This window comes from Mycobacterium marseillense (assembly GCF_010731675.1).
Lineage (GTDB): Bacteria > Actinomycetota > Actinomycetes > Mycobacteriales > Mycobacteriaceae > Mycobacterium > Mycobacterium marseillense.
In genome coordinates, this window is the sequence record NZ_AP022584.1 from 3,880,461 (window position 1) to 3,937,581 (window position 57,121).

Consider the following 57,121-nt stretch of genomic DNA (forward strand, 5'->3'; position numbering starts at 1 on the left):
CCGGGTCAGTTCCTGTAGCGCGTCGAGCACCTCGCCGCCACGGCCGACCAACTTGTTCAAGTCGTCGCCGCCGTCGATGCTCACGACGGCCCGGCTCCCTTCGACGTCCAAGTCGATGTCGCCGTCGAAGTCCAAGAGGTCCAACAACTCCTCGAGGTAGTCGCCGGCGATCTCGCCCTCGGCAACCAACCGCTCCTCCAAGTCGTCGCTTTCCTCGGCATCGCCCGGGGCGGTGGCCTCGGTCGGCGCCTCCGTCTCGAGTTCCGTTTCCACGTCGCGTTCGGTGGTGTCGGCGTCTGTCATGTCTTTCTCTCCCTCATCCATGGGTCTGAGCCCAATTGGGGTCGCCCTCCCCGGGTCGCCCCGATAGCTTGTCCGCCCGTATCAGCGTTTGCGCTTCTTCGGTCGCGCCCCCGGCCTCGGGGTGCGGTTGCTTGGGGCCTCGCCGGCGTCTGTCGCCTGCCCGTCGACCACCTCGGCATCCGCCTCCGCGGAATCGGTCACCTCGGCATCCGCGTCGGCCTTCGCCGACCCGTTCCCGCCCGGCGACGTCGCCTTCGGGTTCCGTTTCGGCTTGGCCCCCGGGGCCGGCGCATTGGCCGCACGGCGCGCGATCGCTTCCTGCTTCTTGGCTTCGTCCTCTTTCTCGATCATCCCGAAGACGTAGTGCTGCTGACCGAACGTCCAGATGTTGTTCGCGAACCAGTACAGGATGATCGCGAGCGGAAGGAACGGCCCACCGACGACGACGCCAAGCGGAAACACATACAGCGCAAGCTTGTTCATCATCGCGGTCTGCGGGTTGGCCGCGGCCTCCGGGCTCTGCCTCGCCACCGATGCCCGGCTGTTGAAGTACGTCGCGACCCCGGCCAGGATCATCACCGGTAGGCCCACGGCGATCACGGCCGGCCGGCTGAAGAAGGTGAAGGCGTCCAGACCGGTGCGCTGAGTCATGAAGGCGCCGATCGGTGCGCCGAACAAGTTGGCGTCCAAGAAGTGTGCGACGTCCGTCGGGGTGAACACGTAGTTCCCGGTGAGTCGGTTCTCGGCCACCGACAGGTGCGGCTGCCCGAACCCACCGGTGGTTCGGTTGAACGAGCGCAACACGTGATACAGACCGATGAACACCGGGATCTGCGCCAGCATCGGCAGGCAGCCGAGGATCGGGTTGAAGCCGTGTTCGCGCTGCAGCTTCTGCATCTCGAGCGCCATGCGCTGGCGGTCCTTGCCGTATTTCTTTTGCAGCGCCTTGATTTGCGGCTGCAGCTCCTGCATCTGGCGCGTGGTGCGGATCTGTCGCACGAAGGGTTTGTAGAGCAGCGCGCGCAGGCTGAAGACCAAGAACATCACCGACAGCGCCCAGGCGAAGAAGTTCGACGGCCCTAGCATGGAGGCGAACAACTTGTACCAAACCCACATGATCCACGACACGGGGTAGTAGACGAAGTCGAGGCTGAAAACGTCAAAGGACAAAAGACTCACTCTCCCCTCGCGTCGCTCGGACGGCCCGAGCGTCGCTGGTGTCTTGGCAATTCCCTTGGCAGCCAGGCCGATCCGGTATCGGGTCCCATCCGCCCTCGTGCCATGGTCCGCACTTGGCGAGTCTGGCCGCGGCCAACCAACCGCCCCGAATCAACCCGTACTCGTTCAGCGCATCGACCGCGTACTGGCTGCAGGTCGGAATGAAGCGGCAGGTCGCCGGACGTAGCGGCGACACCATATGCCGATAGAGCTGGATGAGGAAAATCAATCCTTGCGCCACGGATCTTCCAGCGGCATGGGTGAACGCGCCCACCGGAGGCCGACCCGTCACGGTGCGATTCCCGTCGCCGGCATCCGTCGCACACACCGCCGCAGTTCCTGCTCCAACCGCGCCGACGATGCGGTCCGGCTGCTGGGAAGCGCCCGGATCACCACCCGGTCGGACTCCTCGAGTTCGTCCAGAATCGTGCGGGCCACATGCCTCAGGCGGCGCGCGACCCGGTGACGTTCCACGGCCGATCCGACGAGCTTGCCGACGACCAGTCCGACGTGTGGTGCCGTCGCGTCGTCGCCGCCGGTTCCCCGCCGGAAGTGCACGACGATGTCGGGCTGCGCCATGCGGATCCCGTGCTTCACCGTCGCGTCAAACTCAATTGACCGCGTCATGCGGTTGCGTGCGGGGAGCACCGCCGAGAGACCTGACCTGCGATCAGGCAGATAGCGCGCGGCGGCCCTTGCGGCGCCGACCGGACACGATCGCGCGTCCGGCACGAGTGCGCATCCGCAAGCGGAAGCCATGCACGCGGGCTCGGCGCCGGTTATTCGGCTGGAAGGTCCGCTTGCCCTTGGCCACGACGTTCTCCTCGTTGTTTGCCATCCGGCCGCTCAGACGGTTCGCTTCGGGCTCGTCTGCGTTCCGACCGGAGGTGGTCTTGCTGCTACTGGCCGGCGCGGTCCCCATGTGGTTCTGGGTCGCAGCCGTATCGCCGACTTTCGGGCGACTGTTTGAGGGTACTGACGAGCCTTCGCCTGGTCAAACCTGGCCTGCCGCAACGCCGCCACGGGCACCCGGCGAAAGATTTTCCGTTCCGCTCACACACGCCTCCGGCCTGACTACGCTAACGAGCCGAACCAAGGCCCCACTGACCCTAAACGACCCGATTGGAATGCAGCAGAACGGTTGGCAGCCGCACGGAAAACTGTTAGCTTCTGCCCAAGTCGTTTTAGACTGAAGCAGCGCTCGACAATGAAGCGAGGATGGTGGATCGACTAGCTGCCTAGACAACCTTTCTAGGTTTTCTTCCAGCGCGGAGATCGCGAGCCGTCGCCGGTAGGTTGTGGCTCGCATACGATCACCCTGTCCACACCTGTGTATAACTATGTGGACAGCTGTTTTGTCGCCAAGCGTGAGTTGTACTTCGACCCGGGACGTTCGAGAACCAGGGAGATGCGTCGTTGACCGATGACCCCGGTTCAGGCTTCACGACAGTGTGGAATGCGGTCGTTTCCGAGCTCAACGGTGATCCCGCCGCGGACGGCGTAGCCGCCAACCGCACCACCCTGGTCACTCCCCTCACCCCGCAGCAGCGGGCCTGGCTGAATCTGGTCCGGCCGCTGACGATCGTCGAGGGATTTGCTCTGCTGTCGGTCCCGAGCAGCTTCGTGCAAAACGAGATCGAACGTCATCTGCGCGCTCCGATCACCGATGCGCTCAGCCGTCGGCTCGGCCAGCAGATCCAACTGGGGGTCCGCATCGCTCCCCCGCCCGACGATGTCGAGGACGCGCTGATCCCTCCGGCGGAGCCCTTCCCCGGATCCGACGGCCCCTTCCCCGGCGATGACACGACCCTCGACACCGACGAGCCGTTCGAAAACGGTGAGACCGTTGACGGCGCCCAGCCGGGCTGGCCGAATTACTTCACCGAGCGGCCGCACGCTATCGACCCCGCCGTCGCCGCCGGCACCAGCCTCAATCGCCGCTACACCTTTGACACCTTCGTGATCGGCGCGTCCAACCGGTTCGCCCACGCCGCGGCCCTGGCGATCGCCGAGGCCCCCGCTCGCGCGTACAACCCCCTCTTCATCTGGGGAGAATCCGGACTCGGCAAGACCCACCTGCTGCATGCCGCCGGCAATTACGCGCAGCGCCTGTTCCCCGGGATGCGGGTCAAGTACGTCTCCACCGAGGAATTCACCAACGACTTCATCAACTCGCTGCGCGACGACCGCAAGGTCGCCTTCAAGCGCAGCTATCGCGACGTCGACGTGCTGCTGGTCGACGACATCCAGTTCATCGAGGGCAAAGAAGGTATCCAGGAAGAGTTCTTCCACACCTTCAACACCCTGCATAACGCCAACAAGCAGATCGTCATCTCCTCGGATCGGCCACCCAAACAGCTGGCCACCCTGGAAGACCGGCTCAGAACACGGTTCGAGTGGGGTCTGATCACCGACGTGCAGCCCCCGGAGCTGGAAACCCGGATCGCCATCTTGCGCAAGAAAGCTCAGATGGAACGGCTCGCGGTCCCCGACGACGTCCTCGAACTCATCGCCAGCAGCATCGAGCGCAACATCCGCGAGCTCGAGGGTGCCCTGATCCGGGTGACCGCGTTCGCCTCGCTCAACAAAACCCCGATCGACAAAGCGCTGGCGGAAATCGTGCTGCGCGATTTGATCGCCGACGCCAGCACCATGCAGATCAGTGCGGCCACCATCATGGCCGCGACCGCCGAATACTTCGACACCACCGTGGAAGAACTCCGCGGCCCGGGCAAGACGCGGGCGCTGGCCCAGTCACGCCAAATTGCCATGTATCTGTGCCGTGAGCTCACCGATCTCTCGCTGCCCAAGATCGGGCAGGCCTTCGGCCGCGACCACACCACCGTCATGTACGCGCAGCGCAAGATCTTGTCCGAGATGGCCGAGCGGCGTGAGGTTTTTGATCACGTCAAGGAGCTCACCACTCGCATCCGGCAGCGCTCCAAGCGCTGAATCCCGGTTTTTCGGCGTCCCTGCGCGTAATTTTTCGAGAAACTTCTCGCGCGTCCGTCACATCCGCCACACCCAGGTCATGTGCGCAGCCCTGTGTACACAGCCCTCAAACTCCAGTGCAGTACGGGGCGGTCCGTGCACACCTGTCGTTCGTCCCCACGAGACCAACACATGACTCACAGACGCCACGGCCACGATCCACATCCCGATCGTCGCGCTAGCTGCGCCGGGACGACGCTGTCCCCAGAATGCACAGGCCTTAATACTGTTACTGAGATCTCTTCATCGGTTCTTCTTTGAAATACAGCCCTGGGGACGTTCGGTGCACACCTGTCGCCGAGGCGGTCGTCAGATCGTTTTGTCGGCCTTTGCGATTAGCTTTCAAGATGGCCCCCGAGGATCTACGGTTGTTCTTCGACTGCCGTTACGGTCGTCGTCGGCGCATCGCGTCACCGGCGTTCGTGGCGGGGCCCCGTGCTAGCGGGGGGAGGCTAGCCACAATGGATCCGAAAACGCTGAAGGTGAAGGGACGCTATGGACGCGGCGACGACAACGGCTGGCCTCAGCGACTTGAAGTTTCGTTTGGTGCGGGAGTCTTTCGCCGACGCGGTGTCGTGGGTGGCGAAGAACCTGCCATCCAGACCCGCGGTGCCGGTGCTGTCCGGTGTGCTGCTGTCGGGGACCGATGACGGCCTGACGATCTCCGGATTCGACTACGAAGTGTCCGCCGAAGCCCAGGTGGCGGCCGAAATCGCTTCTCCTGGAAGCGTTTTGGTGTCAGGACGGCTGTTGTCGGACATCGTTCGGGCGTTGCCGAACAAGCCTATCGACTTCTATGTCGACGGCAATCGGGTCGCGCTGAACTGCGGGAATGCCAGGTTTTCGTTGCCGACGATGGCGGTCGAGGATTACCCGACGCTGCCGGCGCTGCCGGACGAGACCGGGACACTGCCGGCCGATCTGTTCGCCGAGGCGATCAGCCAGGTGGCCATCGCCGCCGGCCGCGACGACACGCTGCCCATGTTGACCGGGATCCGGGTTGAGATTTCGGGCGACACGGTCGTCTTGGCCGCCACCGACAGGTTCCGGCTGGCGGTTCGTGAGTTGACCTGGTCCTCGGCGTCCCCGGACATCGAAGCCGCGGTTCTGGTCCCAGCCAAGACGCTGGCCGAAGCCGCCCGGGGCGGCACCGACGGTTCTGAGGTTCGTTTGTCGCTGGGTGCGGGTGCCGGCGTCGGCAAAGACGGGTTGCTCGGCATCAGCGGGAACGGCAAGCGCAGCACTACGCGCCTGCTGGATGCGGAATTCCCGAAGTTTCGCCAGCTGCTGCCGGCCGAGCACACGGCCGTCGCGACCATCAACGTGTCGGAGCTCACCGAGGCGATCAAGCTGGTGGCGCTGGTCGCCGACCGGGGCGCGCAGGTGCGGATGGAATTCAGCGAGGGATCGTTGCGGCTGTCCGCTGGGGCCGACGACGTGGGCCGCGCGGAAGAAGACCTGGCGATCGATTTCGCCGGCGAACCGCTGACCATCGCCTTCAACCCGACCTACTTGACCGACGGATTGGGATCGGTCCATTCCGAGCGGGTGTCGTTTGGTTTCACGACCCCGGGCAAGCCCGCGTTGCTGCGCCCGGCACTGGACGATGACAGCCACCCGACCGGCCCGGGACCGTTCAGCGCCCTGCCGACCGATTACGTCTACCTGTTGATGCCTGTCCGGTTGCCTGGCTAGGTGTACGTCCGGCATTTAGGACTGCGTGATTTCCGGTCCTGGGCACACGCTGACCTCGAATTACAACCCGGTCGGACGGTCTTCATCGGTTCGAACGGGTTCGGTAAGACAAATCTTCTTGAGGCGCTGTGGTATTCGAGCACCTTGGGTTCACACCGGGTCGGGACCGATGCGCCGTTGATCCGGGCGGGCGCGGCCCGGGCGGTGGTTTCCACCATCGTCGTCAACGACGGCAGGGAATGTGCCGTCGATCTGGAAATCGCTGCGGGGCGGGCGAATAAGGCACGGCTGAATCGTTCACCGGTGCGCAGCACCCGCGAGGTCATCGGCGTCCTACGGGCGGTGTTGTTCGCCCCCGAGGATCTGGCGTTGGTTCGCGGAGACCCGTCGGAGCGCCGTCGCTACCTCGACGACCTGGCGACGGTGCGCCGGCCGGCGGTGGCGGCGGTGCGTGCCGATTACGAAAAGGTTCTGCGGCAGCGGACCGCGCTGTTGAAGTCCGTGTCCGGCGCGCGGTACCGGGGTGACCAAAGCGCTCTGGACACGCTCGACGTCTGGGACAGTCGCTTGGCCGAACACGGTGCCCAATTGATGGCCGCCCGTGTCGATTTGGTGAATCAGCTGGCGCCCGAGGTCGAGAAGGCCTATCAGCTGCTGGCGCCGGGATCACGTGCTGCCTCGATCAGCTACCGCTCCAGTCTGGGTGCCGATGCGGCGGCGGAAATCGCCGGCGGTGACCGTGAATTCCTGGAAACCGCTCTGCTGGCGGCATTGTCGGCGCGCCGCGATGCGGAGTTGGAGCGCGGCATGTGTTTGGTTGGTCCGCACCGCGACGACCTGGAACTGTGGCTCGGCGATCAACCGGCGAAAGGCTTTGCCAGCCATGGGGAATCGTGGTCATTCGCGTTGGCGTTGCGGCTCGCCGCCTACGACTTGCTGCGCGCCGAGGAAAGCGACCCTGTGTTGTTGCTTGATGACGTCTTCGCCGAGCTTGATGCCGCGCGGCGCCGAGCGCTGGCGACCGTGGCCGAATCGGCCGAACAGGTATTGGTCACCGCGGCGGTGGTCGAGGACATCCCGGCGGGCTGGGACGTTCGACAGGTTTATGTCGACTTGCGTGACAGCGACTCGGGCCGGATGTCGGAGATGCGCGCATGACCGGCATAGGGGAAGGCCCGGGTCCCGAGCGCGACCGACCGTCGAGTGAGTTGCGCGGCATCGACTTGGTCAGGCGCACCCTCGAGGAGGCCCGGGCCGCGGCGCGGGCTCAGGGGAAAGACGCGGGCCGCGGCCGCGCGGTGTCACCTTCGCCCCGCCGGGTGGCGGGTCACCGGCGAAGCTGGTCGGGGCCGGGGCCCGACGTTCGCGACCCGCAACCGTTGGGCAGGTTGGCGCGCGACCTGGCGAAAAAGCGGGGCTGGTCGGCGCAGGTCGCCGAGGGCACCGTGCTGGGTAACTGGACATCGGTGGTCGGCCACCAGATCGCCGACCACGCGGTCCCGACCGCGCTCAACGACGGGGTGCTGAGCGTCGCCGCCGAATCGACGGCATGGGCCACCCAGTTGCGGATGATCCAAGCGCAGTTGTTGGCCAAGATCGCCGCGGCCGTCGGCAACGGCGTGGTGACGTCGTTGAAGATCACGGGCCCGGCGGCCCCGTCGTGGCGAAAGGGACCGCGCCACATCGCCGGACGAGGGCCCCGCGACACCTACGGTTAGCGTCGTTCGGGGGCACCATTTGATCCCCAGATGAGCTCTCATCCACAGGCCGCTCAAATCGGCCAGAATCACGTGGACACCCTTGATGCACGTCGGGACGCGGCCAGAATAAAGAAATCGCCCGCACGGCGCGGTTAGCTAGGTAGAAACGCGGCTAGAAAATCGGTGCGGACGGGGGATCACGCTAGACTAGCCGTATGCGATTGTCGCGGTGATGAGGAACCGCCCGCATGAAACCCCAAGGAGAGCATTCCGACCGTGGCTGCCCAGAAGAAGAAGGCGCAAGACGATTACGGCGCTTCAGCGATCACCGTGCTCGAAGGCCTCGAGGCCGTCCGCAAACGTCCCGGCATGTACATCGGGTCCACCGGCGAGCGGGGTCTGCACCACCTCATCTGGGAGGTGGTCGACAACTCCGTCGACGAAGCGATGGCCGGCTACGCCGACAAGGTCGACGTCCGCATTCTCGACGACGGCAGCGTCGAGGTTTCCGACAACGGCCGCGGCATCCCGGTGGCGATGCACGCGACCGGCGCCCCCACCGTCGATGTCGTCATGACGCAACTGCACGCTGGCGGCAAGTTCGGCGGCGAGAACAGCGGTTACAACGTCAGTGGTGGTCTGCACGGCGTAGGTGTCTCGGTCGTCAACGCCCTGTCGACCCGACTCGAGGTGGACATCGCCCGCGACGGCCACGAGTGGTCGCAGTACTACGACAAGGCAGTCCCCGGCACCCTCAAACAGGGTGAGGCCACCAAGCGCACCGGCACCACGATCCGATTCTGGGCCGACCCCGACATCTTCGAGACCACCGACTACGACTTCGAAACCGTCGCGCGCCGGTTGCAGGAAATGGCGTTCCTCAACAAAGGGTTGACCATCAACCTCACCGACGAGCGGGTGACCAAGGAGGAGGTCGTCGACGAGGTCGTCAGCGACACCGCCGACGCACCCAAATCGGCCGAGGATAAGGCGGCGGAATCGACTGCGCCCCACAAGGTTAAGCACCGCACCTTCCACTACCCCGGCGGCCTGGTCGACTTCGTCAAGCACATCAACCGCACCAAGAGCCCGATCCAGCAGAGCATCGTCGATTTCGACGGCAAGGGCCCCGGCCACGAGGTCGAAATCGCGATGCAGTGGAACGGCGGCTACTCGGAATCCGTGCACACCTTCGCCAACACCATCAACACCCACGAGGGCGGCACGCACGAAGAGGGCTTCCGCAGCGCGCTGACGACCGTGGTGAACAAGTACGCCAAAGACAAGAAGCTGCTGAAGGACAAGGACCCCAACCTCACCGGCGATGACATCCGTGAAGGGCTGGCCGCGGTGATCTCGGTCAAGGTCAGCGAACCGCAGTTCGAGGGCCAGACCAAGACCAAATTGGGCAACACCGAAGTGAAGTCGTTCGTGCAGAAGGTCTGCAACGAACAACTCACGCACTGGTTCGAAGCCAACCCAGCCGACGCCAAAGTGGTGGTCAACAAGGCGGTGTCGTCCGCGCAGGCCCGCATCGCCGCGCGCAAGGCGCGAGAGTTGGTGCGCCGCAAGAGCGCTACCGATCTGGGCGGGTTGCCCGGAAAGCTCGCCGACTGCCGCTCGACGGATCCACGCAAGTCGGAACTGTATGTGGTGGAGGGCGATTCGGCCGGCGGCTCGGCAAAGAGCGGCCGCGACTCGATGTTCCAGGCCATCCTGCCGCTGCGCGGCAAAATCATCAACGTCGAGAAGGCCCGCATCGACCGGGTGTTGAAGAACACCGAAGTCCAGGCCATCATCACCGCGCTGGGCACCGGCATCCACGACGAGTTCGATCTCACGAAGCTGCGCTATCACAAGATCGTGCTGATGGCCGACGCCGACGTTGACGGCCAACACATCTCGACGCTGTTGTTGACGCTGCTGTTCCGTTTCATGCGGCCGCTGATCGAGAATGGGCACGTGTTTTTGGCACAGCCGCCGCTGTACAAGTTGAAGTGGCAGCGCAGTGACCCCGAATTCGCCTACTCAGACCGCGAGCGAGACGGCTTGCTGGAGGCCGGCCAGAAGGCGGGCAAGAAAATCAACAAGGACGACGGTATTCAGCGCTACAAGGGTCTCGGCGAGATGGACGCCAAGGAATTGTGGGAAACCACAATGGATCCCACCGTCCGGGTGCTTCGCCAAGTCACGCTGGACGACGCCGCGGCCGCCGACGAGCTCTTCTCGATTCTGATGGGCGAGGACGTCGACGCACGCCGCAGCTTTATCACACGTAATGCCAAGGACGTTCGCTTCCTGGATGTCTGATCGAATCAGGCCTGCCACCGTTGACCAACCAACGAGGAATACATGACTGACACCACGCTGCCGCCAGGTGACGACCCCGTCGACCGGATCCAGCCGGTCGACATTCAGCAGGAGATGCAGCGCAGCTACATCGATTACGCGATGAGCGTGATCGTCGGCCGCGCGCTGCCCGAGGTGCGCGACGGCCTCAAGCCGGTGCACCGTCGGGTCCTCTATGCGATGTATGACTCCGGCTTCCGGCCGGATCGCAGCCATGCGAAATCGGCGCGCTCGGTCGCCGAGACGATGGGTAACTACCACCCGCACGGCGACGCCTCGATCTACGACACGCTGGTGCGGATGGCGCAGCCGTGGTCGCTGCGTTATCCCTTGGTCGACGGGCAGGGCAATTTCGGTTCGCCCGGTAACGACCCGCCAGCGGCGATGCGCTACACCGAGGCGCGGCTGACTCCGCTCGCGATGGAAATGTTGCGTGAAATCGACGAGGAGACAGTCGATTTCATCCCCAACTATGACGGCCGGGTGCAGGAACCGACCGTGCTGCCCAGCCGGTTCCCGAACCTGCTCGCCAACGGTTCGGGGGGCATCGCGGTCGGGATGGCGACCAACATCCCGCCGCATAACCTGCGCGAGTTGGCCGAGGCCGTCTACTGGTGCCTGGACAACCACGAGGCCGACGAGGAGGCCACCCTCACCGCGGTCTGCGAGCGGGTCAAGGGCCCCGACTTCCCCACCCACGGCCTGATCGTCGGGTCGCAGGGCATCCACGACGCGTACACAACGGGACGTGGGTCGATCCGGATGCGCGGAGTCGTTGAGGTGGAAGAGGATTCGCGTGGACGCACCTCGCTGGTCATCACCGAGCTGCCGTACCAGGTGAACCACGACAACTTCATCACCTCGATCGCCGAGCAGGTCCGCGACGGCAAGCTCGCCGGCATCTCCAACATCGAGGACCAGTCCAGCGACCGGGTCGGTTTGCGCATCGTCGTCGAGATCAAGCGCGACGCCGTGGCGAAGGTGGTGCTGAACAACCTCTACAAGCACACCCAGCTGCAGACCAGCTTCGGCGCGAACATGTTGTCCATCGTCGACGGGGTGCCGCGCACCTTGCGGCTGGACCAGATGATCCGGCTCTACGTCGCGCACCAACTCGACGTCATCGTCCGGCGGACCACCTACCGGCTGCGCAAGGCCAACGAGCGCGCACACATCTTGCGCGGTCTGGTCAAAGCGCTCGACGCGCTGGATGAGGTCATCGCCTTGATCCGTGCGTCGGAGACCGTGGACATCGCCCGGGCCGGGCTGATCGAGCTGCTGGATATCGACGAGATCCAGGCCCAGGCGATCCTGGACATGCAGCTGCGCCGCCTGGCCGCCCTGGAGCGCCAGCGGATAGTCGACGACCTGGCCAAGATCGAGGCCGAAATCGCCGATCTCGAGGACATCCTGGCCAAGCCCGAGCGGCAGCGCCGCATCGTGCACGACGAGCTGTCCGAGATCGTCGACAAGCACGGCGACGATCGGCGCACCCGGATCATCGCGGCCGACGGCGACGTCAATGACGAGGACTTGATCGCGCGCGAGGACGTCGTCGTCACCATCACCGAGACCGGCTACGCCAAGCGCACCAAAACGGACCTGTACCGCAGCCAGAAACGCGGCGGCAAGGGCGTCCAGGGCGCCGGGCTCAAGCAGGACGACATCGTGCGGCACTTTTTCGTGTGCTCGACGCACGACTGGATCCTGTTCTTCACCACACAAGGGCGGGTGTACCGCGCGAAGGCCTACGAACTGCCCGAGGCCTCCCGCACCGCGCGCGGTCAGCACGTCGCCAACCTGCTGGCCTTCCAGCCCGAGGAGCGGATCGCCCAAGTCATCCAGATCCGTGGGTATGAGGATGCGCCGTATCTGGTGCTGGCCACCCGCAACGGTCTGGTCAAGAAGTCCAAGCTGACCGACTTCGACTCCAACCGCTCGGGCGGCATCGTCGCCGTCAACCTGCGGGACGGCGACGAGCTGGTGGGCGCGGTGCTGTGCTCTGCCGACGAGGACCTGCTGCTGGTCTCGGCCAACGGACAGTCCATCCGGTTCTCGGCGACCGACGAGGCACTGCGCCCGATGGGCCGCGCCACCTCCGGCGTGCAGGGCATGCGCTTCAACACCGACGATTACCTGTTGTCGCTCAACGTCGTTCGTGAGGGCACCTACCTGCTGGTGGCGACCTCTGGCGGGTACGCCAAGCGCACCGCGATCGAGGAGTATCCGGTGCAGGGCCGCGGCGGCAAGGGCGTCCTGACGGTGATGTATGACCGTCGGCGCGGCAAGCTGGTCGGGGCGCTGATCGTCGACGAGGACAGCGAGTTGTACGCGATCACCTCGGGCGGCGGCGTCATCCGGACCGCGGCGGGCCAGGTCCGCAAGGCGGGACGGCAGACCAAGGGCGTGCGCCTGATGAACCTCGGCGAAGAAAACACGCTGCTGGCCATCGCCCGCAATGCCGAAGCGAACGCTGACGAAGCCGTCGAGGAAGCCGAGGGCGCCGAGTCGGAGAGCTAGTCGGTATGAAGCCACTAGACTCAGCCCGATGACGATGCGGGCCGCGGCGCGGCCCGAGGAGGAACGGGGCATTTAGACTCAGCCCGATCAGACATAACGCGACTGCACCGCCTGCGCGGCCAGGTAGAAGACCTAAGGAGTCGGGGTGACTTCACCGAACGAGCCGGGCGCCCCCAAAAAGGGAGACGTCCCCAACGGGGATGGTGCGGCCGAGCGTGCCGGGGCGCGCCGCGCGGCGCCGCCGGCACAGGGTGGCCGTCCCCAGGAGTCCGGGGACGGACCGCCGTGGCAGCGCGGCGGGGCCCGTCCCCAACAGCCACCGCCTCGCCAAAGCGAGCCGCCCACCGAGAAGCGTCCATCGGGCCCGCCCAGCGGGGTTGAGGCCCGGCTGAACCGCTTCATCTCCGGCACCGCAGCGCCGGGAGGCGGCGCTGCCTCGCATCCGAAAGATGCCGACGCCGCGCCCCCGCGCGGGGAGGGATCGCCCGCCGAGGCCTACGCCAGCGAGTTACCGGATCTGTCCGGCCCGCTGCCGCGCGGCCCGCACCGCAAGCCCGCACCCGAGCCGCGGACGTCGGAGAGCTCGTCGGGCGGCCGCCCGGCGTCCACGGAAAACCGGGACGCCCGGGAGAACCGCGACCGGGTGCAGGTGTCGCGGCGGACGCGGGGCCCGGTCCGGGCCAGCATGCAGATCCGCCGGATCGACCCGTGGAGCACGTTGAAGGTGTCGCTGCTGCTGTCGGTGGCCCTGTTCTTCGTGTGGATGATCGCCGTCGCGTTCCTCTACCTCGTGCTGGGCGGCATGGGCGTGTGGTCGAAGTTGAACAGCAACGTCGGTGACTTGCTGAACAACACCAGCGGTAGCAGCGGCGAACTGGTATCCAGCGGCACGATTTTCGGCGGCGCCGTGTTGATCGGACTGGTCAACATCGTGCTGCTGACCGCGATGGCGACCATCGCCGCGTTCGTCTACAACCTGACCACCGACCTGATCGGCGGCATCGAGGTGACCCTGGCGGATCGCGACTAGCGTGGATGCTGCGTTTTGGGAGTCGGGCGGCTAGTGCGGTAATCTCGTCGCTCGGCCGTACGCGAGTACGGGCCTATAGCTCAGGCGGTTAGAGCGCTTCGCTGATAACGAAGAGGTCGGAGGTTCGAGTCCTCCTAGGCCCACAACCATGTGCCCGTCAAGACGTTGCGTACGACTCGCACTGCCACTGGCACTGATCGCCGTATCGGCAGCGGTGGCGTGGTCACGACGTGGAGTCGAGGTCTGGCACGTGGCTGTGGATGACCCCGGTCAACCACCCAGTCACGATGAGGGGCCTTAGCTCAGTTGGTAGAGCACCGCCTTTGCAAGGCGGGTGTCAGGGGTTCGATTCCCCTAGGCTCCACGAAGAAACCGGTGGTCAGATGGCCTTACACTCTGCGCCGGGATATCCTCAGGCACTCTTGCTGACCAGAATTGCGAGTCGATAACGGGGTTGAAGGCTAGTCGACCGTCTCGACATCCGACTCGTACAGGTGGCCGTAGCGGTCCAGCGTCAGGCCAGCGGGCTCATTTCAGACGCCGGCTGCAGCGCGCAGGTTGCACCGTGACCGCCAGCTTTGCATTTCTCTACAGGCTGTACTTTTGCCGGTCTCAGTCCATTAAAGGGTGAAGGGGGCTATCCGGGCCCCCGATCCAGAAGGAACACCGAAAGATGATCGGCTACTGCGAGGTGTGCAAGCACGAAGATGACCACGAACCGCGGCCGCAGGAGAATGGCATTAAGCCGCCGTTTTGCCCAGATTGCGTTCGGTGCCGCAAGCGCCGCGCTTCGCTGAAATCACCGGTACCGCCGGGGTCGGCCGCCCTGGGGCAGAAGGTGTTCAGCAGATAAGGAGGGTTGGGGCGCGCAATCCTCGCTAGTACCGCAGTCGAGGGTTGCGCGCCCGACCCGCGGCTATGAATCCATTCATCCGGAAGCGGCTGCAAGCTTTCGCGTCGTTATAACTCTTGCCCAACTTCACGGGCGCCGGCTTCCATCCGCTCGCCTGCGCTGTACCTGCGCTCGACTACTTCTTCTGGGATTAATTGCAAGACGTCCGGCAGGTCGTCGGAGATTCGCCAATAGACCAAGTCGCCGCCCTGGATCCGCAGCCTTCGGGCCAAGCGGATGGGGAGCCGCACTTGCAGCTTTGAGCTGACGGGATGCGGGCCGTCTGGCGCTGACATAGGGTCGAGTATGCGCGATGTTTTACTTTTTTTACAACGTAACGTAGAGTTCAGTTAAGTGCTGAACCTGGCCTGCATGCCTGGTGTAGGCGCTTCCCGGGCCTCCGTTCTGCGGAGGCCCTTCATTTGTAAGCGCATGTGCCGGTCACCGTAGGACTACGCCAATGGCGTTGCCAGGCTTCACGCTTGTGACGGGCGTGTGGATCGCTTCGCCAAGTAGATTCCAGGTTGTGTGCGGACAAACAGCTGCGGCACCTGGGCTGGGATGCTGATGCGTGCGCCACGCTGCGTAGGCCACCAAATCAGCAATCTGGATGAAGTAGGAATTCGCAGATGATCTCGGAATGGCATCCTCGACGAAGTACTTCGCTGGGTTCACCACGCTGCCGGTTCCCCAGTGGAGGCCGGCGGGCAGATGCCTTCGCGCCCTCCTTACCGCCTGCATAACCCGCTTATCTTCGCCCTGGTCGTGGATGACCATGAGTTCTGCCGCCCGCTTTGTTGAAGTTCGTTCTAGACGTTGGAGCAGCGTGATCCAAGCCATGTCAAAAGTGTCTTGGGGAGACGACCACGGCGACGCCTGTTTGTCGACTACAATCCCGAACGCTCTAACACCGAATGGCTCGGCCACCTGCTGGAGAACCCGGAAGTGGCTCCGGTAGATGACGTGTCGGTCGTTGGGGGACAAGTTCAAGTCCCGAAGGTGGGAACTTCCACGGATGAGGTAATTTGCCTTGAGCTCTTTTCGGACCCCGATGCCATATCGTGCGCGGATATTCCGCCTAAGACTTAGAACTGCCGTGAAGACGTCCGACCATTTGTCGGTCTCAACGAGAACGCATCCCAAGCCGTAACAGTTGGAAGATCCACCAAGGGCCGGATCGCCGGTGTCCCCCGTTTCGTCGACGTACGCGAGAATCACGAGCTTGGAGGCTAGGACACCACGTGCGCGAACCCGGCCGCTTTCTGGCCACAATTTGACCACAACTACAGATAACTGCTGCTGACTACAGTCGTAACTTTTCGCACGCGGTCCGGGCTGTAACCTGCTGAACAGCAGCACGATTCGCCTTTGCAAGGCGGGTGTCAGGGGTTCGATTCCCCTAGGCTCCACAACCCAAGTCCCCTAGCGGCATTCGCGTTCCCGCGCCTCGTTGCCGCCCACGAAGCGGCTACGGGCGCGGCTGCACGTCGACGCTGGGCGGGCGCGACTGCGGCTCCTGGGGCTTGGCCCGCACCGAGCGCCGGACGATGCTGAAGGCCACGGCGCCGCCGGCGAGGACCGCGACGGCCACCCCGGCAATGAGCAACGGGCGCTTGCCGCGACGCTGCGCTCGCCGCGCGTCCTGCAGCGCCTGGGGCAGGCCGGTGACGACTTCCTGCGCGGCGGCGAGCTCCTGGGCGAGGGCCTCCTGGGCCGCCGCGATGTCCCGGGCCAGGCGCCCCTCCTGATAGCGGCGACGCAGCTCCGCGGCGGTCGACTGCGCGGACTCGACGCTGAGGCCGACGACTCCGCGAGTGAGGTCCACCGGCCCGCGCGCCGAATAGGTCAGGCCGCGGGCCAGTCGCTCGCGCGGGGTCAGCCGGGATTCCGTCTTCGCGCTCATCTGCCGCCCTTCCGTTCCGCCGGTGACGCCTGCCGTGAAGCCGGCCCGACGGCCGGCACGATACCCGAACAGACTGCCAGCATAGGGACGTCGGCGGCGACCGTGCGTGTTCGTCGGGTTTTCGCTGGCGGGTGGGATTGAGTGGCACCGCGTGCGGACGCGCTCACGGGTAGTGGCAGACTTTGATGCCGTGACTAACAGCCCCTTTCAGACTGCTACCGCCACGCTCCACACCAACCGCGGCGACATCAAGGTCGCCCTCTTCGGGAACCACGCGCCCAAGACCGTCGCCAACTTCGTCGGCCTGGCGCAGGGCACCAAGGAGTACTCGACCCAGAACGCATCGGGAGGCTCCTCCGGCCCCTTCTACGACGGCGCGGTCTTTCACCGGGTGATCCGGGGCTTCATGATCCAGGGCGGCGACCCGACCGGAACCGGTCGCGGCGGCCCGGGCTACAAGTTCGCCGACGAGTTCCACCCCGAACTGCAATTCGACAAGCCCTACCTGCTGGCGATGGCCAACGCGGGCCCGGGCACCAACGGCTCCCAGTTCTTCATCACGGTCGACAAGACGCCGCACCTGAACCGGCGCCACACGATCTTCGGTGAAGTGACCGATCCGGACTCGCAGCAGGTGGTCGACGCGATCTCGACGACGAGCACCGACGGCAACGACCGCCCCTCCGAACCGGTCGTCATCGAGTCGATCACCATCTCGTAACCGGGTCTGCCCGCGCGCGGCCGTTCAGTGCGGTGAACGGCCCGCGTAGCCGGCTGCGGTGAGCGCGTCGAGCACGTCCAGCGGGTCCGTCCCGAGGTCCCAGCGCGAGAACAGCACCAGGCCGCCGTCGGCGGTCTCGACCTCCAGCAGCCGCACTTTGCGTCCGTAACGGCGGAACTCTATGATGCGGATGATCTTGATGTCGGATTGCTGCAATAGCTGCGTCCGGAACCACCCGCGCAACGCCAGGCCGTCGGGCGTGATTGCCAGTTTTGGACGCGCGTGCCACGACATTCCCGCAAACAAGATCAGACCCACCGCGGCAACGCCCGCCAGAACGCGCCCCGGCGGGTCTGTGATTAGGGTCACACCGGCGATAGCCATCAAAACGCCCGCGGCTCCACAACCAGCGATTCCGCCCGCGTGCGGCTCCCATTGTGTTTGCTGCATGGCGTCCTTAGCCCCTCCCACCATTGCCGATGCAGTTATCCACAATCTCTATCAACAGTGGGGATAAATCACACGCGTGTGATTGGGTGGTCGGATCGTTGCTGGCGCGGGGACAAATTAGCCCAAAAATGAATTCATTCCCTCGGCCGTCCGGCTCAGTGCCAGCGCATCGTGAGCAACAAACCGGTGATCATGAAAGCGAACGCGATGGCGTAGTTCCAGGGGCCCAGTTCCGCCATCCAGTTGAGGGCGGTCGGCGCCTGGGATCCGACCGCGGCCAACTGAAACACCATCAGCCAGACGAGGCCGATCAACATGAGGCCGATGAACAGCGCGACGAACCACACGCTCGACGGTCCGACCTTGACTTTCACCGGGGTGCGGCTGACCGCGCTGACGGTGAAGTCGTTCTTCTTGCGGACCTTGGACTTGGGCATGATTACCTCGCGGATTACCTCAACGACACGGTGAGCGGTACGGGGTGCAACGATGAACACGGCAGCTGCACCCATAGCTTGGCTACGAGACTAACGCACCTGGGACGGTGACCAGGAAATGGAGACTCGATGATCCAGACGCGCCAGTCGCCATGGCGCTTCGGCGTCCCGGTGGTGTGTGTGCTGGCCGGACTCCTGCTCGCCGCCACGCACGGGGTGTCCGGCGGCGCCGAGATCCGCGGCAGCGACGCCCCGCGGCTGGTGGACCTGGTCCGCGAGACCCAGTCGACGGTGAACCGGCTCAACGCCGACCGCGAGGAACTGGCGAAGAAGATCGACGCGGCGCACGGGCACTCCTCGGATGCCGCGTTGGCCGCGATGCTGCGGCGCTCCGCGCAACTCGCCGGCCAGGCGGACATGAACCCGGTGCACGGCCCGGGCCTGGTGGTCACCCTCGAGGACGCGCAGCGCGATGCCAACGGGCGGTTCCCGCGCGACGCGTCACCCGATGACCTGGTGGTGCACCAGCAAGACATCGAGGCCGTGCTCAACGCGCTGTGGAGCGCGGGCGCCGAGGCGATCCAGATGCAAGACCAACGGCTCATCGCCACGTCGGTGCCCCGTTGTGTGGGCAATACGCTGCTGCTCAACGGACGAACCTACAGTCCGCCGTACACGATCACCGCGATCGGTGACTCCGCGGCCATGCAAGCCGCCCTCGCCGCCGCTCCCCTGGTGATCCTTTACAAGCAGTACGTCGTCCGGTTCGGGCTGGGCTACCGCGAAGAGGCCAAATCCGATGTCCAGGTGGTCGGCCACTTCGAGCCCGACCGGCTGCACTTTGCCCAGCCCAACGGTCCGATCGGCTACTGACGCCCACTGACCAGCGGGGCAGGTGCCACCGGACGGTAACCTGGCACGATGCGGATCCTGGTTGTCGACAACTACGACAGCTTCGTGTTCAACCTGGTGCAGTACCTCGGGCAGCTGGGTGTGGACGCGGACGTCTGGCGCAATGACGACACCCGGCTCTCCGACGAGCCCGCGGCCGCCCGGCAGTTCGACGGCGTGCTGCTCAGTCCGGGGCCGGGCACCCCGGAGCGCGCGGGCGCTTCCATCGGGATGGTGCGCGCGTGTGCCGCCGAGAAGACTCCGCTGCTCGGGGTCTGCCTGGGGCACCAAGCCATCGGCGTCGCGTTCGGCGCCACCGTCGACCGCGCCCCCGAACTGCTGCACGGTAAGACCAGCAGCGTCCACCACACCGATGTCGGTGTGTTGCAAGGACTTCCGGACCCCTTCACGGCGACCCGCTACCACTCGCTGACCATCCTGCCCGAATCGCTGCCGCCGGTGCTCGAGGTCACCGCCCACACGGACAGCGGCGTGATCATGGGTGTACGGCACGCCGAATTGCCCATTCACGGCGTGCAGTTCCACCCGGAGTCGATCCTGACCGAGGGCGGCCATCGCATGCTGGCGAACTGGCTGGCCGTGTGCGGCTTGGTACGCAACGACACTCTGGTGCGCCGACTCGAGAACGATGTGCACGCCGCGGTGCGGCCGTATTTCCCGTCCGACCCGGCGGCTACTGACCGAACTTCAGCGTGATGATTCCGTCCCGGTTCACCCCGGCGCCGGCGGGCGGGTTCTGATACACCACCCGGTGGGACTGGGAGCCGCCGGCGTCGACGTCGGCGCCCTTGTCGAGGATGCCCGTCCAGCCCAGCGCGCGTAGCCGGGGCTCGGCGTCCGTCCAGAACATGCCGGACAGGTCGGGCATGACGAACTGATTGCCCTTGGACACCTGCAGTTCGATGACCGAGTCCACCGGAACCATCTGTCCCTTGGGCGGATTGGTCCCGATCACCTCACCGGCCGGCCGGGGGCTGTCCACCTGCACCTGGGTCACCTTGCTGAAGCCGTAGACGGTCAGGTTTCGCTGCGCGATGTCCACGGTCTGGCCCGCGATGTCGGGAACCTGCTTGGTCTCCGGTCCGGAGCCCACGATTACGGTGACGACGTTGGTGATCGCCGACGTCTGGTTGGCCGGCGGGCTCGTCCCTATCACCTTGCCCAACAGCTCCGGCGTCGACGGCGAGTTGGCCTGCTTGAACTTGGTGAATCCCGCGGCTTTGAGCTTGCTGACAGCGTCGGAGTAACTCAGCGAGGAAACGTCGGGCACCTCGCGTTGCTCCGGGCCGGTGGAGACGTTGACGGTGATCTCGTCGCCGGCGCTGATCGAGGCGTTGGCGCCGGGATCGGTGCCGATGACGTGGTCGGGCGGAATGATCGAATCCGGCTTTTGCAGCGTGCGCGTTTTGAAGCCGCGGTTTTGCAGCGCCGCGATGGCATCGGCGGACACCTGCCCGCGCACGTCAGGCACCTGGACGTCACGGGCACCGCCGCCGAAGGCGTTGAACGCGATGACCACAACGATCGTCAGGACGGCCAGCGCGGCCACCGCGACGATCCAGCGACCGACCGAACCGACGGTGCGGTCCTCACCGGCGTCGGCGAGAACCTGGCGAGGCAGCGGATCGGTCCGGGGCGGGCCCGCGCTGCCGGGACTCGACGACAGCATCGAGCTCCGGTCGGCATCAGTGAAAACCTTGGGCGCTTCGGGCCTTTCGCCGTTGTGCACCCGCACCAGATCGGCACGCATCTCCGCCGCGGTTTGATAGCGGTTCTCCGGATTCTTGGCCAGCGCCTTGAGGACGACGGCATCGAGGTCGGCCGAGATGCCGTCGTGGCGCTGCGACGGCGGAACCGGGTCTTCCCGGACATGCTGGTAGGCGACCGCGACCGGCGAGTCCCCGACGAAAGGTGGCTCGCCCGTGAGGATTTCGTAAAGAACGCACCCCAACGAATACACATCGGAGCGGGCGTCGACGGTGTCACCGCGGGCTTGCTCGGGTGAGAGGTACTGCGCGGTGCCGATCACCGCCGCGGTCTGGGTGACGCTGTTGCCGCTGTCGGCGATCGCGCGGGCGATACCGAAATCCATCACCTTGACCGCGTTGGTGGTGCTGATCATGATGTTCGCCGGCTTGACGTCGCGGTGGATGATGCCGTTCTGGTGACTGAAGTTCAGGGCCTGGCACGCGTCGGCGATGATCTCGATCGCCCGCCGCGGCGGCAGCGGGCCGTCGGTGTGCACGATGTCGCGCAGCGTGACCCCGTCGACGTACTCCATGACGATGTAGGGCAGCGGCCCGGTGGGCGTCTCCGCCTCACCGGTGTCGTAGACGGCCACGATGGACGGGTGATTGAGCGCGGCGGCGTTTTGCGCCTCGCGCCGGAAACGTAGGTAGAAGCTGGGATCGCGGGCCAGATCCGCGCGCAGCACCTTCACCGCGACGTCGCGGTGCAGGCGCAGGTCACGCGCCAGGTGAACCTCGGACATCCCCCCGAAGCCGAGGATTTCCCCTAGCTCATAGCGGTCGGACAGGTGCTGGGGGGTGGTCATGGCGAGGTCCCGTGTCGGGCCGGCCCCTCACGGAAACCCGCCATCCCCAGGGTGCCGTCATCCGGCCAATCCAGCCGCATGCCCGGGTGGGACGCCGAACCGCTGGGGGTGTTGGTCGCCGGCGCCGATGCCGGCGGGGTGCCGGTGTCGGTGACCGTCGGGGGCTGTTGCTGCTGATCCCCGCGGGAGTTGATGACGATGAGCACCGCGATGATGATCGCCAGCGCGCCGAGCACCCCGGCGGCCCACAGCAGCGCGCGCTGCCCCGACGAGAAGGTGCGCCGGGCCGGGGGCGGACGGTGCCCGCCGGTGGTCGGGCGCGACCGGCGAGGTGTGGCGGTGCGCGGGGACATCGCCGGAGCCCTGGTCGTCGGGCTGGATGGGATCGCCGCTGGCGATGCCCGGCCCGGAGGCGGTGACTGGCTGGGGCGGGGGGGACGGCGCCCGGCGCGCACCGCGGCCACCGCGTCGGCGAACGGCCCCCCGCTGCGGTACCGCATCGCCGGGTTCTTGACGAGCGTGATCTCGATGAGTTCTCGCACATTGGGCGGCAGCTCGGCGGGCAGCGGCGGCGGAGGTTCCTTGATGTGCTTCATCGCCACCGTCAGAGCACCGTCCCCGGTGAACGGCCGCTTGCCGCAAACAACCTCGTAGCCGACGACTCCCAGCGAGTACACGTCGCTGGACGGGGTGGCGTCGTGTCCAAGCGCCTGTTCGGGCGCGATGTATTGGGCGGTGCCCATCACCATGCCGGTCTGGGTGACCGGCGCGGCGTCGACGGCCTTGGCGATACCGAAGTCGGTGATCTTCACCTGGCCGGTCGGGGTGATCAAGATGTTGCCCGGCTTGACGTCGCGGTGGACCAAACCGGCGGCGTGCGCGACCTGCAGCGCGCGACCGGTCTGCTCGAGCATGTCCAAGGCATGCCGCAGCGATAGCCGTCCGGTGCGCTTGAGCACCGAGTTCAGCGGCTCACCATTGACCAGCTCCATCACCAGATAGGCGGTGCGGCCCTCCCCGTCCAGCTGGCTCTCGCCGTAGTCGTGGACCGCCGCGATCCCGGGATGGTTGAGCATCGCCGTGGTCCGTGCCTCAGCGCGGAAGCGTTCGATGAACTCGGGGTCCTGGGAGAACTCCTGCTTGAGCACCTTGACCGCGACGCGCCGGCCCAGGCGGCTGTCTACCGCCTCCCAGACCTGACCCATACCGCCGGTGGCGATCAGGCGCTGCAGGCGGTATCTGCCAGACAGCGTCACACCAACTCGCGGGCTCATGGTCCTCCCTGTAGCGCGGCCTGGATCACAGCCCGTCCGATCGGCGCGGCGAGTGCACCCCCCGTCGCGGACAGGCGGTCGGCGCCATTCTCCACCAACACCGCCACGGCGACCTTCGGGGTCTGTGCGGGCGCGAACGCGACGTACCACGCGTGCGGAGGTGTGTGCCGCGGATCGGTGCCATGTTCTGCGGTACCCGTCTTGGATGCGATCTGCACGCCGGGAATGGCCCCTTTCTGCTGTGCGACCTTCTCGGCGCCGACCATCAGCTCTGTTAGCTTAGCGGCGACCTGCGGTGACACGGCGCGCCGCTGCTCATAGGGCGCCGTGGTGCTAATCGTGGTCAGGTCCGGCCCCTTGAGGCTGTCGACGAGATAGGGCTGCATCGTCACCCCGCCGTTCGCGATGGTCGCGGCGATCTCGGCGTTCTGCAGGGGCGTCAACGCGACGTCCTTCTGGCCGATGCTCGTCATCCCCAGCGCCGCGGCGTCGGGGATGATCCCGATAGTCGACTCCGCGACCTGGAGCGGGATGACACTCGGGGTGCTGTCCAGGCCGAACGAGCGCGCCGCGTTGCGCAGCGCATCGGATCCGGTGAGCAGCCCGAGTTGAACGAACGCGGTGTTGCAGGACCGCGCGAAGGCCTGCTGCAAGGACACGGTCGGCTCGTTGCCACACGCCTGTCCACCGTAGTTCTCCAGCGTCGCGGTGCTGTTGGGCAGCGGAATCGACGGCGCGGCGGTCAGCTGCTCGGTGTCGGAGGCGCCCGCCTGCAGCGCGGCCGCGGTGGTGACGACCTTGAACGTGGAGCCGGGCGGGTAGGTCTCCGAGATCGCACGGTTGGTCATCGGGTTGTTGGGATCGTCGCGCAGCCGCTGCCAGGCCTTCGCCTGCACGTCCGGATCGTGGGACGACAGCAGGTTGGGGTCATAAGACGGCGACGACACCATCGCCAAGATCTTCCCGGTGGACGGCTCGAGGGCGACGACGGCGCCTTTGCACGGAGGACCGCCGCAACCCTGCTGCATCCCGTCCCAGGCGGCCTGCTGGACCCGCGGCTTGATCGTGGTGTCGACGTTGGCCCCGCGCGGGTCGCGGCCGGTGAAGAAGTCGGCCAGCCGGCGCCCGAACAGCCGCTCGTCGGAGCCGTTCAACAGCGGATCCTCGGCTCGCTCCAGGCCGGTGCTCGAATAGCGCAACGAGTAGAAGCCGGTGACCGGCGCGTACGTCGCGGGGTTGGGATAGACCCGCAGGAACCGGAAGCGGTTGTCGGTGGCGACGGAGTACGCCAACAGCTGTCCGCCCGCCACGATCTGGCCGCGCTGGCGCGAATACTCGTCGAGCAGGACGCGCTGGTTGCGCGGGTCGGCGCGCAGCGAGTCGGCTGCGAAGACCTGTGTCATCGTGGCGTTGATCAACAGCAGCACGATCAACGCCATCACGGTCACCGAGATCCGGCGCAGGGAGGCGTTCATACTTTCTCGATCACCTCGGTGCCGGCCGTCGCGATCGGCGGCTCGCGACGTGCTGGGGTACGCAGGGGACGGCGCGCGCTGTGCGAGATCCGCGCCAGGATGGCCAACAGCACGTAGTTGGCGAGCAACGACGATCCGCCATAGGACATCCACGGGGTGGTCAATCCGGTCAACGGAATCAGTTGCGTGACGCCGCCGACGACGATGAACAGCTGCAGGGCCAGTGTCGACGCCAGGCCCGCGGCCAGCAGCTTGCCGAAGCTATCCCGGGTGGCGATCGCCGTGCGCATCCCCCGCACGATGACGATGGTGTAGAGCATCAAGATGCTTGCCAGGCCGACCAGGCCCAGCTCTTCGCCGAACGCCGCGATGATGAAGTCGGTCGACGCGGCGGGCACGGTGTCGGGTTGACCGTTGCCGAGCCCGGTGCCGAAGATCCCCCCGGTGGCAAAGCTGAAGAGCGACTGCACAATCTGGTAGCCGCTGCCGTCGGGGTCGGAGAACGGGTCCCACCACATCTGCACCCGGACTCGGACGTGGCTGAAAATGAAGTACGCGACAACGCTTCCCGCGACGAACAACACCAGGCCGATCCCTACCCAGCTGAAGCGCTGGGTAGCGAGGTAGACCACCACCAGAAACGACGTATACAGCAATAGCGAAGTGCCAAGGTCTTTTTCGAAGGCCATCACGCCGACCGAGATCACCCAGGCCGCCAGCAGGGGCGCGAGGTCCCGGGGCCGGGGCAGGGTCAAGCCCATGAAGTGTTTGCCGACGCTGGTGAACAGGCCGCGTTTGGCGATCAGCACCGCGGAGAAGAAGATCAGGAGCAGGATTTTGGAGAACTCCGCGGGCTGAATTGAGAAGCCGGGCAAGCGAATCCAGATCTTGGCGCCGTTCTGTTCGGACAGCGATGCCGGCAACAGGGCAGGAATCACCAAAAAGACCAGACCGACGAGTCCGCAGATGTAGCCGTAGCGCGCCAGTTGGCGATGGTCCTTCAAGAAGGTGACCACCAGGGCGAAGGTCACCACGCCGACGAGGGTCCACAGCATCTGCTGGGTCGCGCTGGGATGGTGGCGGCCGCTGAGCTGGTTGGTGACCAGATCGAGCCGGTGAATCATCACCAGTCCAAGTCCGTTGAGTAGAGCCACGATTGGCAACAGCAGCGGATCGGTATAGGGCGCGAAGCGGCGGATGGCCATGTGCGCCGACCCGAACACGACGAGAAACACCAGCCCGTAGTTGATTGCGTCCCAGTGCAGATCGCGGGTTTGGTTGGCCTCAACGATCAGCAGCGCGGCGACGGTGATCAGCGAGGCGAAGCCCAACAGCAACAACTCGGCATTGCGCCGGGTAGGCAGAGGAGGCGTGACCGCGACCGGCGGCTGAAGCTGTGTTGTCATGCCACCGTCCGGCAATCGATGCCCGGTTGGAGTGGGGGCCCGGGGAGCGCGGTCACCGTTTGCGACGTGGTCGTCGGACCTGCCGGTGAGGGGTTCGCGGGGCCGTTGGAGGCGCTCGTGCTGGGTGGGGGGCTGGTGCTGGTGGAACTGGTGGTCGGTGGTGCTGGCGATGCGGTGGCGCTGGATTCGGGAGTTCTGCCGCCGGTGGACGGGGGCCCGGGCGGCGAGGTGGCGCGCGGCGGCGGACAGATCGGCAACAAGTATTCGGCCAACAGTTGGCGCAGCTGCGATTCCGCTTGGTCTAGGCTGCCGCCCGGCAGTCCGGTTTGGACCTGGACCTGTCCGGGACGACGCAGATCTTGCAGCGTCATCAGTTGGCAATTGGGATGGCCGGATTGCCCATAACTGACCAGGGACAGCTCGTTGCGCGCGTTGAGGCAGCCGACGAGGTAAGGCCGTTGCAACGGAACGCCCAACAGCGTCCCCTGGATCCCCCGGACGATGGAGACCCTGCCGTTGTATTCGGCGACGTAGTAGTTGCGCTGGATGACCCACCACCCGACGGTGAGGCCCGCGATGACCAGCAGCACCGCCAGCGCGGCGACGACGATCATCCGTTGCCGGGACCACCGCGGTCGATGCGTCGTTTCCGGTTGTGGTGCAACACGTTTGGCGGATTCTTCGCGCGGCCGAATCGCCGAGGCGCGCCCGGCCGAGGTATTGGGCAGCGTCATTTGGTCCTCGTCGCCCGACACCGCGCCGGCCAGGATCGGCTGGGTCTGCCCGTAGTCGTAGTCGACGACGTCGGCGACCACAACGGTGACGTTGTCAGGGCCCCCGCCGCGCAGCGCCAACTCGATGAGGCGATAGGCGGCCTCGGCGACGTCGGGAATCTGCAGCGCCTCGAGGATGGTCTCGTCGCTCACCGGGTCCGACAGTCCGTCGGAGCACAGGAGATAACGGTCGCCGGCGCGGGCTTCGCGCATGGTCAACGTCGGCTCGACCTCGTGGCCGGTGAGTGCCCGCATGATCAGCGATCGCTGCGGATGGCTGTGCGCCTCTTCCCGCGTGATGCGGCCCTCGTCGACCAGGGTCTGAACGAACGTGTCGTCCTTGGTGATCTGGCTGAGCTCGCCATCGCGCAACAGGTAGCCACGCGAATCGCCGATGTGCACCAAGCCAATTCGGTCACCCGCGAACAGGATCGCGGTCAGGGTGGTGCCCATCCCCTCAAGTTCGGGCTCCGCCTCGACCTGGGCGGCGATGGCCGCATTGCCCGATCGGACCGCATTGTCGAGCTTGGCCAGCAGGTCGCCGCCGGGCTCGTCGTCATCGAGGTGGGCCAGCGCGGCGATCACCAGCTGGGACGCCACCTCGCCGGCCGCATGACCGCCCATGCCGTCGGCCAGAGCCAGTAGCCGGGCGCCGGCGTAGACGGAGTCTTCGTTGTTGGCGCGCACCAGGCCACGGTCGCTCCGGGCGGCGTATCGCAGGACCAGGGTCACGGGCGCCACTCCTCGATCCCGGCTGGAAGATGTGCCAGGCCGGCATCATTGTCATTGGCGCGGGTCACGGGCGTAACTCGATCGCCGTTTTACCGATTCGAATCGGCGTTCCTATCGGGACTCGTACCGCTGTCGTCACTTTCGCCCTGTCAAGGTAAGTACCGTTCGTCGATCCTAGATCCTCGACGTACCACTCCGAGCCGCGCTGAGACAGCCGGGCGTGCCGGGTTGAGGCGTAGTCGTCGGTGAGCACCAGAGTGGAGTCGTCGGCTCGTCCGATCAGCACCGGCTGACCACTGAGAGTGATGCGTCCTCCCGCCAGCGCGCCTTCGGTCACCACCAGATAGCGAGCCGCGTGCCGGCGCTGCCGCGACGGCAACAGCGTGCTGCGCAGCGCCAGACCGCGACGCACCATGACGGCACCGGTCGGGGCGTAGATATCGGTCCGCAGGATTCGCAGCACGGACCAGATGAAGACCCACAGCAACATCAAGAATCCGGCGCGCGTCAGCTGCAGTACCAATCCCTGCATCTGGCGTCCTTTCCGTCCTAGCGTCGTGTCCCCGGCGCCCGTGACTCCGAGCACATCGGCTACGTCACGATACTTGGACGGTGGTCGACACGGGGCGAAGCACGGCAGCGTTGAGCCCAGCGACTTAGTGGATTCGGACGATGATTTCCGAATGGCCCAAACGGATGACGTCGCCGTCGGCCAACTGCCACTCCTGAACCGGTGCGTTGTTCACCGTGGTGCCGTTGGTGGAGTTCAGGTCGGACAGCAGCGCGACCTGCCCGTCCCAGCGGATCTCCAGGTGACGCCGTGACACGCCGGTGTCGGGCAATCGGAACTGTGCGTCTTGGCCGCGGCCCACGATGTTGGAGCCGTCGCGCAACTGATAGGTGCGGCCACTGCCGTCGTCGAGCTGAAGGGTGATCGTGGTGCCCGCGGCGCCGTAGCCGCCTTGCCCGTATCCGCCGTAGCCACCCGCCTGCTGACCGTAGTCGGCCGGTTGGCCGTAGTCGGCGGGCTGCCCGTACTCCGCCTGCTGCCCGTAGTCGGGCTGCTGGCCGTAGTCGTACTCGGGGCTGGCAGCCTCGGGATATCCCCCGGCCTGGCCGCCATACGTCGCGCCCTGCGCGTGCTCGGCGTACTGGGTGTATTCGGGGGAGCCGTAGTCCTGGCGGCCGTATCCCCCGCCCTGCTGGTAGCCCTGGTCGTATCCACCGCCCTGTTCGGGGTAGGCGGGACGTTGTTCGGGCGGGGCGTAGCCGCCCTCGTCCTGGCGCGCCGGCCCGCGACCGTAGTCGCCGTAGCCGCCGCCATAGCCCTGCGGGCCGCCACCCGGCTGGCCGCCGGGAGGGCCGTAGCCGCCCTGGCGGTATCCCTGGTCGTAGCCTTGGCCGCCGCCGTACCCGCCGGGCGCGGGCGGGCGCTGCTCATACGACTGTGGGTAGCCGCCCTGTCCCTGGTCGGGGTAGCCGCGCTGGTCCTGGTAGCCCTGCTGCGGCGGGTAGCCGCCCTGGCCCTGGTAACCGCCTTGGTCTGGGTAGCCCTGTTGCGGCGGGTAGCCGCCTTGTCCCTGGTCGGGGTAGCCGCCCTGCTCCGGGTAGCCGCCCTGCTCGGGTTGGCGCGGCGGGTAGCCCTGTTGCGGCGGGTAGCCGCCCTGCTCGGGCGGATATCCCCCCCGAGAATCGGGTGCACCCTGCGGGTCCGGGCCACCGCGCGCGTCGTCCTGGGGACGCCGGTAGCGGTCGTCGTACTCGTCGCCGGGCCGCCCCGGCCCCTGATCCCCGCGGTAGCTCGAATTGTCAGTCATTGGTGCTACTCCTCGTTCATCGCCGAACGCGTTATTTGATTGTGGCCGGACGGCGTCTTCGTCCGTCGGGCGGGGCTGGACATCGGGGTTGACAGCACCACGGGCGCGGTACTGGCCGGTACGCAGGTTCGACGACTGCTCGAACCGGACGACCACCTCACCATACGTTTGCCACCCCTGTTCGTGGATGTACTCAGCCAAGTACCTCGCGAAAGAGCTCGACGTGAGATCCGGATCGGCGCTCACCTTTCCGAAGTCGTGCATACCGAGGGTAATGATGTATTCGTTGGGGGCCAAAAGGCGATTTCCGTGGAGCTTCTGAACTCCGTCGCGCGCCTCGCGGCATAACAGGGCTTCTACCTCTTGCGGGACGATCGCTCCGCCGAACACGCGAGCGAAGGCGTTGTCCACCGTCGCCTCGAGCTTGCGCTCGATCCGCGCGGCCAGCCCCCGTTGGCTACTCATGTCCTACCGTTCGTCTGCACTTGCCAGAAGGTATTGCCGGTGCGCGGCAAACGAATCGCCTGCGTGCTGGTTCACTCCCGCATGGTATCGGCACATCGCGACGGCGCGGCACTGTCGAAATCGTGAGAACCGGGTCCCTGCAGTTCAGGGGCGCGCACGCGGCCAGGGTATGGCGTCGGAAGGCCGCCAGGCCCGCTGCGGCGGTTCGGGAATCGGGCCATTACAGTGGTATGGTCCATCGGTTGTTTTTCCGGGCGAGTGGCGGAATGGCAGACGCGCTGGCTTCAGGTGCCAGTGTCCTTCGGGACGTGGGGGTTCAAGTCCCCCTTCGCCCACATTGAGCGGTGCTACGAAAAGTCACGACCTCGCAAGAGGTCGTGACTTTCGTGTTTGGGGCGACCGGCTGCGCGTTAGGAGCCGGCGCTGCGATAGGTCCCGTGGCCCTCGATGATCGCGTCGCCGTCGAAGACTAAGACCTCGTTGACGACGTCGTCGTTCTGATTGCGGTAGGTGATGACGATTGTGTTGATGCCTTGGTAGACGCCTTCGACGGTGAACCGCAGATCCGGAATGCGCTCGAGGGCCGCGACCCAGTACTGCCGTAGCGCCGCCTTGCCGCGGACCACCCCCTGTGTTTCTGGCAGGAGCTTGGCGGCCACGGGCGAGGTGAAGACGACGTCGTCATGGAAGTCGTCGAGGACGGCGTCGACGTCGTGGGCGTTCCAGCGTTGTGCCCAACGTGTGGCGAAGGCGTCCGCATCGACATTCATGGGCGGCACTGTAGCGCAGCTGAATTCGGCCAGGCCGGCGCGGTCTTGTGCGCTTCGGTCACAGTTGGCGGCGAATATCGAGAAGGTGGTGCTGCAGCTCGTGCACGGTGTGTACCGCGACCCAGCGCAGCGACCGTTCGTGGGTTTCGGGGTAGTGGTAGATCACCGTCCGGTCCCAGTCATCGCCGGAGAGCCGGGCCAGGACGTTACTGAATAGTGCTGCCGCGTCGGCAAGTTGACGAGCGACGTCGGCCGGGTCCTGTTCGTTGTACCCGTCGTGCTCGGCTCGCTCCTCGCGCCCCATGGACGCACAGTCGGAGCCGCTCGTCCGGCGGGCCGCGAGCACCCGCTCGCGCTGCACCAGCAGCACATCTCGCAGGTGGCACGCGTACTCCAGCGGCGACCACACGTCGGGGTGCGACCGGGATCGCACATCAATGTCGTTGTTAGACAGAAGTACAACGGCTTCTGCCGTCAGCGCCTGGAGGTCCTCGCCGGCGGCCGCGGCTCGGCGCAGGTCATAGATGAAATTGCACCCCGCGCAAGGTTCGGTCACGACACCATCATTTCAGCGGAGACAACCGTGAAGGCGGGCGCCATGCGCCGTCGATACTGGGGCATTCAAAGTTGTTGTGGCTCTGAGGGACTCGTCATCGCCTGATCCGGCTGTCGGCAAGCCGAAGCCAGCCGGCGGCAGCGGGCAGCCCGTGCGTCAGCACTTGGCGGTGAGACAACCCACACAATACCGATGAGGGTAGCCTTACCTAAATCAACCGGGTATGGTCGCGCGTCATGACCTCCTCCACTCCACCCGTGCCCAGCACCGTCGACGATCAGTTGGTCAGCATCCTTCGTGATGACCTGGACCTCAAGTTCGAATCCGTCACTGCCACAACGCGTCTGATCGATGACCTGGGCATGGACTCTGTTGCCTTTGCCGCCGGCCTGGTTGCCATCGAAGAACGGTTCGGCACGCAATTGAGCGAGGAAGACCTATTGACCTGCACGACGGTGGGTGACTTGCAGGCTGCGATCGGGGCCGGCGTATGAACGTTCTCGCGGCCGCCATGCGCGATGCGATGACGCGATCGCCGCATGAGTTGGTCGTCCTGGACAAAGGAACCGACAGATGGACCGCCCGCCCCTGGCCCGAGGTCCACGGGATGGCCGAAAGCATCGCAACGCATTTGCTCCGGCAGGATCGCCTCGGCGCCGTGGGGCTTGTCGGTGAACCGACCGTCGAGTTGGTCGCCGCCATACAGGGCGCGTGGCTCGCGGGCGTCGCCGTCTCGATTCTGCCCCGCCCCAGGCGCGGCGCGGACCCGGCTGAGTGGGCGCGTAGCACCCTGGACCGGTTCGGTGGGATCGGCGTCAGCATGGTCCTCAGCCACGGAGAAACGCTGCGCACGCTGGGTGATGCGGCGTCGACGCTGTCGGTCTGCAGCCTCGAGGAGGCCGCGCGGACCCCTGCCTCGAATGGCCTTCAGACCCAATCCGATTCACACGCCGCGATCCTGCAGGGCACTGCCGGATCGACCGGTGATCCACGCACCGCGGTCTTGTCGCCGGACGCTGTGCTGAACAACATGCGCGGCCTCATTGAGCGGTTACAACTCGACGGCGCCGCCGATCGGGCGTGTTCGTGGCTGCCGATCTATCACGACATGGGCTTGGCCTTCCTGTTGACCGCCGTTCTGAGTGGGATGCCGCTGTGGCAGGCGCCGACGGGAGCGTTCTCTGCGGCGCCGCTGCGCTGGGCGGATTGGCTTTCGGCCAGCGCGGCAACCTTCACCGCCGGACCCAATTTCGGGTACGCCATGCTCGGCCGCTATTCCGGCCGGGTTTCGGACGTCGACCTGGGGGCGCTGCGGATTGCCATCAATGGCGGCGAACCCGTTGATTGCGAGGGGTTTCAACGATTCGCCGCCGCGATGGCTCCGTTTGGATTGCAGGCGTGTTCAGCGACTCCTGCGTACGGAATGGCCGAGTCGACGTGCGCCGTGACGATGCCCGACTGCGGGGAGGGGTTGCGCATCGATGAGCGGACGGAATCGGGGACTCGGCAACGATATGCGCTGTTGGGCCGCCCCATCCCGGGTATAGAACTGCGGATCAGCCCGACCGAGCATTCAGCGGATGATGCTGTGGGGGAAGTCGAGATCCGCGGGTCCTCGATGATGACGAAGTACTTCGGCGACGCGGCCATCGAGTGCGATCGCGGTGCGGAGTGGTTCCGCACGGGAGACATCGGTTACCTCGTCGACGGCGCGCTGGTCATCTGCGGTCGGTCCAAAGAGGTCATCACGATTGCGGGCCGCAACATCTTTCCCACCGAAATCGAGCAGGTGGCTGCGCAAGTGGATGGTGTGCGGCACGGAGGCGTGGTGGCGGTCGGTTCGAAATCCGGTGCCGCTCAATCGCGATTACTCATCGCCGCCGAATTCGTGGGGTCGGATCACGACGTGACCCGCAGCGCGGTCATCAAGCGGGTCATCTCGGTGTGCGGGGTGACTCCGGCCGATGTCGTCTTGATGCCACCGGGATCATTGCCGCGCACGTCGTCGGGCAAGCTCAAGCGGCTGGAGGTCCGCAGCCAACTACAGACCTGACGATGACGAAGCGTCTACGGGGCGGCCCGATTCAGGGCGTAGAGCGCCATCCTCCGGTTCGGCATGTCGTGTTCACCGAGGAATTCACAGCGGAGGAACTCGCACAGCCCTCGCACCGTCGTATTGCGGTGATCTGGATCGAACATAATCCGTTGGCACGCCGGATCAGCGGCCAGCGCGGCGGCGATGACCTTGCGGAGTATCAGGGGACCCAGCCCGCGGTTCACGAGCTCCTCGTCTGCGATCGCCCCATGCAGACCGAGATCGTGTGGCTGACTGTCGTAGCACTGGGCGATGGAATCCTTGGCGGCACGGTAGATCTCCATGTAGGCACGGTCGACGCCTTTGATGCTGAGGATGAGCGGTCGCGAGTAGGCGCCATCGACCTGCGCCCGCAGGTGATTACGCCAACGCGGCACCGGCCAGTCGTACTCCCACGTGGAGACCAAGTGCGGCCGGTTCATCCACTCGGCGACCATCTCGGCATCCGTGCCGTCGGGATCGGCGACGCGAATGTTGTTTGGGGGGCCCAATTCAGGGATGGGCGGTGCTGGAACTTGCCGGACGCGTTCGGCGATGTCGGTGAGCTCGCGGGCGAGTATGGCCCCGGGTGCGGTTGCAGTCACGGACGTGCACCTGCCTCGGCCGTCCTTATTACTGCGAGGCGCGTAGCACCGGTCCGCACTGAACAACTCCCTCCCGACGAGATCCAGCCCATCGTTTCATGTCTAGCTCGCAGCTTCCAGCGGTCAGCGGCTAGCAAGCCGATTCGATTCGGGAGTGAATTGACCAAGGCGATTGCGCCAGTAGCCTTATGAGCTAGCTCAGGGAGGGTTGGGAATGCGCGCAATACCGTGGCGAGGACGGACATTTAGGGCTGCGCGGCCACGAGCGGTGCTGTGGGACTTCCGTATATAGATGAGCAGGCGCTGATCGCAGAGGCCGGCGGCGACCCCTGGGCGATCAATGCCAGCCTGCAGGCGGGAAGCCCGTTGCAGATCTCCGATCTGGCCGATGCTTTCCACGGCGCGGGCCGATGCACGGCCGAGGCAGAGAATGCTTTCCAGCAAGCGCGCGCCCGCTTCGAGGCCGCTTGGAACCAACATGACGGCGGTGGTCATCCCATCAACGATTCTGACGAGGTTCAGCGGGTCACGAAAGCCCTAGGGGCGCAGTCGTTGCAGCTGCCCAAGATCGCCGCGGACCTGGAAGGCATCGCAGCGGCACTGGCCGATGCGCAGAAGGCCGGAGCCGCGCGGATTGCCACCCTGGATTCCCAGCTGAAGAGCATTTCGGACTTGGTTAGTCAGACCGTCGCCATATTGAACAACGACAAGAGCCTCAGTGCGGGGGAAAAGGACGCGCTGCACGCCCTGATCAACACGTTGGAGGACGACGCCCTGCGCGACACCAAGTCCGCGGTCGCCGCGCTGCTGTCAATTCGCAACGGGTACTCCGACGGCCTTCAGAAATCACTGAACAACCTTCACGCCGAAGGGTACGACGCCCCGCTCCACGGTGTCGATGCCGACGGCGTGGTCCCACCGTCTCCCGCCCAACTCGCCGCGTTGGCTGACATTCGCCAAGCCACCAACCAGGCCGTCGTGGACCAGATGGCCAAGGTGCGGGCCGCGCAGGAGGCGCTCAGCAAAGCGGCGGCCGACCTCTATACCCATGGTCCGGGTTCGCCGGAAGGCGAGGCGGCCAGTGCCAAACTACCCAAGCTCAAGGCCGACCTCGCCCGCGCTCTCGACGACCTGGGCAAGATCCCCGACTACAACAGCATTGATCCAGCGTCGATAAATGTCGGCCCCGACGGGCATTTCACGTTCACCTACAACGTCAACGGCCAGCCCGTGCAGGCTTACGGCCAGCTCAAGAACGGCACGGGCGAATTCTTCGACCAAGCCAGGGGCACGTACTACACCTTCAACGGCGGCAAGTTGACCGGCATGCGCACGCCGGATCCCGGGCAAGTGGAAGCGACTGCCGAACCACTCTTTACTGCCGTCACCCTGGCGGTCGGGGCCCCGGCGCTCAAGGCGGGCGGCGAAGTGGCCATTCAGGGCGTAAAGATGCTTTTCAGCCGCGAGATGTTGGAGGGTCTGACGGCCGACAACGTGTTCCCCCGCGCACTCGCCGGAGCCGAGGAACACTTTCAGGTCGCAGAACGGAACCTGGCTTCTCATGCCCCGCTACCCGGGGAGCCGGTCCCGGGCACTCACGCTCTCGAGCCGCCCCCGGTCGAACACGCGCCGCCCGCCGCGCATGGCGACATACCCGTCGAGCACGCGCCTGCCGGCCCCCGCGTACCTGTGCTGCCCGACGGTCATGTACCGCTACCACCAGATGCCCCGCCGCCACCTCCCCTGGGTTCGGATCACCCATTGTTCGATGGTTACCACCCGGTTGAGCCGGGGCCGGAATTCATCAAGTCCGATGGCAGCCTTTTCTATCCAGACGACACGTTGCCAACCAAGCCGTATGCGATTCCGGGAACCATTGTTCCGGACGCCCACCTGACTCCGGGCACAGTTCTCAGCCGTTTCGGTCACCCGGGAGGCGCTTACATAGCTCCTGAGGGAACGCCGTTTGCGCAACTCTCGCTTCCTCCAGAAAGTGCTGCCAAGCCTTTTTACCAATATGTTGTGCAGGACCCCGCTGCGCTACCACCCGGCTGGCATATAGAGGGATCGGAAGCAGCCCCGTGGTTCCATCAGCCAGGAGGAGGCCAGCAATATCGAATCATTAGGCCAGACGGCAAAAATGGTACGGTGGAGCAGCTGGAACGTTTTGGGGTAGTACGACGGATAAGGTGACATGACAGATTTCTCGCGCTTGTCGAGCATTTGGTCCGCATGGGCCCCTAAAGCTGGCCTAGCGGGCGTGGAAATATCGCTGACGCGCGACGATTGCGAAATCGCATTTAAGGCAACGGACTATTCCGTTCACCTGCGGCATGATAAAGACCGCTGGGCGATCGATATAATCGACGATCGAGGCCAGAAGCGTAGTGATGTGGCCACATTCTCAACAGTCGACCTTGTAGAGAAGTACCTTGTTTGGGATTGGGCGACCCTAGCTCGTTCAGGGCTGGCGTCTGGGCCACTGGGCGCGGATCTCTACCGGCTCGGGTACGCCCCCGGTATTGAAGTTTCGGAATTGGGTGAAGGCAGGATCCAAGTCTGCCTAAACGGTGATTGCGCGATCCTAATCGCGGGAGACGCCACTATCTTCAGTCATATAATGGCAAAGTCAGTCGACGAGTTATTGGATATTGCTAAAAATGCCGGACTTTAGCAAGCGGGCTATTTCTTGCCCGGTGGAGCGCGAAGGCAGCGGGCATCGCCTGCGGCAATTCACCAGACGTGATACTGAACAATCACTTTGCTAGTGCGACAGCCCTACAAATGCTGGCTGTATGCGATCCCCTAAGACCGCACCCACTGCGTAATCTCCGGGGTGACCGGGTCCGTGATGTCGTCGAACTCGGGATGCTTCTTGAGTACGGTGCCGATCATCGAGCACACCGGAACAATCCGCTTGCCCTCGTCGCGCGCTTCGTTGAGCGCCTCCTCGACCAGGATCGTCGCGAGACCCCGTCCGCCGTAAGCCGGATCGATTTCGGTGTGGTAGAAGACGCGTTGCTCGCCGCGATCGGCGAAATCGGCGAGTCCCACTGTCTTGCCCTCGACGGCAATCGTGTACTTGCCGTCCTGAAGGCTGACTGTGGTTTCCGCGCCGGTCTTATCGGTTGCCATTTTCGCTTTCCTTTCGTTGGGGTATCGGTCGAGGCCGCAGCCGAGTGGTCGGCAGCGGCGGGGCGGGCAGTCGGGTGAGCGCACCACGGTATCCCTGGACAACGCCGAACCGGTCGTCGCCGTCCTCCCACAGCTGGCGATAGTTGACGATGTCCTCGTGGCTTCGCCCGACGAAGTTCCACCACATCACCAACTCTTCGGTGAAGGGTGTACCACCGAGCAACATCACGCGCGCCGGCCGCTCCCCCGCGTTGCGCACATGCAACTGTGCGTGGCCCGGGCTCAGGTAGGCCAGCTCGGCGATCGCCAGGGCCGTCCCATCCACGTGGACGGCACCCGAATCGCAGAGCACCCCATGTTCGAAGGTCGGGTCGACGTCGATGTCCAATCCCGCGTCGGCGTCGAGGTCGAGTTGGGCGCCCAGCAGCGGGGTGAATGTTGGTGTGGGCGAACGACTCCCGGTCAGCTCGCCGAGGAACACCCGCGCCTCTGCGCCCGGCAGCGAGACCGGGGCGGGCGCGTAGTGGGCAAAGTCCCGCGCGGTGTCGCGGGCGGAAGCGGGAAGCGCCACCCACAGCTGGACGCCGTGCAAGACGGGCCCAGCCTCAACCGACACTTCCGAATGGCAGATGCCGGCGCCGGCGGTCATTAAATTCAGCTCGCCGGGCCGAACGACCGCACGAACGCCGGCGCTGTCGCGGTGCTCCACTTCCCCACTGAACAACCAACTGACGGTTTGTAGTCCCGTATGCGGGTGCGGTGGCACATCCATTCGCGCCGCGACCGGGCCGTAGTGGTCGATGAAACACCACGCGCCGATCAGCGAGCGCTCTCGTTGCGGCAGCGTGCGTTGCACGCGGATCGCCCTCGGGCCGCCCAAGGGAACCTCGCGCGGATGCAGCACTTCCACCGTGGGCGACACGCCCCGGTGTTGCGAAGCGGCGCAGGCGACTTCGGCCGGCGCGGCTTCAAGGTTGCTCATCGTCCATCCTCCGTCGCGGGCCCGCGAACGGTGCCGCCATCCGTGACCGTACCTGGGCAGCTCACTTGCCCGGCGGCCGCAGCACCTTCATGGCCAGCCGCATGACGGGTTCGGGTACCCGGTCCTGCATCGACAGGGCGGTGTCGGCGGCGCGGGAGCGCAACGGGGTGCCCCGCCCGAAGACCCGGTTTAGCGGCCCCCCGGACGGCTCGAGGACCACATGCAGCGGCGGGGTACCGACGGCCGCGCCCAGGGCGTTGGAGATGACCATCCGCTGGATCTCGCTGGTTCCTTCAAAAATGGTGTACAGCTTGGCATCCCGATACCATTTCTCAACCGGGTGATCGGTGATGTAGCCCCAGCCGCCCATGGTTTGGATGGCGCGCTCGGTGGCCTTGACCGCGACCTCGCTGGCGGCCATCTTCGACATCGAGCCCTCGCCCCGTTCGAACGGAACGTTGTTGGCCGCCATCCAGGACGCACGCCAGGTGAGCAGCCGCGCCGCGTCGATCTGCGTCGCCAATTCCGCGAGCGGGAACGCGATGCCCTGATTGTCGATGATGGGCCCGCCGAACGCCTCACGCTCGGTGGCATACGCGGTCGCGTACTCCAACGCCGCGCGGGCGATCCCGATGGCTTGGGCGGCGACCATGGGTCGCGTCTGCTCGAAAGTTCCCAACGTCGCTGAGCCAGGACGCTTTCCGCCCGCCACGGCTTCTCGCGCCTTGGCGAGTTTGTGTTCGAGCTTTTCCTCCCCGCCGAGCAGATTGGCGCGCGGCACGCGCACACCTTCGAAGAGCAACTCGGCGGTATGGGAGGCTCGGCAGCCCAGCTTGTCGAGCTTTCGCAGCAGCTTCAGTCCGGGCGTGCCGCCGGGCACCACAAACAGCGCCTGGCCCCGGTGGCCGAGTTCCTCGTCGACCACCGCGTTGACCACGTGCACATTGGCGATGCCGCCGTTGCCGATCCACATCTTGTGGCCGTCGATGATCCAGTCATCACCGTCGCGGCGGGCACGGGTGCGCAGGTTGCGCACATCGCTGCCGCCTTCGGGCTCGGAGATCGCCAGGGCGGCGAGCTTGAGATCGCCTGGGGTGCCGAAACATTCGGGCGCCCACTCCAGCATCTGCTCGGGGGACGCGGCCTGGCCGATCGCCGAGAGGGCCAGGGCCGGCATGACGATGGCCAGTCCGATCCCGGCGCACCCCCAGAACAGTTCCTCCATGAACATGGGCAGGGAGATGCCGGTCGGATCGCCGATCAGGTCGCGATAGAACAGCGGGCTGTAGAAACCCTGCTGGGCCGCCTCCTCGAGCACCGGCCAGGGGAATTCCTGTCGCTGGTCATAGTCGAGGGCTACGGGGCGGATTACGGATTCGGCGAACTCATGCGTGCGTCGGGCCAGATCGTGTTGTGCGGCCGTCGGGGTCAGGTCGAACGTCATGGGTGCGCCTTTAGGTCGACAGACTGGTCTTGCCGACCCCGACTACCCCGTTGACTGGCTCAGCAAACTGCCGAGCTGGGATTTCGGCAAAACGTCAGGCGGCCGTACGAGGCCCGACTTGGGCCAGCGGCAGATGCAACACGACCGCGGGCACCGCGACCGACTCGTGTTCGTGGCGCGCCAGCAGCGCCGCGTTCTCGGGAAGCTGCCTGGCGTTGATTTCGCCGGACGCGATACGGCGCAGGACGTCGTGGGCGTGCGCGAGCTGGTCACGTTTGCGGTACTGGCCACCCGGCAGCTTCACGCCGGCCCACACGCCGTACTCCTCGCGGTGTGCGATCGCGTGTTGGGCGCAGCGGCGCTGCTGTGCCAGTGGGCAGCGGCGCAGGCATTGCAGGCGCGCCTCGGTGGCCGACCGTTCGTATGCGCGCGCCTTCGCCGCGCCGTCACCACCGTCATCGTCGGGGTAGCCAAACCAAAGCTCCGGGTTGGCTGCGCACGGGTGTCCCATGTCGGTCTCCTTGTCGAGCGTAAAACGTAGGTAAAAGCGTATATCGGCGAGACGCCCCAACGCAAGAGAAACGTAGACAGAAACGTATATACGCATATCCGAGGCGGTGGCTGTGTACTATCCGGCCTATGGCCGGAGCGTGTGGTGAGCCGTGAATCGGCCGGTGCGGCTATCCGCGCGTTGCGAGAATCGCGGGATTGGTCACTAGCCGACCTCGCCGCCGCGACCGGGGTCAGCATCATGGGGCTCAGCTTTTTGGAACGCGGCGCCCGTAAACCGCACAAAAGCACAGTTCAGAAGATTGAAAACGGGCTTGGCCTGCCGCCGGGCACCTACTCCCGGCTCTTGGTGGCCGCCGATCCGGACGCTGAATTGGCGCGCCTGATGGCCGCGCAGCCGCCGGCCGCGATGCCGGCGCGGCGCACGGGACCGGTGGTGGTCGACCGTCACAGCGACACCGAAGTGCTGGAAGGTTACGCCGAAGCCCAGCTGGACGCCCTCAACTCCGTCATCGATCGGCTTCCTGCGACAACATCAAACGAATATGAGACGTATATTCTGTCTGTGATCGCTCAGTGCGTGAAGGCGGAGATGCTCGCTGCCAGCTCCTGGCGGGTGGCGGTGAGTGCCGGCGCCGATTCGACCGACCGGCTGATGGAGCATCTCCAGGCCCTCGAGGCGACGCGCACCGCGCTGCTGAAGCGGATGCCCGCGAGCCTTAGCGCGCGTTTCGACCGGGCCTGCGCGCAGTCCTCGTTGCCGGAGACGATCATCGCTGCGCTGGTCGGTGTCGGCGTTGACGAGATCTGGGACATCCGCAATCGCGGGGTCATTTCGCCGGGCGCCCTCCCCCGCGTGCGCGCCTTCACCGAGGCGGTCGAGGCGACGAGCCAAGACGAGGCAAGCCACGACAGCGTCGAGGGGGCGCAGTGAACAGCGAAGTCCAGGCGCTGAGCCGCGCCCATCAACTCTTCGCCGGCAGCACGAGGCCGTCGTCGCTGGATGCGGACACCGGGCACTACCGCGGCCTGCTGCGCCGGGCGGCCCGCCTGAACGACGGGTTGGCCCGCGGCGGTTACCAACTCGCGGTGGACCACAGTCGGCAACGCCTCGCGTCGGCCGCCGGGACCGACGCCGCCGTCACCGACGTGCTTGCCGACGCCCACCGAGACCGGGCGCAGGCCCGCGACCTGACCCACAATGTCCTCGACGCGGCCCGCGCCGAGGCCTCGACGCTCCCGTCGACCCCGTTGGCGCAGCGAGAGGCGATGCGGCGCCGCGCAGCCCGACTGCGTACACAACGGGCCCACGTCGTCTCGGCCAGGTTGCGTGCGCGACGGCACCACGCGGCACTGCAGGCATTGCGGTATCGGCTGCGGCATGGCCGTGGCCTCGGCTTGGCGTCGAACGACCGTGCCGCGCTCGCGGTGCGGGCCGCACTGTCCCGGCTGGGCCGCCCCTACGTCTGGGGCGCGACCGGCCCCGACGAGTTCGACTGTTCCGGGCTCGTTCAGTGGAGCTACGCGCGGGCCGGTATTCACTTGGACCGCACCACCTATCAGCAGATCAACGACGGCATCCCGGTACCCCGTTCGCAGGTGCGGCCGGGTGATCTGGTCTTTCCGCACGCCGGTCACGTCCAGCTCGCCATCGGCAACAACCTAGTGGTCGAGGCGCCATACTCGGGCGCGTCGGTGCGAATAAGCCGACTGGGCAACAGCGTTGCGATACGCCGACCGATATGACCCGCCAACCTCGCCCGGCGATGCGGGCACGACGAGAAGGGTGAGCCGATGCCGGAACAACCCGGGCACTCGTTAGAGGCCGTCGAGGCACGGCGATCGACGCTGGCGAGCCAGCACGGCGCCGCGTCCGAAGCCGACCTCGTGCTGACGGACGTGCTGAACACCGCTCACACCGCGGCGCGTGAGAGCGTCCGGCGACTGGACGCCATCGCCGAACAGATCGACCATGCCGTCGTGCAGCAAGCGAACCTCGCCGTGGATACACCCATGGGGGCGCGCGAGTTCCACAGGTTCCTGCTGGACAAGCAACGCGAGATCGCCGCAATTGTGACTGGGGCGCGCGAACTCGCTCAGGCCAAAAGGGCTGTCTTGGAGACCCTTCGGGCGCGCTACACCGCCGGTGGCAGTTGACCCGGAACTCGTCCACAATGATGCAGCTCAGTGAATTGTCGGCAGGGACACCCGCCAGTACTGTCGCCGGGCATGGAGGGGTCGCGTCACTTCTTGCAGCGGGGGCCGCTGCGGCGCCGCCTGCGCGACTGATGTCGGCCTACGACGATCTCCTGGCCACCGTCAAGTCCGTCCGGGATCGCACCGGCGATCCCAACGCGTGGCAGACGGGGTTGGCTCCGACCGAAGTCTCCGCTGTCATCACGCCGACCACGCGCACCGACCAACTCGAGGCGATCGCGCGCAAGATCCGCCGACAGCACGCGGACGTGTTCGGGGCCGCGCCGGCGAGCGGCCCGTCCACGGGGCGACCGCCCGAAGGAACCGCGACACCCCCGGATCGGGAATCGGGCGCGGCGGCGGACGCGATCGCCAGCGCGGAAGCCGCTCTGGCACAGCAGAACTCGGCGAGCTCGCAATTGGACATGCAGGTGGTGTCGGCCATCCTGAACGCGCACCTGAGCGCGGTCGACGGCAGGGAAGCGCTCACCAAGTTGCAACACGAAACCGAAGCGGCGGTCCGGATCAGATCCGACCTCGACACTCCGGCGGGAGCGCGCGATTTCCAACGCTTTCTCATCGGCAAGCTCAGAGACATTCGAGCGGTGGTCCTGAACGCCAGCCTGGACGACACGTCGAAGTCGGCGCTGATGGCCGCCTGGACGTCGCTCTACGACGCGTCCAAGAATGAACCGGACCGGCCGGGCGAGCACGCGCCGGCGGCCGCCGTTGCCGAGTCGCCCGCGGGCAGTGTGGCCGATGAGAGCGACGCCGAATGGGATCCGCTGCTGGACTCGCTGGTGGCCGACGATGACGCACCGTGGCCCGACGATGATCCGGTGGCGGGTGCCCCGATCGCCCCGGCGACGGAAACTCCGATGGCGCCCCCGATGCCCAACTTCGGTGGCGGGCCCCTTCCGGGGCTGGGCGCCATGCCCGCCCCCACGGCGGGATGGGAAACGCCAGGCGGCCTTCCCTTTTCGCGCGGCGAGAAAGACGACCCGGCGCTGCAGGATTTGGCCGACGACGAACTACCGGATGTCCAAGAGGAAGACCCGAGCGCGCTCGACAGTCCGGACAGCCCCGACGGGCAGGACGACGACCCGCAAAGCGTTGCGTCCGATGCGCCTTCGGCCGGCCCGACGCCGGTGACCCTGCCCGACGGCGAAACCGTGACCGCCGCCAGCCCACAGTTGGCGGCGGCGATCCAGGCCGCCGTGGGCGGTACGCCGATCGCGGAAGCCTTCCAACACCAGGGAATGACCATCCCCCCACCGGGGACGGCGGTCGCCAACCCGATCGATGCCCTACAGCTAGGCCCAGGCGACATCGGCATGTTCACGGACCGGCACGCTCTTGCCCTGGGCCCTGATAAGGCGCTTCTCGATGGCCAAATTCAGCACATCGCCACCGTGAGCGGACCGAGCTTTCTAGGCTGGGAGCATCCGCCGGCGGCGGCCGCGGCTGCGACCACGCCGACCAAGCCTGAACCACCGACACCTACCCGGCCGGCGACCTCGTCGACCACCTGAGAAAAATGAACTCGCCGGCACGTACGGCGGTCGTCAACAGGAGACAGCGGATGGCAGATTCGATACATGTGGTGCCCGCGCACTTACGCCAGGCCGCCGCGCACCATCAGGACACGTCGGAGTATTTGCGCACCGTTCCGTCGTCGCACGCCGCGATCCAGGAGAGCCTCGATTCGCTCGGGCCGATCTTCAGTGAGCTTCGCGATGCCGGCCGCGAGCTGCTTGAGCTGCGACGCCAGTGTTATGAGCAACAGGCCTCCGACCACGCCGATCTGGCCGACCAATTGACCGTATCGGCGACGATGTGGGAACAGCACGAGCAGGAGGCTGCACGCAAGTTCGGCGACGTCGTCGACCGCGGTCGATGACCGACGCGAATCCCGCTTTCGACACCGTTCACCCGAGTGGGCACATTCTGGTCCGCTCTTGCCGCGGCGGATATATGCACAGCGTCGCGCTGAGCGAGGAGGCGATGGAAACCGACGCCGAGACGCTGGCGCAGGGCATCGTGCTCACCGCCGACGTGTCGTGCCTCAAGGCGTTGCTGGAAATCCGCGACGAGATCGTCGCGGCCGGCCACACACCGTCCGCTGAAGTTCCTACCCCGCGCGACCTCGATGCCGCCATTGAGAAGTTGCTGGCGCACAAACTGCGCCGCCGCAACGGCGGACGCTAGCCGGCCTGCACGGACCTGATATGTGACGCCGGGCTAACGCAGCCACGGCTTGGCCGCGCTGGGATCGGGAGCGATTTCCGTGGGCGGCTCTACGGGATTGGGGCCGAACAACTCTCGCGCGCGGGCGAGGAGGGCACGCACCTCGTCGAGTTGCTGCTGCAGTGCAGATTCAGCCATGTCCCCACGCTACCCAGGCGTTTGCGGGCGCACAATTCACTGACCGCACAAGTCGACCGCCCGCTGCCGGTAGGCTTAGCTAGTGGCGATCTTCGGCCGGATGACGGCGCGTCAGCGCCTCCGGAGAGCTACCCGGGAATCCCTGGCGATTCCGGCTTTCAGCTCTCCCATCGACTGCACCCCGTGGGTGACAGGCGGGCTGTGGCCTGCCGAATTGTCGACGGTCACTGCCGAAACCGCCACTCTCGCAGAGTATCTCAAGGCCGATCTGCAACGAATCGCCAACGGCGCCAACGATCAACTCAAGATGCTCAAGCGGGCCGGAATGACCGACCCGGCCCGGCAGGCGGCCGAGGCTCGAATCATCGAGGAAGCCCGCGGCCGTGCGGTGCGCCGGGTCGAATCCACGATCCGCTACCTGCATACGGTGCAACGCGGCGCGCAGTCCCCCGCGGCGCCCCCACCGGCCCTCGGGCCATCCGGAACGGACCTGGAAAAGACGCAGGTGCTACCGGCGGTCCGCGAGGTCGACGACGACGCCGAGCCGCCCCAGCCGCCGCCGAGATGGCGTCGCCGCCCGGTCGAACCGGACGAACCGGTCGAGCCGGGCGAACCGCAGGCGGCCGAGCAGGAGGCCACCCACGCTGAAGAGCCGACCGGGCCCGCCGATGTGTCGCCTCTCGAGGCGACGCAAGTCATTCCGGTGGTCACGGAGGAGGCGGAGCCGGTCGTCGAGGCACCGGTCGAGCGCGCCCCTGATCCGGCGCAGGAACCCGTCGCGAGCGGCCGGCACCATGCGGTCCTGGAGGAGCCGGCTGGTGACGACGAGCCGGTGGCGCCCGAGCCGGAAGCCGCCCCCGATGAGGAAGAGCCGGTCGGGGTCGCCGATGTGTCGCCTCTCGAGGAGACGCAGGTGATTCCGGTGATCACGGAGGAGGCGGAGCCCGTCATCGAGGCGCCGGTCGACAGCGCGCCAGAGCCCGAGCCCGTCGCGCCCGTCGACAGGGGGCGCCACCACGCCCCGGTAGAGGAGCCGGCGGCCGCCGGCGGCGACGAGCCGGCCGTCATTGACCAGGAAGCCCCCGTCGAGTCGACCGAAGCCGTCGCAGCGGCGCCAAAGCCCATCGAAAAGCCCGCCACCCCAACGAAATTCGACAACGAACGGTTGAACCGGCTGCTCGAGTTTGTGGTCCGGCAAGAGCCGCGGCTGAATTGGGCGATCGGGGATCGCGCCGACGGGACCACGGTCTTGGTCACCGACCTTGCCCACGGGTGGATCCCGTCGGGCATCAGCCTTCCCGCGGGCGTGCGGCTGCTGGAGCCTGAGCGACGCAGTGGCAGGGTCGCCGCGCTGATCGGCGACACGGCGCGCGTCGTCACTTACGCTCCCGGTGATTCGCTGCGCCGCTCGGCCGACTTCGCCGCGACGCGAGCGTCGGTGGAGCCGCGCCAGCTGCCGGCGATCGATGACCTGGCACGGGTGCTCAGCCAGGTCACCCGGGCGCGCGCGGAGCTGCCCAAGATCGTGACCCGGCTGGCCGACGCCGCGGCCGCGGGCACCTTCATCGTCGATCAGGAGGTCGACGTGCTGCGCGTGCATCTCGACACGGCCCGGTATCAGCTGTTGGTTCAGTATCCGAACGTCAATCCGGCGCTGCTGCTCAAGTGCCTGTTGATGGCCGCCACCGAAGGCATTGCCAGCGGAGACACCGTGTCGGCGAACTACCACCTCGCCTGGTTCCACAAGCTCGCCGTGCCGACCTCCGGCCATTGAGCCGACAACCGCCGCGTATGAATTGACGCTGGTCGGAGGGCTCGACGATACTGTCCTGGTGTCGGGTTCGGGCAGTCGCGCGAATCTCAGCGATAAGGATCTGGTCGAGTCGGTTCTTCGGGAACTGAGCGAAGCGGCCGATAAATGGGAAGCCCTGGTGGCGCAGGCCGAGGCGGTCACCTACAGCGTCGATCTGGGCGACGTGTACGCCGTGACGAATTCCGACGGTCGACTGATCAAGCTGACTTTGCATCCCGGCGTGATGGCCGGGTACGGCCACGGCGAGTTGGCCGACAGGCTGAACCTGGCGATCACGGCGCTGCGCGAAGAGGCCGAGGCGGAGAACCGGGCGAGTTACGGCGGTCCCCTGCACTGACGGCGGTGACGTCCTCATCGCGTGGGTGGGGATTGGGCAAGAAGATGTGCGCGGACAGCGGGCTACCGTCGCGGGCTCACCGCCCGGGGCCGGGCGGTCCCGCGAAAGCCTGCGCGATTTCCAACCAGCGCTGCGCCTCGGCGCCCTGGGCCGTGATGTCGAGGCTGCTCAACGGGCGCCGTTGAGTGACAAGGAAGCAGAAATCCTCCGCCGAGCCGCTGACCCGCTGCTCAGCCTCCGGGGGTCCCCACGACCAGGTGTCACCGCCGGGTCCGCTCAGCTCGACCAGGAACGGCTCGGCTGGGGGCGCCAGATTGTTGACGGCAAAGGCGAAATCGCGGGTGCGCACCCCGAGGTGAGCGATCGACCGTAGCCGGTCGGTCGCGGGCCGCGTGACGCCCAGGGCGTCGGCGACGTCGAGACCGTGCGCCCACGTCTCCATCAGCCGCGCCGTGGCCATCGATGCCGCACTCATCGGTGGCCCGAACCACGGGAGTTTGCGACCGGCGGCGACCCCGAGCAGCTCCTCGTGCAACCGGCGGCGGGTGGCGCGCCAGTCGGCGAGCAGCTGGGCCGGCGCCAGCGCCGCGAGTTCTTCGGCGCCCTCATCGACGAAGCCCGTCGGGTCGGCGGCCGCACCGGCCAGCACTTCGGCGAAGCCGGGCTCGTCGGTCACCGCGATCAGGGCAACCCGGTCGGTCCACAGCAGGTGCCCGATCTGGTGCGCGATGGTCCAGCCGGGTGCGGGCGTCGGGTCGGCCCAGCGCTCGGGCGGCAACGGTGCGACCAGGGCGTCGAGCGCATCGCTTTCGGCGCGCAGGTCCTCGACCATGGGTGTGGGACCGGTCATCGCTTCCCTCCCCGGCGTGCTGCGATCACGTCGCCACCTTAGCGATCATTCGCCGGCTCGCTGCGGCGCCCGACGAAGCTGTGCACCGCCAGGCCGACTAGGTAGAGCACCGAGCCGAACAGCGCGAACGCGGGTGCGTGTCCATCGTCGGGGATCAACATCCCGGCCACGGTGATCGCGACGATGAACGCCACCCAGAACAGCGCATCCTGCACGGCGAACACGTGTCCGCGCAGCGCGTCATCCACATCCATCTGGATGGCTGTGTCCGCGCAAAGCTTGACCACCTGACCCGTCACGCCGAGCAAAAAGCCGCACGCCACCATGACCGGGACCAGCAGCTGGGCGCCGGCGACCTCGATGATCGCCGAGGCCGCCAACGCCCCGTTGGCCGTGGCATAACGCCCCCAGCGACGGATCGCGGGCGGGGTCAGCAGGTTGGCCAAAAAGGCGCCCAAGCCCGCCGCGCCGAAGAACAGCAGCGCGGTGCCGAACCCCCCACCGTCCGCATCGGGCATGTGATGGACCAGCAGCAGGACCAGCAGCGAGTTGATGCCGACCACCATCCGGTGCGAGGCCAGGCCGGACAGCGTGGCGCCGACGGTCGGGCGCTGCGCCACCGTGCGCGCGCCGTGCAGCCAGCCGGTGACTACCGCGTAGAGGACCGGTCCGTGGATTGCGCGCCGGGTGTCGTCGGGGCCCAGCACGCGCGCACCGAACCGCCAGGACAGCAGCAACGCCATCGATACGGGAATCGCGGTGATGAAGACGATCGCCGAGGCGCCCTTGTCGCTGGCGCCGAAGATGAACCGCGGCACGAGCATGAAGTTTGCGCCGACGAACGCCGCGATGGCCCCGATGGCGGTGGCCACCGAGTTCATCGTCACCACCTGCTCGCGCGGCACCACGTGCGGCAGCGACGCTGAGAGCCCGGACCCGACGAATCGGGCTAAGCCGTTGGCGAACAACGCGCCCAGCAGCAGCGGCAGGTCGCCGGCCCGGACCGCCAGAATCGTGCCGATGGCGGCGATCAGGATCAACCGGCCCGCGTTGGCCCCGACGAGGACGAGCCGGCGGTCCCAGCGATCCATCAGTGCCCCAGCGAACGGTCCCAGCAGCGAGTAGGGCAAGAACAGGACCGTGAAGGCGCGCGCGATGGAAAGCGGGTCAGCAGCTCGATCCGGGTTGAACAGGAGCGCTCCGGCCAGCGCCGCCTGAAACAGGCCGTCACCGAACTGGCTCGCCATGCGCACCTGCAGCAGCCGCCAAAAATCTGGCAAACCGCGCACCGACCGCCAGATTTCGACGGGTGCGCTGGACTGCATCCGGGTTGGGATCACCGAAACCGACTTCCGCAATTGGGGCTGGCAAGCTCGCGCGCTCAGAGCTGTCCCAACAACAGTACAAATCGCCGCGTCCCGCACCTTCGATTGCCCTGGGCCACGATGGGCCAGATGCGATGATGGTGGGGTGCCGCCGCCGGAGGACCCAGAGGACTATGTCGCACCCGCCGCGCAACGGGTGCGTGCGGGCACTTTGCTGCTCGCCAACACCGACCTTCTGGAACCGACGTTTCGGCGCAGCGTGATCTACATCGTCGAGCACAACGATGGCGGCACGTTGGGTGTGGTGCTCAACCGCGCCAGCGAAACCGCGGTGTACAACGTGCTGCCCCAGTGGACCGACCTATCGGCGAAGCCGAAGACGATGTTCATCGGTGGCCCGGTGAAGCGTGACGCCGCGCTGTGCCTGGCGACGTTGCGCGTCGGCGCCGATCCGCAAGACGTGCCGGGCTTGCGGCATGTGGACGGCCGGGTGGTGATGGTCGATTTGGACGCCGACCCCGACGCGATCGCACCACTGGTGGAGGGCGTGCGGATTTTCGCCGGGTACTCCGGCTGGACCATTGGTCAGCTCGAAGGCGAGATCGAACGCGACGACTGGATTGTCTTGTCCGCCTTGCCATCCGACGTTCTCGTCGGGCCGAGGTCAGATTTGTGGGGCCACGTTCTGCGCCGGCAGCCGCTGCCGCTTTCGCTGCTCGCGACCCACCCGATCGACATCAGCCGAAACTAGCGCTCCCCCAGCTCAAAGTCAGTGGCACGACTGCGTGCAGCCGGCGCAGCTGCCCGCGCAGGCGGGCGCCGCTTCTTCCTGACGCAGCGCGAAACGCGCGCTCTGCCAGGAGCCCGCGGCCAGCGTTCCGAGCGCGCCCGCGACACACACGATCAGCACCACCAGTGCGGTGTGCGGGACCGCGGCCAGCGCCACCACGCCACCGGCGCCCAGCATCACCGCGGCCGCCAACTGGGTGGGCGCCATGGCGCGCAGCGCCAGCGCCGTGGCGCCGAAATTCCGATTGTGCGCAAGCGACCAGGTGCCGAACCCCGCTGAGGCCACCGACGCACACATGCACAGCACGCCCGCAATCAGCATGGGCTCACAATACGAGCCGGGTTGCCGGCCCGCTCATCCGGCTCTGCGGGTGTGGCGGCCGCCGGACTCAGTGCTGCAGGAACGAGAAGTTCGGCAGCGGCGGCAGGCCCGGCACCATGGCCAGCAGGCTGGGCGTGTGCTGCTGGTTGGGTACCGGCGTCTGCGCGGGGAGCCGGGCCGGGGCCGCGGGAGTCGTCTGCGCGAGCGGCACCAACGGAGCCGTCGCGGGTGCCGGGACGACAGGAGCGGTCGGAGCAACCGGAGCAACCGGAGCGACGGGGGCAGCAGGGGCAACCGGAGCGGCCGGGGCGGCTGGAGCGACCGGGGCGGCCGGGCCAGCCGGAGCGGTGGCGGGGACCGGAGCGGCCGGCGGCTGGGCGGGCCGCCCGACCGGAGATGCGGCGGGCGCTTGGGCCGGTGCCGGAGCGGGCGCGCCCGGGGCGGCGACCCGGAAGCCGTTGATGATCGCGTCTGTGGCCGGTGCGTCGGCGACGCTGACCGCGCGATCGGTGGTCACCGCGAGCGAGACGAGGTACTTGTCGGGACCCGACGTGGCGATGACGTGGCGCCGCGACGTGTTCAGCGTCATGTCCCCGTCGCGGTAGGTGCCCTCGACGATCGATGACGGGAAGCCCCCGAAATCGGCCATCGAGGCGTTGGTGGGCTGCCACGCCAGCAGCTTCTGGCTGTCGACGTAGCCGTGCGTGATCGCCTCTTTCGGATCGAAATCGCCGACCAGCTTGTACACCACCACCTGGGCATTCGAGGAATAGATGCTGCTACCGCGCCGATCGGCGATGACCGCGAACGCATCCGGCACGTTCGGGTCGGGCACCTGGGTCCAGCGGGCCGGCACCGGCAAGGTGATGTCGAGCGCCTTGAAGTTCTGCGGCTTTTGCGCCTCGAGCTTGACACCCTTCGACTGCAGGAATTCACGGATCGTGCCGGAGGTCGCGGGAATGGGTGCCGGGGCGGGAGCCGGCGCCGGCGCGGCAGCCGGAGCGGCCGCGGCGGGCGTCGCCGCCCCCGGGGTCCCGGCGGTGGCCGACGGCGCGAGGGGAGTGGCCGCCTGGGGCGCGGCGAGGTATCTGCTCGGAGGCACCAGCTCGGGCCCGAGGTTCTGTGGCGCCTGCGCGGGGACGGCGGGAACCGGGACCGGCGCAGGAGGCAACGGTTCCGCCGATGCCGTGCCGCTCGCAACAACCGCCAAACCCATCAGGCCGGCGACCATGCCGCCGAGAAGTGCCCGGTGGACGGGGACGATGTCAATCATCTGCGTCGGTCCTTCCCATGGCTCAACTACCAGAAGCCGTCGATAGTGGCTGACTGTAACTAGAGGTCAAAGGCGGTGAACAGGCTCGAAATACACCTGGGATGAACCCCTGATCGGCGCGCAACGGAACCGAGACCAACCTGTGGCCGGCGAACCGCCGTGTCGGCCCTTATACCCTGTTCAGGTGACCGAATCCCCGACCACTTCGCCAGGCGCCGGCGCCGGCGCCGTCCAGCCGGACTCCGACGCGCCGCCCCACCGTTACACCGCGGCGCTGGCGGGCCGGATCGAGGGCACGTGGCAGGGCAACTGGGCGAGGCTGGGGACGTTCAACGTGCCCAACCCGGTCGGATCGCTGGCCCCGGCAGACGGGTCCCCGGTCCCGGACGACAAGTTGTTCGTGCAGGACATGTTTCCCTACCCGTCGGGGGAGGGACTGCACGTCGGCCACCCGCTGGGCTATATCGCGACGGACGTCTACGCCCGCTATTTCCGGATGACGGGCCGCAATGTGTTGCACGCATTAGGTTTTGACGCGTTCGGGCTCCCCGCCGAGCAATACGCCGTGCAGACCGGCACCCACCCGCGCACCCGCACCGAGGCCAACGTCGTGAACTTCCGGCGCCAGCTCGGCCGCCTGGGACTCGGCCACGACAGCCGGCGCAGCTTCTCCACCACCGACGTCGAGTTCTACAAGTGGACGCAGTGGATCTTCCTGCAGATCTACAACGCCTGGTTCGACACTGCCGCCAACAAGGCCCGGCCCATCGCCGAGTTGGTCGCCGAATTCGAGTCCGGGGCGCGCCGTCTCGAGGACGGGCGGGACTGGGCCACGTTGTCGGTGGGGGAGCGCGCCGACGTGATCGATGGCCACCGACTGGTCTACCGGGCGGACTCGATGGTGAACTGGTGCCCCGGGCTGGGCACCGTGCTGGCTAACGAAGAGGTCACCGCCGACGGCCGCAGCGACCGCGGCAATTTCCCGGTGTTCCGGAAGCGGTTGCGGCAGTGGATGATGCGCATCACCGCTTACTCCGACCGGCTGCTTGACGACCTCGAAGTGCTGGACTGGCCGGAGCCGGTCAAAACCATGCAGCGCAACTGGATCGGACGGTCCGCCGGGGCCAAGGCGCTGTTTTCGGCGACCAAGTCGGACGGCGCGACGGTCGACATCGAGGTGTTCACCACCCGTCCCGACACGCTCTTCGGCGCCACCTATCTGGTGCTGGCGCCCGAGCACGACCTGGTCGACGAGTTGGTGGCCGCGGCCTGGCCCGACGGGACCGATCCGCGCTGGACGTATCGCGCCGCGACGCCCGGCGAAGCGGTCGACGCCTACCGGAAGGCGATCGCCTCGAAGTCGGACCTCGAGCGCCAGGAGAGCAAGGCAAAGACCGGCGTCTTCTTGGGCAGCTACGCCACCAATCCCACCAACGGCAAACCCGTGCCGATCTTCATCGCCGACTACGTCCTGGCCGGATACGGCACCGGGGCGATCATGGCCGTCCCCGGCCACGACCAGCGCGACTGGGACTTCGCCCACGAGTTCGGTCTGCCGATCGTGGAAGTCATTGCCGGCGGGGACATTTCGGAATCCGCCTACGCCGGCGACGGGGTGCTGGTCAACTCCGGATACCTCGACGGCCTGGACGTGGCGGCGGCCAAGGAAGCGATCACCGCCCGCCTGGAATCCGAAGGCCGGGGCCGCGCGCGCATCGAATTCAAGTTGCGGGACTGGCTTTTCGCCCGCCAGCGGTACTGGGGCGAACCGTTCCCGATCGTCTACGACAGCGACGGGCGCGCGCACGCCCTCGACGAAGCCGCGCTGCCGGTCGAGCTGCCCGACGTGCCGGACTACTCGCCCGTGCTGTTCGACCCCGACGACGCCGGCAGCGAGCCCTCGCCGCCGTTGGCCAAGGCCACGGAGTGGGTGCACGTCGAGCTGGATCTCGGCGACGGCCTCAAGCCCTACAGCCGCGACACCAACGTGATGCCGCAGTGGGCGGGCAGCTCCTGGTATGAGCTGCGCTACACCGACCCGCACAACTCGGAGCGGTTCTGCGCCAAGGAAAACGAAGCCTACTGGATGGGCCCGCGGCCGGCCGAGCACGGCCCGCAAGATCCCGGCGGCGTCGACCTGTACGTCGGCGGCGCCGAGCACGCGGTGCTGCACCTGCTCTATGCGCGGTTCTGGCACAAGGTTCTCTACGACCTGGGCCACGTCAGTTCGCGGGAGCCGTACCGCCGGCTGGTCAACCAGGGCTACATCCAGGCCTTCGCCTACACCGACGCGCGCGGAGCGTATGTCCCGGCAGAAGAGGTGGTCGAACGTGACGGCGGCTTCGTCTACCCGGGGCCCCGGGGAGACATCGAGGTCTTTCAGGAATTCGGCAAAATCGGTAAGAGCCTGAAGAATTCGATCTCGCCCGACGAGATCTGCGACGACTACGGCGCCGACACGCTGCGGGTCTACGAGATGTCGATGGGCCCGCTGGAGGCGTCCCGGCCCTGGGCGACCAAGGACGTCGTGGGGGCCCACCGCTTCCTGCAGCGCGTGTGGCGGCTGGTGGTCGACGAAGAGACCGGCGAGACGCGGGTGCTCGACGGGCCTGCGCAGGAGCTGGCCACCGACACGCTGCGGGTGCTGCACCGCACCATCGCCGGGGTCGCGGAAGACTATGCCGCACTGCGCAATAACACGGCGGCGGCCAAGCTGATCGAGTACACCAACCACCTCACCAAGGAGCACCGGGACGCGGTGCCCCGCGCGGCGGCCGAGCCGCTGGTGTTGATGCTGGCGCCCCTGGCTCCGCACCTGGCCGAGGAGTTGTGGCTGCGACTCGGCCACACCACCTCGCTGGCACACGGGCCATTCCCGATGGTCGACCCGGCGTTTCTCGTCGACGATACGGTGGAGTATCCGGTGCAGGTGAACGGCAAGGTGCGTGGACGCGTGACGGTCGCCGCCGATGCCGACCATGACACCCTGAAGGCCGCCGCGCTGGCCGACGAGAAGGTCCAGGCGTTCCTGGCGGGCGCCAACCCGCGCAAGGTGATCGTGGTGCCCGGCCGGCTGGTCAATCTGGTCGTGTAGCGCCGCTACCGTCCGGCCGGCCGAAGCACCACCTCGTGGACGTGCCCGTCGCGCGGGGTGGCCACCACGTTGGCGACCGCGGCCGCAACGGTTTCCGGCTTCAGGAACTTGGCGGGATCGTAGCTTCCGCCTTCGAATTCGATGAGTTCGCGCTGCATGTCTGTGTCGGTGCGGCCCGGATAGATTGTGGTGACACGCAGCTCCGGCTCGTCGTTGCGCAGGGAGTCCGCGAAGGCGCGGATGGCGAACTTGCTGGCCGAATAGGACGCCATGCCGGGCGAGACGTTGCGCCCCGCGCCCGAGTTGATGAAGATGACCTGGCCGCGCGCGCGTCGCAGCGCGGGCAACAGTGCCAGCGTAAGTTCCACCGGCCCAAAGACGTTGACAGCGAAGGTGGCCCGCCACTCGTCGACGTGGGATTCGGCGACCTTCCCCGGGATCGACAACCCCGCGTTGTGCACCAGCACGTCGAGTTCGTCCACGATTTCACAGGCGGCCTCGATATCGCCCCCGTCGGTCAGGTCCAGCGGAAACGTGGTGGCATCGAGCCGCTCGGCGACCGCGTCGAGCCGGTCGGACGGGCGGCCGGCCAGCAGCAGGGTGTGCGTGGGCGCCAGCGCCGTGGCGATCGCCGTGCCGATCCCGCGGCCGGCGCCGGTGATGAGTGCATTGGGCATGCCTGGAAGTCTACCCAGCCCGGGACCCCAGGCGAAAAACGTTAGACGCCAGTGGGTTTCAGGCTTCCTTGCGGGCGGGCGGCACGCCGGCCGGGCCGGATGTCGGGTCGCCGGAGGCCAACCGCTCCAGCGGTGCCAGCGCCTTCATCAGGGTGTCGAGGTCGTCGGGGGGGAGCTGGCTGAGCATGGCGGCCAGGGCCGCGCGACGGTTGGCCAGCGATTCACCGTGGACGGCTCGACCGCGCGGGGTGATGTCGACCAGGACCGCCCGCAGGTCGGACGGGTCGCGGGAACGCTTGACCAGCCCCACCTTCTCGAGCCGGCGGATCGCCACGGTCGTGGTAGGGGTCCGCACCCGTTCGTGCGCCGCCAGATCGGTCATCCGGATCGGGCCCTGATCGAGCAAGGTGACCAGGATCGACAGCTGCGCCAGGGTCAATTCGCCGGCCGCGGCCCCGCTGGGGTCCCCACGCCGGAGCATGGCAAACAATTTGGACAGCGCGCGGTGCAAACCTTCGGCGAGCTCGGCAACCTCGGCCGGGTTCGATTCGCTGTCTGCCATAAATCGGGAGTCTAACCCGTTATCAGGTGCGTACAAGGTAGCTATTGCTCATTGGGCAGTGCAGATCAAAGCACTTGGGACAAAAACCGCTGCAGCCGTTCGGTCTCGGCCGCTTCGAATATCTGCTCGGGAGGTCCCGATTCCACCACCTTGCCGTGATCCATGAATACCACCGCATCGGATGCCGACCGGGCGAAACCTATTTCGTGGGTCACGACAACCATTGTCATGCCATCGGCACCGAGGTCGGCAATGAGTTCCAGAATTCCCTTGACCATTTCGGGATCCAGCGCCGAGGTCGCTTCGTCGAAAAACATCACCTGCGGCGACATCGCCAGCGCGCGGGCGATCGCCACCCGCTGTTGCTGACCACCCGACAGCATGCCGGGGCGGGCACCGGCCTTGTGTTTCAGGCCAACTCGGTCCAGTTGCGTCAGCGCCAGGTCGCGGGCCTGGTCGACGGGCAGACGCCGTAACTTGCGCGGCGCCAGCGCGACGTTGTCCAGCACGGTGCGGTGCGGAAAGAGATTGAAATGCTGGAACACCATGCCGATCCGCTGGCGGAGCTCGTCGGGATCGTCCTTGAGCACCGACCTGCCGTCGAGCAGGATGTCGCCGCCGTCCGGCTCATGCAAGCGGTTGAGTGTGCGCAGCAGCGTCGACTTGCCCGACCCGGACGGCCCGATGACGGCTGCCGTGCTGCCCGCCGGGACCTCGATATCCACACCGCGGAGCACCGTGGTGCCGCCCAGGGTTTTGTGAATACCATTGCACGCCAAGGAGACTGACGACCGGCCGACGACGCTGGAGCTCACGTGATCTCCTGGCCGAACGTCGAGGTGAGCATGTCGGGGTGTTCCTCGGGATCGACCGCGGCGCGACCACGGCGCAGCCGCGCGTCGATGTAGTTCACCAAATGCGTCAACGGCACGGTCAGGATCAGATAGAAGGCGCCGGCGGCGACCAGCGGCGACAGGTTGCCGGTCTGCGCGTTGAGGTCGCGGCCCACCTGGAACAGCTCCCGCTGGTCGGCGACCAGGCCCAGGAAGTACACCAGCGCAGAGGCTTTCAACAGCGCGATGAATTGATTGACCAGTGCCGGCAGCACCCGCCGGATGCCCTGTGGCACCACCACCAACCGCATCGCCGCCGAATAGCTGAACCCCAGCGCGCGGGACGCCTCCAACTGGCCGGGATCCACGCTTTGAATCCCGGATCGCAGAATCTCGCCGACGTAGGCGGCGGCCATCATCCCCAAGGCGGCGACGCCGATCGGGTAGGGGTTGTTGTTGGTCAATCCGCCCACGATCGGCCCGACACCGAGCCCGATGATCAGGATGATCACCACTTCCGGAAGCCCCCGGAACACGTCGGTGTACACCCGCGCCGGCCAGCGCAGCCAGCGCGAGTCGGAGATGCCGGCGACGGCCAGCAGCATGCCCAGCGCCAAACCGATCACGCTGGCGCTGCTGGTCAAGATCAACGTGTTGGGCAATCCGGTGCTGAAGAGAGCGGGAATGGCCTGCCGGTACATGTCCCAGTCGAAGAACGAGTCACGCAGCTGTGCGAGCGTCGATTTCGGCGCGGCCGGACCCACCTTTTTGTGGTGTTGACTCGCCGCGATGGCGGCGAAGTCCGGCAGCACCGGGGCCGGGGCGGCCAGGGATCCAGGCTTCCAGCCCGGCGGCAGGGTGCGGGGCACCCACTGCGAGTACAGATTTGACCAGGTGCCGTCGGCGATGACGGCGTCCAGCCCGGCATTGAGCGCATCCACCAACGGTTTGTTGTCCTTGGCCACCGCGTAC

General features: G+C 66.5%; 56 protein-coding genes and 3 tRNA genes (2 of these 59 only partly in view). 27 read left to right on the forward strand and 32 right to left on the reverse strand.

Features of this window, described 5'->3' with window-relative positions; all coding sequences use genetic code 11:
* From G6N26_RS17820 to rpmH, 5 genes are all read right to left on the reverse strand, one after another.
* A protein-coding gene (locus tag G6N26_RS17820; protein WP_083015983.1) for a Jag family protein crosses the window boundary here: on the reverse strand, positions 1-303 show its 5' portion. It extends 264 nt beyond the left edge of the window; 303 of the gene's 567 nt are visible here — the first part of the coding sequence; it begins with the start codon at positions 301-303; the stop codon falls past the left edge of the window.
* Positions 304-384: 81 nt separating this feature from the next.
* A complete protein-coding gene (yidC, locus tag G6N26_RS17825; protein ID WP_095578065.1) occupies positions 385-1,482 on the reverse strand; it encodes a membrane protein insertase YidC in 1,098 nt (365 codons plus the stop codon).
* The gene (yidD, locus tag G6N26_RS17830; protein WP_095578066.1) at positions 1,463-1,813 is read right to left on the reverse strand and encodes a membrane protein insertion efficiency factor YidD; all 351 of its coding nucleotides are present in this window, start codon (positions 1,811-1,813) and stop codon (positions 1,463-1,465) included. The genes yidC and yidD overlap by 20 nt, the downstream gene beginning before the upstream one ends.
* Entirely contained in the window at positions 1,810-2,169 is a 360-nt protein-coding gene (gene rnpA / locus G6N26_RS17835) for a ribonuclease P protein component (protein WP_083015759.1), read from the reverse strand. The genes yidD and rnpA overlap by 4 nt, the downstream gene beginning before the upstream one ends.
* A gap of 22 nt (positions 2,170-2,191) precedes the next feature.
* Positions 2,192-2,335, reverse strand: a complete 144-nt coding sequence (gene rpmH, locus G6N26_RS17840; protein ID WP_003874369.1) for a 50S ribosomal protein L34 — start codon at positions 2,333-2,335, stop codon at positions 2,192-2,194.
* Between the two features lie 602 nt (positions 2,336-2,937).
* Here rpmH and dnaA point away from each other — a divergent pair.
* The 9 genes from dnaA (at position 2,938) to G6N26_RS17885 (ending at position 14,170) form a co-directional block, all read left to right on the forward strand.
* The gene (gene dnaA / locus G6N26_RS17845) at positions 2,938-4,473 is read left to right on the forward strand and encodes a chromosomal replication initiator protein DnaA (RefSeq protein ID WP_067176279.1); all 1,536 of its coding nucleotides are present in this window, start codon (positions 2,938-2,940) and stop codon (positions 4,471-4,473) included.
* Positions 4,474-5,007: 534 nt separating this feature from the next.
* Complete coding sequence (gene dnaN, locus G6N26_RS17850; RefSeq protein ID WP_067176281.1) at positions 5,008-6,207, forward strand: DNA polymerase III subunit beta; 1,200 nt, start codon at positions 5,008-5,010, stop codon at positions 6,205-6,207.
* Complete coding sequence (gene recF / locus G6N26_RS17855) at positions 6,208-7,365, forward strand: DNA replication/repair protein RecF (RefSeq protein WP_083015756.1); 1,158 nt, start codon at positions 6,208-6,210, stop codon at positions 7,363-7,365.
* Positions 7,362-7,925, forward strand: a complete 564-nt coding sequence (locus tag G6N26_RS17860) for a DUF721 family protein (protein ID WP_067176288.1) — start codon at positions 7,362-7,364, stop codon at positions 7,923-7,925. The genes recF and G6N26_RS17860 overlap by 4 nt, the downstream gene beginning before the upstream one ends.
* Positions 7,926-8,183: 258 nt before the next feature.
* A complete protein-coding gene (gene gyrB, locus G6N26_RS17865) occupies positions 8,184-10,217 on the forward strand; it encodes a DNA topoisomerase (ATP-hydrolyzing) subunit B (protein WP_067176291.1) in 2,034 nt (677 codons plus the stop codon).
* A gap of 42 nt (positions 10,218-10,259) precedes the next feature.
* The gene (gyrA, locus tag G6N26_RS17870; RefSeq protein ID WP_083015753.1) at positions 10,260-12,776 is read left to right on the forward strand and encodes a DNA gyrase subunit A; all 2,517 of its coding nucleotides are present in this window, start codon (positions 10,260-10,262) and stop codon (positions 12,774-12,776) included.
* Positions 12,777-12,921: 145 nt separating this feature from the next.
* Complete coding sequence (locus G6N26_RS17875; protein WP_067170580.1) at positions 12,922-13,806, forward strand: DUF3566 domain-containing protein; 885 nt, start codon at positions 12,922-12,924, stop codon at positions 13,804-13,806.
* Positions 13,807-13,875: 69 nt separating this feature from the next.
* Positions 13,876-13,949 (forward strand) — tRNA-Ile (locus tag G6N26_RS17880).
* Between the two features lie 148 nt (positions 13,950-14,097).
* Positions 14,098-14,170: transfer RNA gene (locus G6N26_RS17885), tRNA-Ala, on the forward strand.
* Positions 14,171-15,139: 969 nt separating this feature from the next.
* Here G6N26_RS17885 and G6N26_RS17895 read toward each other — a convergent pair.
* On the reverse strand, positions 15,140-15,916 hold the full coding sequence (locus tag G6N26_RS17895) for a DUF3800 domain-containing protein (protein ID WP_139799095.1): 777 nt from the start codon (positions 15,914-15,916) through the stop codon (positions 15,140-15,142).
* 250 nt (positions 15,917-16,166) lie between these two features.
* The gene (gene cwsA / locus G6N26_RS17900) at positions 16,167-16,601 is read right to left on the reverse strand and encodes a cell wall synthesis protein CwsA (RefSeq protein ID WP_083015749.1); all 435 of its coding nucleotides are present in this window, start codon (positions 16,599-16,601) and stop codon (positions 16,167-16,169) included.
* 172 nt (positions 16,602-16,773) lie between these two features.
* Here cwsA and G6N26_RS17905 point away from each other — a divergent pair, with 172 nt between their 5' ends.
* Positions 16,774-17,322: a peptidylprolyl isomerase gene (locus tag G6N26_RS17905; protein ID WP_083015746.1), complete on the forward strand. Its 549-nt coding sequence runs from the start codon at positions 16,774-16,776 to the stop codon at positions 17,320-17,322.
* Positions 17,323-17,346: 24 nt separating this feature from the next.
* On the opposite strand, the gene G6N26_RS17910 is transcribed toward G6N26_RS17905, so the two are convergent.
* Both G6N26_RS17910 and crgA read right to left on the reverse strand, forming a co-directional pair.
* On the reverse strand, positions 17,347-17,772 hold the full coding sequence (locus G6N26_RS17910; RefSeq protein ID WP_067170588.1) for a PH domain-containing protein: 426 nt from the start codon (positions 17,770-17,772) through the stop codon (positions 17,347-17,349).
* Between the two features lie 155 nt (positions 17,773-17,927).
* On the reverse strand, positions 17,928-18,209 hold the full coding sequence (crgA, locus tag G6N26_RS17915) for a cell division protein CrgA (protein ID WP_067170592.1): 282 nt from the start codon (positions 18,207-18,209) through the stop codon (positions 17,928-17,930).
* 129 nt (positions 18,210-18,338) lie between these two features.
* On the opposite strand from crgA, the gene G6N26_RS17920 reads away from it, so the two are divergent.
* Both G6N26_RS17920 and G6N26_RS17925 read left to right on the forward strand, forming a co-directional pair.
* On the forward strand, positions 18,339-19,082 hold the full coding sequence (locus G6N26_RS17920) for a DUF881 domain-containing protein (RefSeq protein WP_083015743.1): 744 nt from the start codon (positions 18,339-18,341) through the stop codon (positions 19,080-19,082).
* Between the two features lie 48 nt (positions 19,083-19,130).
* Positions 19,131-19,817 (forward strand): aminodeoxychorismate/anthranilate synthase component II, encoded by a 687-nt coding sequence (locus tag G6N26_RS17925; protein ID WP_067170598.1) that lies wholly within the window; start codon positions 19,131-19,133, stop codon positions 19,815-19,817.
* Here the strand turns inward: G6N26_RS17925 and pknB are convergent.
* From pknB to G6N26_RS17960, 7 genes are all read right to left on the reverse strand, one after another.
* Entirely contained in the window at positions 19,795-21,675 is a 1,881-nt protein-coding gene (pknB, locus tag G6N26_RS17930) for a Stk1 family PASTA domain-containing Ser/Thr kinase (protein WP_083015740.1), read from the reverse strand. The genes G6N26_RS17925 and pknB overlap by 23 nt on opposite strands.
* The gene (locus tag G6N26_RS17935; RefSeq protein ID WP_083015737.1) at positions 21,672-22,949 is read right to left on the reverse strand and encodes a serine/threonine-protein kinase; all 1,278 of its coding nucleotides are present in this window, start codon (positions 22,947-22,949) and stop codon (positions 21,672-21,674) included. The genes pknB and G6N26_RS17935 overlap by 4 nt, the downstream gene beginning before the upstream one ends.
* On the reverse strand, positions 22,946-24,424 hold the full coding sequence (pbpA, locus tag G6N26_RS17940) for a D,D-transpeptidase PbpA (protein ID WP_067170610.1): 1,479 nt from the start codon (positions 24,422-24,424) through the stop codon (positions 22,946-22,948). The genes G6N26_RS17935 and pbpA overlap by 4 nt, the downstream gene beginning before the upstream one ends.
* The gene (locus G6N26_RS17945) at positions 24,421-25,830 is read right to left on the reverse strand and encodes an FtsW/RodA/SpoVE family cell cycle protein (protein ID WP_067170613.1); all 1,410 of its coding nucleotides are present in this window, start codon (positions 25,828-25,830) and stop codon (positions 24,421-24,423) included. The genes pbpA and G6N26_RS17945 overlap by 4 nt, the downstream gene beginning before the upstream one ends.
* Positions 25,827-27,335 (reverse strand): PP2C family protein-serine/threonine phosphatase, encoded by a 1,509-nt coding sequence (locus G6N26_RS17950; RefSeq protein WP_067170968.1) that lies wholly within the window; start codon positions 27,333-27,335, stop codon positions 25,827-25,829. Before G6N26_RS17950 ends, G6N26_RS17945 begins: the two co-directional genes overlap by 4 nt.
* A 64-nt stretch (positions 27,336-27,399) precedes the next feature.
* Positions 27,400-27,867: an FHA domain-containing protein FhaB/FipA gene (locus tag G6N26_RS17955; RefSeq protein ID WP_007771646.1), complete on the reverse strand. Its 468-nt coding sequence runs from the start codon at positions 27,865-27,867 to the stop codon at positions 27,400-27,402.
* Between the two features lie 124 nt (positions 27,868-27,991).
* Positions 27,992-29,617 carry a DUF3662 and FHA domain-containing protein gene (locus G6N26_RS17960; protein WP_083015734.1) on the reverse strand — a complete coding sequence of 542 codons (1,626 nt, stop codon included), beginning with the start codon at positions 29,615-29,617 and terminating at the stop codon, positions 27,992-27,994.
* A gap of 252 nt (positions 29,618-29,869) precedes the next feature.
* Here G6N26_RS17960 and G6N26_RS17965 point away from each other — a divergent pair.
* A tRNA-Leu gene (locus G6N26_RS17965) sits at positions 29,870-29,952 on the forward strand.
* Positions 29,953-30,027: 75 nt separating this feature from the next.
* Here the strand turns inward: G6N26_RS17965 and G6N26_RS17970 are convergent.
* Entirely contained in the window at positions 30,028-30,387 is a 360-nt protein-coding gene (locus G6N26_RS17970; protein ID WP_083015730.1) for a nuclear transport factor 2 family protein, read from the reverse strand.
* Positions 30,388-30,445: 58 nt separating this feature from the next.
* Positions 30,446-30,913 (reverse strand): DinB family protein, encoded by a 468-nt coding sequence (locus G6N26_RS17975; protein WP_232067609.1) that lies wholly within the window; start codon positions 30,911-30,913, stop codon positions 30,446-30,448.
* 266 nt (positions 30,914-31,179) lie between these two features.
* Here G6N26_RS17975 and G6N26_RS17980 point away from each other — a divergent pair, with 266 nt between their 5' ends.
* Entirely contained in the window at positions 31,180-31,437 is a 258-nt protein-coding gene (locus tag G6N26_RS17980; protein ID WP_067170622.1) for an acyl carrier protein, read from the forward strand.
* On the forward strand, positions 31,434-32,996 hold the full coding sequence (gene mbtM / locus G6N26_RS17985) for a long-chain-fatty acid--ACP ligase MbtM (protein WP_083015725.1): 1,563 nt from the start codon (positions 31,434-31,436) through the stop codon (positions 32,994-32,996). Before G6N26_RS17980 ends, mbtM begins: the two co-directional genes overlap by 4 nt.
* Positions 32,997-33,010: 14 nt before the next feature.
* On the opposite strand, the gene G6N26_RS17990 is transcribed toward mbtM, so the two are convergent.
* Positions 33,011-33,598, reverse strand: coding sequence for a GNAT family N-acetyltransferase (locus G6N26_RS17990; protein ID WP_083015972.1), 588 nt, complete (start codon positions 33,596-33,598; stop codon positions 33,011-33,013).
* A gap of 297 nt (positions 33,599-33,895) precedes the next feature.
* Here G6N26_RS17990 and G6N26_RS17995 point away from each other — a divergent pair, with 297 nt between their 5' ends.
* Together G6N26_RS17995 and G6N26_RS18000 are read left to right on the forward strand one after the other, a co-directional pair.
* Positions 33,896-35,815, forward strand: coding sequence for a TNT domain-containing protein (locus G6N26_RS17995; protein ID WP_083015722.1), 1,920 nt, complete (start codon positions 33,896-33,898; stop codon positions 35,813-35,815).
* A gap of 1 nt (position 35,816) precedes the next feature.
* A complete protein-coding gene (locus G6N26_RS18000) occupies positions 35,817-36,296 on the forward strand; it encodes a hypothetical protein (RefSeq protein WP_232067485.1) in 480 nt (159 codons plus the stop codon).
* Positions 36,297-36,427: 131 nt separating this feature from the next.
* Here G6N26_RS18000 and G6N26_RS18005 read toward each other — a convergent pair whose 3' ends face one another.
* The 4 genes from G6N26_RS18005 to G6N26_RS18020 form a co-directional block, all read right to left on the reverse strand.
* Complete coding sequence (locus tag G6N26_RS18005; RefSeq protein WP_067170632.1) at positions 36,428-36,757, reverse strand: GNAT family N-acetyltransferase; 330 nt, start codon at positions 36,755-36,757, stop codon at positions 36,428-36,430.
* Complete coding sequence (locus G6N26_RS18010) at positions 36,744-37,739, reverse strand: pirin family protein (protein WP_083015718.1); 996 nt, start codon at positions 37,737-37,739, stop codon at positions 36,744-36,746. The genes G6N26_RS18005 and G6N26_RS18010 overlap by 14 nt, the downstream gene beginning before the upstream one ends.
* Positions 37,740-37,800: 61 nt before the next feature.
* On the reverse strand, positions 37,801-39,183 hold the full coding sequence (locus G6N26_RS18015) for an acyl-CoA dehydrogenase family protein (RefSeq protein ID WP_067170639.1): 1,383 nt from the start codon (positions 39,181-39,183) through the stop codon (positions 37,801-37,803).
* Between the two features lie 94 nt (positions 39,184-39,277).
* Positions 39,278-39,694 carry a WhiB family transcriptional regulator gene (locus G6N26_RS18020; RefSeq protein WP_067170642.1) on the reverse strand — a complete coding sequence of 139 codons (417 nt, stop codon included), beginning with the start codon at positions 39,692-39,694 and terminating at the stop codon, positions 39,278-39,280.
* A gap of 144 nt (positions 39,695-39,838) precedes the next feature.
* Here G6N26_RS18020 and G6N26_RS18025 point away from each other — a divergent pair, with 144 nt between their 5' ends.
* The 6 genes from G6N26_RS18025 (at position 39,839) to G6N26_RS18050 (ending at position 44,097) form a co-directional block, all read left to right on the forward strand.
* Positions 39,839-40,627 (forward strand): helix-turn-helix domain-containing protein, encoded by a 789-nt coding sequence (locus G6N26_RS18025; RefSeq protein WP_083015966.1) that lies wholly within the window; start codon positions 39,839-39,841, stop codon positions 40,625-40,627.
* A complete protein-coding gene (locus G6N26_RS18030) occupies positions 40,624-41,439 on the forward strand; it encodes a C40 family peptidase (protein WP_067170646.1) in 816 nt (271 codons plus the stop codon). The genes G6N26_RS18025 and G6N26_RS18030 overlap by 4 nt, the downstream gene beginning before the upstream one ends.
* A 48-nt stretch (positions 41,440-41,487) precedes the next feature.
* Complete coding sequence (locus G6N26_RS18035; protein ID WP_067170649.1) at positions 41,488-41,850, forward strand: DUF4226 domain-containing protein; 363 nt, start codon at positions 41,488-41,490, stop codon at positions 41,848-41,850.
* 131 nt (positions 41,851-41,981) lie between these two features.
* Positions 41,982-43,421 (forward strand): DUF4226 domain-containing protein, encoded by a 1,440-nt coding sequence (locus G6N26_RS18040; RefSeq protein ID WP_083015715.1) that lies wholly within the window; start codon positions 41,982-41,984, stop codon positions 43,419-43,421.
* A gap of 50 nt (positions 43,422-43,471) precedes the next feature.
* Positions 43,472-43,789 carry an ESX-1 secretion-associated protein gene (locus G6N26_RS18045; protein ID WP_067170655.1) on the forward strand — a complete coding sequence of 106 codons (318 nt, stop codon included), beginning with the start codon at positions 43,472-43,474 and terminating at the stop codon, positions 43,787-43,789.
* Positions 43,786-44,097: a DUF2694 family protein gene (locus G6N26_RS18050; protein WP_008262605.1), complete on the forward strand. Its 312-nt coding sequence runs from the start codon at positions 43,786-43,788 to the stop codon at positions 44,095-44,097. The genes G6N26_RS18045 and G6N26_RS18050 overlap by 4 nt, the downstream gene beginning before the upstream one ends.
* Positions 44,098-44,130: 33 nt before the next feature.
* On the opposite strand, the gene G6N26_RS25835 is transcribed toward G6N26_RS18050, so the two are convergent.
* Positions 44,131-44,274: a hypothetical protein gene (locus G6N26_RS25835; protein WP_165605068.1), complete on the reverse strand. Its 144-nt coding sequence runs from the start codon at positions 44,272-44,274 to the stop codon at positions 44,131-44,133.
* A gap of 82 nt (positions 44,275-44,356) precedes the next feature.
* Here G6N26_RS25835 and G6N26_RS26360 point away from each other — a divergent pair, with 82 nt between their 5' ends.
* Both G6N26_RS26360 and G6N26_RS18060 read left to right on the forward strand, forming a co-directional pair.
* Entirely contained in the window at positions 44,357-46,048 is a 1,692-nt protein-coding gene (locus tag G6N26_RS26360; RefSeq protein WP_083015710.1) for a DUF5631 domain-containing protein, read from the forward strand.
* A 55-nt stretch (positions 46,049-46,103) separates the two neighbouring features.
* Entirely contained in the window at positions 46,104-46,424 is a 321-nt protein-coding gene (locus G6N26_RS18060) for a DUF2710 family protein (protein WP_095578068.1), read from the forward strand.
* 76 nt (positions 46,425-46,500) lie between these two features.
* On the opposite strand, the gene G6N26_RS18065 is transcribed toward G6N26_RS18060, so the two are convergent.
* Both G6N26_RS18065 and G6N26_RS18070 read right to left on the reverse strand, forming a co-directional pair.
* On the reverse strand, positions 46,501-47,274 hold the full coding sequence (locus tag G6N26_RS18065) for a TIGR03084 family metal-binding protein (protein ID WP_067170664.1): 774 nt from the start codon (positions 47,272-47,274) through the stop codon (positions 46,501-46,503).
* 38 nt (positions 47,275-47,312) lie between these two features.
* On the reverse strand, positions 47,313-48,599 hold the full coding sequence (locus tag G6N26_RS18070) for an MFS transporter (RefSeq protein ID WP_067170667.1): 1,287 nt from the start codon (positions 48,597-48,599) through the stop codon (positions 47,313-47,315).
* A gap of 145 nt (positions 48,600-48,744) precedes the next feature.
* Here G6N26_RS18070 and G6N26_RS18075 point away from each other — a divergent pair, with 145 nt between their 5' ends.
* Entirely contained in the window at positions 48,745-49,350 is a 606-nt protein-coding gene (locus G6N26_RS18075; protein ID WP_067170670.1) for a YqgE/AlgH family protein, read from the forward strand.
* Between the two features lie 18 nt (positions 49,351-49,368).
* On the opposite strand, the gene G6N26_RS18080 is transcribed toward G6N26_RS18075, so the two are convergent.
* Positions 49,369-49,710: a hypothetical protein gene (locus tag G6N26_RS18080; protein WP_067170673.1), complete on the reverse strand. Its 342-nt coding sequence runs from the start codon at positions 49,708-49,710 to the stop codon at positions 49,369-49,371.
* 67 nt (positions 49,711-49,777) lie between these two features.
* Positions 49,778-50,983 (reverse strand): LpqN/LpqT family lipoprotein, encoded by a 1,206-nt coding sequence (locus tag G6N26_RS18085; RefSeq protein WP_083015708.1) that lies wholly within the window; start codon positions 50,981-50,983, stop codon positions 49,778-49,780.
* Between the two features lie 184 nt (positions 50,984-51,167).
* Between G6N26_RS18085 and leuS the strand changes: the two genes are divergently transcribed.
* Positions 51,168-54,077 carry a leucine--tRNA ligase gene (gene leuS / locus G6N26_RS18090; protein WP_083015706.1) on the forward strand — a complete coding sequence of 970 codons (2,910 nt, stop codon included), beginning with the start codon at positions 51,168-51,170 and terminating at the stop codon, positions 54,075-54,077.
* Between the two features lie 5 nt (positions 54,078-54,082).
* Here the strand turns inward: leuS and G6N26_RS18095 are convergent, their stop codons facing one another.
* The 4 genes from G6N26_RS18095 to G6N26_RS18110 all read right to left on the reverse strand — a co-directional run.
* Positions 54,083-54,754 (reverse strand): SDR family oxidoreductase, encoded by a 672-nt coding sequence (locus tag G6N26_RS18095; protein ID WP_083015705.1) that lies wholly within the window; start codon positions 54,752-54,754, stop codon positions 54,083-54,085.
* 58 nt (positions 54,755-54,812) lie between these two features.
* Positions 54,813-55,316, reverse strand: coding sequence for a MarR family winged helix-turn-helix transcriptional regulator (locus tag G6N26_RS18100; RefSeq protein WP_067170688.1), 504 nt, complete (start codon positions 55,314-55,316; stop codon positions 54,813-54,815).
* Positions 55,317-55,381: 65 nt separating this feature from the next.
* Positions 55,382-56,131, reverse strand: coding sequence for an amino acid ABC transporter ATP-binding protein (locus G6N26_RS18105; protein WP_083015703.1), 750 nt, complete (start codon positions 56,129-56,131; stop codon positions 55,382-55,384).
* Positions 56,128-57,121, reverse strand: partial view of an ABC transporter substrate-binding protein/permease gene (locus tag G6N26_RS18110; protein WP_083015700.1) — the 3' portion only. 824 nt of this gene lie beyond the right edge of the window; 994 of the gene's 1,818 nt are visible here — the last part of the coding sequence; its start codon lies beyond the right edge, outside the window; its stop codon occupies positions 56,128-56,130. Before G6N26_RS18110 ends, G6N26_RS18105 begins: the two co-directional genes overlap by 4 nt.

Bases quoted from the DNA above. Each gene is read 5' to 3' on its own strand.
- G6N26_RS18040 (WP_083015715.1), top strand. From the start codon at position 41,982: ATGTCGGCCTACGACGATCTCCTGGCCACCGTCAAGTCCGTCCGGGAT.
- G6N26_RS17910 (WP_067170588.1), bottom strand. From the start codon at position 17,772: ATGCAGCAAACACAATGGGAGCCGCACGCGGGCGGAATCGCTGGTTGT.
- G6N26_RS17935 (WP_083015737.1), bottom strand. From the start codon at position 22,949: ATGAGCCCGCGAGTTGGTGTGACGCTGTCTGGCAGATACCGCCTGCAG.
- G6N26_RS17970 (WP_083015730.1), bottom strand. From the start codon at position 30,387: ATGAATGTCGATGCGGACGCCTTCGCCACACGTTGGGCACAACGCTGG.
- G6N26_RS18020 (WP_067170642.1), bottom strand. From the start codon at position 39,694: ATGGGACACCCGTGCGCAGCCAACCCGGAGCTTTGGTTTGGCTACCCC.
- pbpA (WP_067170610.1), bottom strand. From the start codon at position 24,424: ATGAACGCCTCCCTGCGCCGGATCTCGGTGACCGTGATGGCGTTGATC.
- G6N26_RS25835 (WP_165605068.1), bottom strand. From the start codon at position 44,274: ATGGCTGAATCTGCACTGCAGCAGCAACTCGACGAGGTGCGTGCCCTC.
- G6N26_RS18095 (WP_083015705.1), bottom strand. From the start codon at position 54,754: ATGCCCAATGCACTCATCACCGGCGCCGGCCGCGGGATCGGCACGGCG.
- crgA (WP_067170592.1), bottom strand. From the start codon at position 18,209: ATGCCCAAGTCCAAGGTCCGCAAGAAGAACGACTTCACCGTCAGCGCG.
- dnaN (WP_067176281.1), top strand. From the start codon at position 5,008: ATGGACGCGGCGACGACAACGGCTGGCCTCAGCGACTTGAAGTTTCGT.
- cwsA (WP_083015749.1), bottom strand. From the start codon at position 16,601: ATGAGCGCGAAGACGGAATCCCGGCTGACCCCGCGCGAGCGACTGGCC.
- G6N26_RS17980 (WP_067170622.1), top strand. From the start codon at position 31,180: ATGACCTCCTCCACTCCACCCGTGCCCAGCACCGTCGACGATCAGTTG.
- G6N26_RS18065 (WP_067170664.1), bottom strand. From the start codon at position 47,274: ATGACCGGTCCCACACCCATGGTCGAGGACCTGCGCGCCGAAAGCGAT.
- G6N26_RS18100 (WP_067170688.1), bottom strand. From the start codon at position 55,316: ATGGCAGACAGCGAATCGAACCCGGCCGAGGTTGCCGAGCTCGCCGAA.
- G6N26_RS18015 (WP_067170639.1), bottom strand. From the start codon at position 39,183: ATGACGTTCGACCTGACCCCGACGGCCGCACAACACGATCTGGCCCGA.
- G6N26_RS17920 (WP_083015743.1), top strand. From the start codon at position 18,339: ATGATCCAGACGCGCCAGTCGCCATGGCGCTTCGGCGTCCCGGTGGTG.
- G6N26_RS17860 (WP_067176288.1), top strand. From the start codon at position 7,362: ATGACCGGCATAGGGGAAGGCCCGGGTCCCGAGCGCGACCGACCGTCG.
- G6N26_RS17945 (WP_067170613.1), bottom strand. From the start codon at position 25,830: ATGACAACACAGCTTCAGCCGCCGGTCGCGGTCACGCCTCCTCTGCCT.
- G6N26_RS18085 (WP_083015708.1), bottom strand. From the start codon at position 50,983: ATGATTGACATCGTCCCCGTCCACCGGGCACTTCTCGGCGGCATGGTC.
- G6N26_RS17960 (WP_083015734.1), bottom strand. From the start codon at position 29,617: ATGAGTAGCCAACGGGGGCTGGCCGCGCGGATCGAGCGCAAGCTCGAG.
- G6N26_RS18070 (WP_067170667.1), bottom strand. From the start codon at position 48,599: ATGCAGTCCAGCGCACCCGTCGAAATCTGGCGGTCGGTGCGCGGTTTG.
- G6N26_RS17955 (WP_007771646.1), bottom strand. From the start codon at position 27,867: ATGCAGGGATTGGTACTGCAGCTGACGCGCGCCGGATTCTTGATGTTG.
- G6N26_RS18080 (WP_067170673.1), bottom strand. From the start codon at position 49,710: ATGCTGATTGCGGGCGTGCTGTGCATGTGTGCGTCGGTGGCCTCAGCG.
- gyrA (WP_083015753.1), top strand. From the start codon at position 10,260: ATGACTGACACCACGCTGCCGCCAGGTGACGACCCCGTCGACCGGATC.
- G6N26_RS18050 (WP_008262605.1), top strand. From the start codon at position 43,786: ATGACCGACGCGAATCCCGCTTTCGACACCGTTCACCCGAGTGGGCAC.
- G6N26_RS18005 (WP_067170632.1), bottom strand. From the start codon at position 36,757: ATGGCAACCGATAAGACCGGCGCGGAAACCACAGTCAGCCTTCAGGAC.
- mbtM (WP_083015725.1), top strand. From the start codon at position 31,434: ATGAACGTTCTCGCGGCCGCCATGCGCGATGCGATGACGCGATCGCCG.
- G6N26_RS18045 (WP_067170655.1), top strand. From the start codon at position 43,472: ATGGCAGATTCGATACATGTGGTGCCCGCGCACTTACGCCAGGCCGCC.
- G6N26_RS18010 (WP_083015718.1), bottom strand. From the start codon at position 37,739: ATGAGCAACCTTGAAGCCGCGCCGGCCGAAGTCGCCTGCGCCGCTTCG.
- G6N26_RS18000 (WP_232067485.1), top strand. From the start codon at position 35,817: ATGACAGATTTCTCGCGCTTGTCGAGCATTTGGTCCGCATGGGCCCCT.
- pknB (WP_083015740.1), bottom strand. From the start codon at position 21,675: ATGACCACCCCCCAGCACCTGTCCGACCGCTATGAGCTAGGGGAAATC.
- G6N26_RS18035 (WP_067170649.1), top strand. From the start codon at position 41,488: ATGCCGGAACAACCCGGGCACTCGTTAGAGGCCGTCGAGGCACGGCGA.
- G6N26_RS17925 (WP_067170598.1), top strand. From the start codon at position 19,131: ATGCGGATCCTGGTTGTCGACAACTACGACAGCTTCGTGTTCAACCTG.